We start from the raw sequence: 56,614 nt of genomic DNA on the forward strand, positions 1-56,614 counted from the left end.
GGGAAGCCTCTCGCCCCTGGGCGCCTCTTTTTGGGGGGTTGGGCTGTGGGGTCGCTGGTTTACGGGGGTCCGAGGGGGCGGAGGGGGGGGGGGGGGGGGCCCCCCCCCCCCCCCCCCACCGGCTGGGAGCGCCCGTAGGCGAACGACCAGAAAGAGAGGAGGCGAACTCGTTTGAGTACGGGATCCGGAACACCTTCCGCCCCCGCTCCGACCGCCACTACTACCCCCACAGCCCGCAAGGGCTCGATGTTCAGCTCGCTGAGGATCCGGAACTACCGCCTCTTCTTCATCGGCCAGGTCGTCTCCAACACCGGCACCTGGATGCAGCGCATCGCCCAGGACTGGCTCGTCCTCGGTCTCACCGGCTCCTCCGCGGCCGTGGGTATCACGACGGCCCTGCAGTTCCTGCCGATGCTCCTGTTCGGCCTCTACGGCGGTGTCCTGGTCGACCGGCTCCCCAAGCGCCCCACGCTGCTGGTCACCCAGGCCGCGATGGCCGTGACGGGCCTGGCGCTCGCCTTCCTCACCCTCTCCGGTCACGTCCAGGTCTGGCACGTCTACGTCGCCGCCTTCGCCGTCGGCCTCGCCACGGTCATCGACAACCCGGCCCGCCAGTCCTTCGTCTCCGAGATGGTGGGCCCCGCGCAGTTGCAGAACGCCGTCAGCCTGAACTCGGCGAACTTCCAGTCCGCCCGGCTGGTCGGCCCGGCCGTCGCCGGCCTCATGATCACCGGCGTGGGCACCGGCTGGGCGTTCCTCGCCAACGGCCTGTCCTTCGCCGCGCCCATCACCGGCCTGCTGCTGATGCGCGCCCGTGAGCTGCACGTGGTCGAGCGCGCGCCGCGGGGCAAGGGCCAGCTGCGCGAGGGCCTGCGGTACGTGGCCGGGCGCCCGGAGCTGATCTGGCCGATCGTCCTGGTCGGCTTCATCGGCACCTTCGGCTTCAACTTCCCGGTGTGGCTCTCGGCCTACGCGAACGGCGTCTTCCACTCCGGCGCCGGCTCCTACAGCCTCTTCAACACGCTGATGGCCGTCGGCTCCCTGGTCGGCGCCCTGCTGGCCGCCCGGCGCGGCACGGCCCGGCTGCGCATCCTGATCGCCGCCGCGCTGGCCTTCGGCACGCTGGAGACCGTGGCCGCGCTGGCCCCGTCGTACTGGCTGTTCGCGCTGCTCATGGTCCCGATCGGGGCCTTCGGACTGACGGTCAACGTCACCGCGAACACCGCGGTCCAGATGGCCACCGACCCGGCCATGCGCGGCCGGGTGATGGCCCTGTTCATGATGGTGTTCATGGGCGGCACGCCACTGGGCGCGCCGGTCGTCGGCTGGATCACCGACACCTACGGCGCCCGGGTCGGCTTCGCCCTGGGCGGTGTCATCTCCGCCGCCGCGGCCGGGGTGATCGGCCTGGCCCTGGCCCGCATCGGCGGACTGCGGCTGACGGTGGGCTGGCACCACGGCCATCCGCGGGTCCGCTTCGTGGCGAGGGAGCGGGAGGAGCTGGCCACGGCGGCCTAGGGCCTCATGACGGCCGGTGTCTGCGAAGGTGAGGGCATGAGACTCTTCGCCGCCGTCCTCCCACCGGAGCGCGTCGTCCATGAACTCGCCGCCGAGATCGCCATGTTGAAGAGCCTGCCCGGCGCGGAGCGGCTGCGCTGGACCAACCGCCCGGGCTGGCACTTCACCCTCGCCTTCTACGGCGAGGTCGCCGACGACCTCGTACCGGACCTGTCGGAGCGCCTGGCCCGTGTGGCACGCCGTACGGACCCCTTCGCGCTGGCGCTCTTCGGTGGCGGCCAGTTCGGGCACGGCAAGGCCCTGTGGACCGGAGCCTCGGGCGAGGTGGAGTCGCTGCGGCTGCTGGCCGACCGGGCGGAGGCGGCGGCGCGGAAGGCGGGGGTGCCGATGGGGGAGCACCGGCGGTACAAGGCCCACCTGACGGTGGCGCGGAGCCGGGACTCGGTGGACGTACGGCCGTACGTCGACGCGCTTCGGGGGTTCGCCGGCAGCACCTGGACGGTGAGCGAGCTGGTGCTGGTGCGGAGCAACCTGCCGCGGTCGGGGCTGGCGGGGGAGCAGCCCCGTTACGAGGCGGTTGCCCGCTGGGAGCTCGGCGGGGTTGGTTAGGCTCGGTCGCGTGGACCCGAAAACCCGGAACCGGATCATGGCCGGTGTGCTTGTGCTGATGTTCGTGGTGGTCGCCGTGGCTGCGGCCGTGAGGTAGGGCCCCGCTGGGCCGGGGGCGCCGGTCCGTCGGCTGCGGAGCCGCATGTCGCGTGCGGCCCCGCCGCCTACGGGGCACTCACCAGGCGAAGGCCTCCGGGGACGGTCCCGGGCCCGGGAAGACCTCGTCCAGAGCGGACAGCAGTTCCTCGCCCAGCTCCAGCTCGGACGCCCTGAGCGCCGACTCCAGCTGCCCGGCGGTGCGCGGGCCGACGATCGGACCGGTCACGCCGGGGCGGGTCAGCAGCCAGGCCAGGGCCACCTCTCCGGGCTGCAGGCCGTGCTTGTCGACCAGGTCCTCGTACGCCTGGATCCGGGCGCGGGCGGCGGGGTCCTTGAGGGCGTCGGCGGCCCGGCCGGAGGCGCGGCGACCGCCCTCGACCTCCTTCTTGAGGATGCCGCCGAGCAGACCGCCGTGCAGCGGCGACCAGGGGATGACCCCGAGGCCGTAGTCCCGCGCGGCCGGGATGACCTCCATCTCGGCGCGCCGCTCGGCGAGGTTGTACAGGCACTGCTCGCTGACCAGCCCGGTGGTGCCGCCACGGCGGGCGGCGGTCTCGTTCGCCTGGGCGATCTTGTAGCCGGGGAAGTTGGAGGAGCCGGCGTAGAGGATCTTGCCCTGCCGGACCAGGGTGTCGATGGCCTGCCAGATCTCCTCGAACGGTGTGTTCCGGTCGATGTGGTGGAACTGGTAGAGGTCGATGTGGTCGGTCTGCAACCGCTTCAGGCTGGCGTCCACGGCCCGGCGGATGTTCAGCGCGGACAGCCTGTCGTGGTTGGGCCAGGCGGGCCGGCCGGGCTGGGCGTCGGGGGCCATGTTGCCGTAGACCTTGGTGGCGATGACGACCTTGTCGCGGCGCTCGCCGCCCTTGGCGAACCAGTTGCCGATGATGGTCTCGGTCCGCCCCTTGTTCTCACCCCACCCGTACACGTTCGCGGTGTCGATGAAGTTGATGCCCGCGTCCAGCGCCGCGTCCATGATCGCGTGGCTGTCGGCTTCGTCGGTCTGCGGTCCGAAGTTCATCGTCCCGAGGACGAGCCGGCTGACCTTGAGTCCCGTGCGTCCGAGTTGCGTGTACTTCATGGTTCTCAAGCCAACGGCTTGAAGTGCGCTCGAAGCAAGGGCCCCCGGCGGTCAGTCGCGGGGGAACTCGTCGGTCCTGAGGGTGAGGCCGAGGGGGGTCGTGGTCGTGTCGAGATCCGTTCCGAAGGTGACCGTCAGTTCGCTGACGTACTCGCCGTCCTTCGGCTGGCTGTAGAGGTGGCACTTGCCCTGGTAGGGATCGGCGACGAGGTAGACGGGTACCCCGGCGGTGGCGTAGGCCGTCTTCTTCGGGCCGTAGTCGTTGTGTCCCGTGCCCTTGGAGATGACCTCCGCGACGAACTCGACGTCCTTGCACTGCCACAGGCCGTTGGGTGTCTTCTCGGCACCATCGGTCACGAGCGTGACGTCGGAGCAGAAGCCGTTGAGGTGGCCCGGGTAGTCGATCCGGACGTCCGACTTGACGCGCCTGCGCGGGTACTTGGTGCGCAACTGGTCGTAGATGTTGGCGATGATCTCCCAGTGGGTGTCCCGCTGCGGCGACATGAAGATGGCCCCCTCGACGACGTCGACCTTGTATCCCTCGGGGGTGGTCCGCTCGAGCGACTCGAACAGGTCGTCCAGAGTCAGCTCGCCGCTCTCCTCGGCCATCTCGATCCTGTCTTCAAGGACGGTCATCGTGGCGCTCCTCCCCGGCTGCCCCACGCACAGGTGCAGCCGCGCACTTCAACGATACGCACCGTGACCAGGCGACGCCGGAATCAGGTCAGCCTGTTCCAGCCACGTACGCCTGTCCGATCCCCCATGCCTCCCACATCGCCCCCGCGAAGGCCGCCGCGATCCGGTGTTCCCCGCTCGCGTTGGGATGCGTGCCGTCGTAGGTGTCGGTGTGGATGTCGTACGACTCGGGCGGTGAGGCCAGCAGGATCGGTGAGCGGGGTTCGTCCAGGTCGGCGGCCGTCTTCGCCAGGAGCACGTTGAAGAGGTCCACCTGGGAGGCGAAGGAGGGGTCGGCCTCGGCGCGGACGTTCGGGATGACCGGGAGCAGGACCATGCGGATGCGCGGGTCGGCCTCGCGGGCGCCGGCGACGAACGCGCGCACATTCTCCGCCGTCTGTTCGGCGTTGGTGTAGAAGCCCAGGTCGATCAGGCCGAGGGAGACCAGGAGCACGTCCGCCCGGTGCCGTCGTACCGCCTCGCCGATCAGGGGCGCCATGTGCAGCCAGCCCTCGCCCCAGCCCGCCAGGTGGTGGCGCGGGAAGCCGGGGTCGGCGTACGCGTACGACGTGGGGGCGTCGGCCGACTTGTCGTACAGCTCCTCGCGCGGGCCGACGAAGGTGAACGGGCCGCCGTACGTGTCGCACAGGTGCTGCCACAGACGGTAACGCCATGTGTGCTCGCCGGCGCTTCCGATCGTCATGGAGTCACCTACGGGCATGAACCTGAGCATCCGCTCATGATGGACGATCACGCAGGGCGGTGGAGTGTGAGGCCCACCACGTCCGAGGGGCCTCGCCGGCCGTGCCGGGTGAACCCCCGCAGGCAGTGGCAGGCTTGGGGCATGCGTCGATCGTTCGCCGTTCTCGCCGGGGTGCTGCTCACCGGCGCCTGCGCGCTGCCCGCCTCCGCCGCCGACGGGCCCGGCGACCAGGGGTTCACCCTCAAGGACCCGCGGATCACCGAGTCCAGCGGGCTCGCCGCCTCGCATCTCCACCCCGGCGTCTACTGGACGCACAACGACAGCAGCGACGGGCCGTACATCTACGCCGTCGACAGCCGGACCGGAAGGACCGTCGCCCGCGTCACCCTGCGCGGCATCGGCACCCCGCGCGACGTCGAGGCCATCTCCATCGGACCGCACAACGAGATCTACCTGGGCGACATCGGCGACAACCTCGGCGGCAAGTGGCCGTACGTGTGGATCTACCGGCTGCCCGAGCCGAAGGAGCTGAAGGACCAGACGGTCACCGCCACCCAGTACGTCGTGAAGTACGCGAACGGGCCGCGGGACGCCGAGTCGCTGGTCGTCCACCCGAAGACCGGCCGGGTCTACGTCATCGACAAGAAGGAGGACGGCGGGCACCTGTACGAGGGCCCGGCCACCCTCTCCACCTCCCGCGCGAACGTCTTCCGGCCCGTCGCCCCGGTCGACCTGTGGGCCACGGACGCGGCCTTCTCACCGGACGGGAGACAGCTCGCCGTGCGCGGGTACCTCGGCGGGATCTACTACGACTGGAACGGCGGGAACATCAAGCGGAAGGGGCAACTGGACGTGCCCCTGCAGGGGCAGGGGGAGGGCGTCTCGTACTCCGCTGACGGGACCCGGCTGCTGTACAGCAGCGAGGGCGCCGGCAGTGCGGTGGTGGCGAAGGACGCGCCCGGCGATCCGGCCGCCAAGTCCCCGTCGGCGAGCGCCGGTTCGGGTTCCGTGGGCAGCGGGAGCGGGAGCCTGAAGGTCGGTGCCGCCGTCGTCGCGGTCGGCCTGGCCGCCCTGTTCGGGCTGCGGCGGCTGCGGCGCGGGAGCTGAGCCACGCGAAGGGACGGTGAGTGGGCCACGGGAAAGGGCGCCCGGTGCTCACCGGGCGCCCCTCGTCGTCGTGGCCGGAGCTTCTACAGCTTCTCGATCACGTAGTCCACGCACTTCGTCAGCGCCTCGACGTCAGCCGGGTCGATCGCCGGGAACATGGCGATGCGCAGCTGGTTGCGGCCGAGCTTGCGGTACGGCTCGGTGTCCACGATGCCGTTGGCGCGCAGCACCTTGGCGACCGCGGCCGCGTCGATCTCTTCGGAGAAGTCGATCGTGCCGATGACCTGCGAGCGCTTGGCCGGGTCGGTGACGAACGGGGTGGCGTACTTGGACTCCTCCGCCCAGGAGTACAGGCGGGTCGAGGAGTCCTTGGTGCGGGCCGTGGACCAGGCGAGGCCGCCCTGGCCGTTGAGCCACTTCAGCTGCTCGTTGAGGAGGAACAGCGTGGCGAGTGCCGGGGTGTTGTACGTCTGGTTCTTGCGGGAGTTGTCGATCGCCGTGGGCAGGCTGAAGAACTCCGGGACGTGACGGCCGGTGGCGTGGATCCGCTCGGCGCGCTCGATCGCGGCCGGGGAGAAGACGCCGATCCACAGGCCGCCGTCGGAGGCGAAGGACTTCTGCGGGGCGAAGTAGTAGACGTCGGTCTCGGCGACGTCGACCGGCAGGCCGCCGGCGCCGGAGGTGGCGTCCACCAGGACCAGGGCGCCCTCGTCGGCACCGGACACCCGCTGGATCGGCATGGCGACACCGGTCGAGGTCTCGTTGTGCGTGAAGGCGTACACGTCGACGCCCGCCTCGGCCTGCGCCTCGGGGTGGGTGCCGGGGTCGGCGGAGATGACGGTCGGCTCGGCCAGCCAGGGCGCCAGCTTGGCGGCCTTGGCGAACTTGGAGGAGAACTCGCCGAAGTTCAGGTGCTGCGACTTGTTCTCGATCAGACCGTGGGTGGCGATGTCCCAGAAGGCGGTGGAGCCGCCGTTGCCGAGGATCACCTCGTAGCCCTCGGGGAGCGAGAACAGGGAGCCGATGCCTTCGCGGACCTGGCCCACCAGGTTCTTGACGGGGGCCTGGCGGTGGGAGGTGCCGAGCAGGGAGCTGCCGGTGGCGGCGAGCGCCTCGAGTGCCTCGGTACGCACCTTGGAGGGGCCCGCGCCGAAGCGTCCGTCGGCGGGCTTGATGTCAGCGGGAATCTGGATGTCGGCCACGAGTCGGAGGGTATCCCGCGGGGCGAAACCGGGCGTAACCGTGTCCGTCGGATGAGACAAGACCGTCGAGGCGTGGACTTGTGAAGTAGTACGACGATATGCGCGGGCCTGTGGAAAACTCGCGGTGACTGTCCGTGAGCGGATGCATCCTGGACGCATGACGGATCACTCGGGTCTCCAGGCGGAGCTGCGCGGTGTCGTCCGGGGCGAGGTCGGTTTCGACGTCACCTCCCGGGCGCTGGTCACCATGGACGCGTCCAACTACCGGCGGGTCCCGCTGGGTGTCGTGGCGCCCAGGGACGCCGACGACGTGGCCGCCGTGCTGGAGGTCTGCCGGGCGCGCGGGGTGCCGGTGGTGGCGCGCGGCGGGGGCACGTCGATCGCGGGGCAGGCGACCGGTGCGGGCGTGGTGCTCGACTTCACGCGGCACATGAACGGCCTGCTGGAGCTGGACCCCGGCACCCGTACGGCCGTCGTCCAACCGGGTCTCGTCCTCGACCGGCTCCAGGAGGCCGCCGCCCCGCACGGCTTGCGCTTCGGCCCGGACCCCTCCACGCACAGCCGGTGCACGCTCGGCGGGATGATCGGCAACAACTCCTGCGGCTCGCACTCGGTGGCCTGGGGGACGACCGCGGACAGCGCGCGGGAGCTGTCCGTCATCACCGCGCGGGGAGACCGGCTGCGGCTCGGGCCGGGCTGGTCGGGCGCCCCGGAGGGGCTGCGCGAGCTGGTGGAGGGCGACCTGGCCCGGCTGCGCACCGGCTTCCCGGACCTGCCGCGCCGCATCTCCGGCTATGCGCTGGACGCGCTGCTGCCCGAGAAGGGAGCCGATGTCGCCCGCTCCTTCTGCGGATCCGAGGGCACGCTCGGCATCCTCACCGAAGCGGTCGTGCGGCTGGTGGAGGCTCCCCGCGCCCGCGCCCTGGCGGTCCTCGGGTACGGCGACGAGAGCGCCGCCGCCGAGGCCGCGGCCGGTCTGCTGGCGCACCGGCCGCTGACGCTGGAGGGCATGGCGGCCGACCTGGTGCGTTCCTCGGCCGGTCTGCCCGAGGGGGGTGCCTGGCTGTTCGTGGAGACCGGCGGGGACGCGCCGGCCGAGGCCCGCGCGCAGGCCGAGGCGATCGTCCGCGCGGCCGACGTGGCCGGCTCCCTCGTGGTGACGGACCCGGCCGCCCAGCGTGCCCTGTGGCGCATCCGCGAGGACGCGAGCGGAACGGCCACGCGGATGCCGGACGGCAGTGAGGCCTGGCCGGGCTGGGAGGACTGCGCGGTGCCGCCCGCCCGGCTCGGCGCCTATCTGCGGGACTTCCGCGCCCTGCTCACCGCCCACGGCCTGCGCGGCACGCCGTACGGCCACTTCGGCGACGGCTGCATCCACGTCCGCATCGACTTCGACCTGCTCACCGAGGCCGGCATCGGCCGCTTCCGCCGCTTCTCCGAGGAACTGGCCGACGTGGTGGTGGAGCACGGCGGCTCGCTGTCCGGGGAGCACGGCGACGGACAGGCCCGCGCGGAACTGCTGCCGCGCATGTACGGCGCCGAGACCGTCCGGCTCTTCGAGCGGGCCAAGGCCGTCTGGGACCCCGACGACCTGCTCAACCCCGGCATGCTGGTCCGCCCCGCCCCGCTCGACACCAACCTCCGCTTCTCCGTGCTGCCCCGGGAACCCGTCGACGTGGCCTTCGGCTATCCGGCCGACGACGGCGACTTCCGCGCGGCCGTCCGCCGCTGCGTCGGCGTCGCCAAGTGCCGTACGACCACGGCGGCCGGCCCCGCCGTGATGTGCCCCTCCTTCCGGGCGACCGGCGAGGAGGAGCACTCCACGCGCGGCCGGGCCCGGCTGCTGCACGAGATGCTCGCGGGCGGACTGGTCCGCGACGGCTGGCGGTCCACGGAGGTCCGCGACGCCCTGGACCTGTGCCTGTCCTGCAAGGGCTGCCGCTCCGACTGCCCGGTCGGCGTCGACATGGCCACCTACAAGGCGGAGTTCCTCCACCACCACTACGCCGGCCGCCGCCGGCCCGCCGCCCACCTCAGCATGGGCCGGCTGCCGCAGTGGCTGCGCTGGGTCGCCCGCACCCGCACGGCGCCCTTGCTCAACGCCCTCGCCGGAGTGGGACCGTTGGCCGATGCCGGCAAGAAGCTGGCCGGGATCGCCACCGAGCGGCGGATTCCCCGGCTGGCGACACGGACGTTCACCGCCTGGTGGCGGGGCAGGAAACCCGTGGACGCCGGCACCGGCGAACTGGTCGTGCTGTGGCCGGACACCTTCACCGAGCACCTGTCCCCGTCCGTCGGCCGGGCCGCTGTCCGGGTACTGGAGGCCGCCGGGCTGCGCGTGGCCCTGCCGCCGGCGCTGCTGGTGCGCGGGGGAGCGATCGGCGACGGCCGGACCAGCTCGGCCACCGCGCTGCTCACCGCCCGCCGGGCCCGGGTCTGCTGCGGCCTGACCTACCTCTCCACCGGCCAACTCGACCGCGCCCGCACGGTATTGCGACGCACGCTGGATCTGATGGAGCCGGTGCTGCGGACCGGCGCGCCGGTCGTCGTCCTGGAACCGAGCTGTGCGGCAGCCCTCCGCACCGACCTGCCCGAGCTGCTGCACGACGACCCACGGGCCGCCCGGCTGGCCTCGGCGGTCCTCACCTTCGCCGAGGCCCTGGAGCGGCACGCCCCGCACTGGACCCCGCCGGCCGTGGACCGCCCGGTCGCCGGCCAGACCCATTGCCACCAGCACGCGGTGCTCGGCGACGCCCCCGACCGCAGACTGCGCGAGGCTGCGGGCCTCACCGGCGAGCTGAGCGGCGGCTGCTGCGGCCTCGCGGGCAACTTCGGCTTCGAGAAAGGCCACGTCGAGGTGTCGCGGGCCTGCGCGGAGGAACAGCTCCTGCCCTCGGTCCACGCCGCACCCGAGCAGGCGGTGATCCTGGCCGACGGCTTCTCCTGCCGCACCCAACTCGAGCAGCTGGCCGGGGTACGGGGCCGGCATCTCGCGGAGGTGCTGGCACAGGCGCTGGACGAGCCCGCGTCCCCACGGACACCCGGAACGGAGAGCGCGACGTGACCGGTTCGGATATCACGTGGGGCAGCGTCGGTGTGCCGGCCCCGCGGCCGCCCCGGCGCGCGTACGGGTACGGGTACGGGTACGCGTCGTCCTGCGGGACCGTGCCGTCCCACCTCCACGACGGCCGCCCTCCCTACCGCGACGAGGAGGCCTGGCCGGGCATCTGAGGCGGGCGCCACGGGGTGTCCGGTGTCAGCATGTGGGACAGCCCCATAAAGGGTTCACGCTCCTGTCTGGGTCCATTACCCTGGACCTGGTAGTACATCGCGATGAACGAACCGATCGAGCCTCAGGACCGCCCGTGACCGCCACCTCCAGCACCGCCACGCACACCCCGGTCACCCCTGCCCGAGGACCGCGCCGCTTCGGCTCCCTCGGTCCGGTCGGGCTGGTCCTGTCCGGCGGCATCTCGGTCCAGTTCGGCGGTGCCCTCGCGGTGACGCTGATGCCCCGGGCCGGCGCGCCCGGCGTCGTCATCCTGCGCCTCCTCGCGGCGGCCGCCGTCCTCCTCCTGGTCTGCCGGCCCCGGCTGCGCGGCCACTCCCGCGCCGACTGGGGCACGGTGATCGCGTTCGGCATCGCCATGGGCGCGATGAACGGCCTCTTCTACGAGGCGGTCGACCGCATCCCGCTGGGCCCGGCGGTCACCCTGGAGGTCCTCGGCCCCCTGGCGCTGTCCGTCCTGACCTCCCGCCGCGCGATCAACGCCGTGTGGGCGGGCCTGGCCCTGCTCGGTGTCTTCCTCCTGGGCGGCGGAGGCTTCGGCGACCTCGACCCCACGGGTGTCGGATTCGCCCTGGGCGCCGGCGCCATGTGGGCGGTCTACATCCTCTTCAGCGCCCGTACGGGCCGCCGCTTTCCCCAGGCGGACGGCCTGGCCCTGGCCATGGCGGTGGCGGCCCTGCTCTTCCTCCCCATCGGCATCGCCTCGGCCGGCACCCGCCTGCTGAACCCCACGACCCTCGCCCTGGGCTCGGCGGTCGCCCTGCTCTCCTCGGTCCTGCCCTACACCCTCGAACTCCTCGCCCTGCGCCGCCTGCCCGCCTCCACCTTCGCCATCCTGATGAGCCTCGAACCGGCGATCGCGGCAACGGCCGGCTTCCTCATCCTCGGCCAGTCCCTGTCCCTGGCGGAGGCCGGCGCCATCGCCCTGGTCATCGCGGCGAGCATCGGCGCGGTCCGCACCCAGGTGGGCCGAGGCGGCCCCCACCCGGAGCCGGCTCCGGAGGCCTGACGCCGGGCTTGTCACGACGTCGCCGTACGCCCGCGCGACCCGCACCACCCGCACCACCTGCTCCGCCCGGTCACCCGGTGAGCCGAGCGGCCCTTGGCCCTCTGCCTGCGGATGCCGCTCCCGTCCGCCAGACTTCTGAGGGGGCTCTGGCCGGCGGGAAAGGCGGACCTCATGACCGACGCGCGCGACAGCACGGCAAGCCCACTGAAGATCACCGCCCGCGGCCGTGCCGTCCTGGCCGACCCCCGTATCAATCGCGGTACGGCGTTCACGGAGGCCGAGCGGCGGGCGCTGGATCTCGTCGGGCTGGTTCCACCGCACGTGCTCACGCAGGACGAGCAGGTCGAGCGCGCCTACGCCCAGTACCGGGAACAGCCCAGCGACCTGGCGAAGAACGTCAATCTGACCGCCCTGCACGACCGCAACGAGACCTTGTTCTACCGGCTCGTCGGCGACCACCTCGAAGAGATGCTGCCCATCGTCTACACCCCGACCGTGGGCACGGCCATCCGCCGCTACAGCAACGAGTACCGCCGCCCGCGCGGGGTCTACCTCTCCGTGGACGCCCCCGACGACATCGAGCGTTCCCTGCGCGCGAGCGGCCGTGGCCGTGACGACGTCGACCTGATCGTGGCGACCGACGGCGAGGGCATTCTCGGCATCGGCGACTGGGGCGTCGGCGGTATCGACATCGCCGTCGGCAAGCTCGCCGTCTACACGGCCGCCGCCGGGATCGACCCGCGCCGCACCCTGCCGGTCATGCTCGACGTGGGCACCAACCGCCAGGAACTCCTCGACAACCCCCTCTACCTCGGCAACCGCCACCCCCGCGCCGACCGCGCCGCCTACGACGCCTTCATCGACGCCTACGTCAGCACCGCGTCCAGGCTCTTCCCGAACGCCCTGCTGCACTGGGAGGACTTCGGCACCGCCAACGCCCGCCGCATCCTCAACCGCTACCGCGACCAGGTGTGCACCTTCAACGACGACATCCAGGGGACGGGTGCCGTCAATCTCGCCGCCGTGCTGTCGGGTGTCCGTGCCGCCGGGGTGCCCCTGCCCGAGCACCGGATCGTCGTCTTCGGCGCGGGCACGGCCGGGATCGGCGTCGCCGACCAGCTCCGGGACGCCCTGGTCGCCGAGGGCATGTCCGAGAGCGAGGCCACCGCGCGCTTCTGGTGTGTCGACCGGTACGGGCTCCTCACCAGCGACCAGGGCGACAAACTGCGCGACTTCCAGGTGGCCTACGCCCGCCCGGCCGAGGAGACCGACGGCTGGCGGCACGACGACAGCCTGCCCGGCATCCCCCTGGACGAGGTCGTCCGGCGGGTCCGTCCGAGCATTCTCATCGGCACCTCGGGGCAGGGCGGCGCCTTCACCGAGGGAATCGTCCGTGAGCTGGCCCGGCACACCCCACGCCCGATCATCCTGCCCATGTCCAACCCCACCGACCTCGCCGAGGCCACCCCCGCCGAGCTGCTCGCCTGGACGGACGGAAAGGCGCTGGTGGCGACGGGCAGCCCGTTCGCGCCCGTCGAGCGGGACGGGACGACGTACGAGATCGGCCAGGCCAACAACGCCCTGGTCTTCCCCGGTCTCGGCCTCGGCGTGATCGTCGCCCGCGCCACCCGGGTCACCGACCGCATGCTCCGCGCGGCGGCGGACGCGGTGGCCCGCCGGACCGGGGACGCGGACGTCGCCCGGCTGAACGCACCGGTCCTGCCGCCCATCCGCGACCTGCGCGGCACCTCGGAGGCGGTCGCCGTGGCCGTGGTCCGGGCGGCCCTGGAGGACGGTGTCGCCCGGTTCCGGCCGGCCGACGTCGGGGCGGCGGTGCGGGCGGCGCGCTGGGAGCCGGTGTATCCGCCGGTGGAAGCGGTCTGAGCAGCCGCCGCGCGAAGGGGACCGAAAGCCGCCCCTAAATTCATGCAAGCATGCTTGATTGTTTCTTGCTCCGCTGCCATGCTCCCCCCATGGCCGACCCGACGCCCGTCATCGACGACCTGCGTGCCGAGAGCGACGAACTGGACCGACTCGTCGCCGAGTTGACGCCGGAGCGGTGGACGCTCGCCACCCCCGCTCCCGGCTGGACCATCGCCCACCAGATCGCCCACCTGCACTGGACGGACCGGTCGGCCGTGCTCGCCGTCACCGACCCGGACGCCTTCGGCACGCTGGTCGAGAAGGCCCTCGCGGCACCGGACTCGTTCGTGGACCAGAGCGCGGAGGAAGGTGCCCGGCTCCCGCCCGCCGAGCTGCTGGCGCAGTGGCGGGCCGGACGTGAGGCGCTCGACCGGGCGCTGCGTGCCGCCCCACCTGGCGCCCGCTTCCCCTGGTACGGCCCGCCCATGGCGTCCGCCTCGATGGCCACCGCCCGCCTTATGGAGACCTGGGCCCATGGGCTGGATGTCGCCGCCCCGTTGGGTGTGGTCCGCCCACCCACCGATCGGCTCAGGCATGTGGTCCGGCTCGGGGTGCGGACGCGTGACTTCGCCTACACCGTGCACGGGCTCACCCCTCCCGCCGAGGAGTTCCGTGTCGAACTCACCGCTCCGGCGGGGCAGATGTGGGCGTACGGCCCCGAGAGCGCCGCGCAACGCGTCACCGGCCCCGCCCTCGACTTCTGCCTCCTCGTCACCCGGCGCGCCCACCGTGCCGACCTCGCACTGACCGCCGTCGGCCCGGACGCCGGCCGCTGGCTGGACATCGCGCAGGCCTTCGCGGGGCCGCCCGGCCCCGGCCGCCCGCCGAAGGGGGCCCCGGCATGACGGTGCTGCGCATCGGCAACTTCTCCGGCTTCTACGGCGATCGCGCGGACGCGCTGCGCGAGATGCTCACCGGCGGCGAGGTGGACGTCCTCACCGGCGACTACCTCGCCGAACTCACCATGCTGATCCTCGCCCGCGACCGGCTGAAGGACCCCTCGGCCGGATACGCCCGCACCTTCCTGAGGCAACTGGAGGACTGCCTCGGCCTCGCCCACGAACGCGGGGTGAAGATCGTCACCAACGCGGGCGGCCTCAACCCGGCCGGACTCGCCGCCGCCGTACGGGAGATGGCGGGCCGGCTCGGCATCCCGGCCGGCGTCGCGCACGTCGAGGGCGACGACCTCACCGCCCGGCACCCCGGCGCCCTCGCCGCCCACGCCTACCTCGGCGGCTTCGGCATCGCCGCGTGTCTGCGCGCCGGGGCGGACATCGTCGTCACGGGCCGGGTGACCGACGCGGCCCTCGTCACCGGGCCCGCCGCCGCCCACTTCGGCTGGCGGCCCGAGGAGTACGACCGGCTCGCGGGCGCCGTGGTCGCCGGGCACGTGCTGGAGTGCGGCACGCAGGCCACCGGCGGCAACTACGCGTTCTTCCGGGAGGGCGACGTGCGCCGCCCCGGCTTCCCGCTCGCCGAGATCCACGCGGACGGCAGCAGTGTCATCACCAAGCACCCCGGCACCGGCGGCCTCGTCGACATCGGCACGGTCACCGCCCAGCTGCTGTACGAGACCGGCGGCGGCCGGTACGCCGGGCCCGACGTCACCGCCCGGCTGGACACGGTACGGCTGAGCCAGGACGGGCCGGACCGGGTGCGGATCGAGGGCGTGCGCGGGGAGGCGCCGCCACCCATGCTGAAGGTCGGGCTCAACCGGCTCGGCGGCTTCCGCAACGAGGTCGTCTTCGTGCTCACCGGGCTCGACATCGAGGCCAAGGCGGACCTGGTGCGCGAGCAGCTCACCGACGCGTTCGCCAAAGCCCCTCCCGCCGAGGTCAGCTGGGAGCTCGTCCGCGGCGACCGGGCGGACGCCGGCACCGAGGAGACCGCGAGCGCCCTGCTGCGGCTCGTCGTACGGGACACGGACGAACGGCTCGTCGGGCGGGCCCTGGGCGGGGCAGCCGTGGAGCTGGCGCTGGCCAGCTACCCGGGCTTCCATGTGCTGTCCCCACCCGGAAAGGGCGCCCCTTATGGGGTCTTCGAGGATGTGTACGTCCCCCATGGTGCCGTGGACCATATGGCTGTCCTCCACGACGGCCGCCGTATCCCTGTGCCGCCGCCCCAGGAGACACGGGCCCTGGACGACGTACCGCCCCCCTCCCTGCCCGAGCCCCTGCCGGCCGGCCCGACCCGCCGTGCGCCGCTCGGGCTGGTCGCCGGCGCCCGCAGCGGGGACAAGGGCGGGAACGCCAACGCCGGGGTCTGGGCCCGTACCGAGGACGCCTGGCGATGGCTCGTCCACGAGCTGACCACCGACCGATTCCGGCAGCTGATCCCCGAGAGCCGGGACCTGCCCGTCACCCGGCACGTGCTGCCGAACCTCCGCGCGGTCAACTTCGTCGTCGAGGGCATCCTCGGCGCGGGCGTCGCCGCCCGGCACCGCTTCGACCCGCAGGCCAAGGCGCTCGGCGAATGGCTGCGCTCCCGCCACCTGGACATCCCGGAGACCCTGCTGTGACCACCCTGACCTCGGCCCTGGATCCGGGCGGCCCCGACTACCGCGCCCACCGCGAGGCCATGCTCGCCAAGCTCGCCGAGCTGGACGCCGAACACGCCAAGGCGCTCGCGGGCGGCGGTGAGAAGTACGTCGGGCGGCACCGCGGGCGCGGCAAGTTGCTCGCCAGGGAGCGGATCGAGCTGCTGCTCGACCCGGACACGCCCTTCCTGGAGCTGTCCCCGCTGGCCGCCTGGGGGAGCGACCACGCCGTCGGCGCCTCGCTCGTCACCGGCATCGGCGTGGTCGAGGGCGTGGAGTGCCTGATCACCGCCAACGACCCGACCGTGCGCGGCGGCGCCAGCAACCCGTGGAGCCTGAAGAAGGCCCTGCGCGCCAACGACATCGCCCTCGCCAACCGGCTGCCCTGCATCAGCCTGGTGGAGTCCGGGGGTGCCGACCTGCCCTCCCAGAAGGAGATCTTCATCCCCGGGGGCGCCGTCTTCCGGGACCTGACACGGCTGTCGGCGGCCGGGATCCCGACGATCGCGGTCGTCTTCGGCAACTCCACCGCGGGCGGTGCCTACGTCCCCGGCATGTCCGACCACGTGATCATGGTCAAGGAGCGGGCGAAGGTCTTCCTCGGCGGTCCGCCGCTGGTGAAGATGGCCACCGGCGAGGAGAGCGACGACGAGTCCCTGGGCGGCGCCGAGATGCACGCGCGCGTGTCCGGCCTCGCCGACTACTTCGCCGTCGACGAGCCGGACGCACTGCGGCAGGCCCGCCGTGTGGTCGCCCGCCTCAACCACCGCAAGGCGCACCCGGATCCCGGCCCCGCCGAGCCGCCCGTGTACGACCCGGAGGAGCTGCTGGGCATCGTCCCCGGCGACCTGAGGACCCCCTTCGATCCGCGCGAGGTGATCGCCCGGATCGTGGACGCCTCCGACTTCGACGAGTTCAAGCCGCTGTACGGGACCAGTCTGGTCACCGGCTGGGCCGCCCTGCACGGCTATCCGGTCGGCATCCTGGCCAACGCCCAGGGCGTGCTCTTCAGCGCGGAGTCGCAGAAGGCCGCCCAGTTCATCCAGCTCGCCAACCAGCGCGACATCCCGCTGCTCTTCCTGCACAACACCACCGGCTACATGGTCGGCAGGGAGTACGAGCAGGGCGGGATCATCAAGCACGGCGCGATGATGATCAACGCCGTCTCCAACTCGAAGGTCCCGCATCTCTCGGTGCTCATGGGCGCGTCGTACGGCGCCGGGCACTACGGCATGTGCGGGCGCGCCTACGACCCCCGCTTCCTGTTCGCCTGGCCCAGCGCCAAGTCCGCGGTGATGGGCCCGCAGCAGCTCGCCGGCGTGCTGTCGATCGTCGCCCGCCAGTCGGCCGAGGCGAAGGGACAGCCGTACGACGAGGACGCGGACGCCGCCCTGCGCGCCATGGTGGAGCAGCAGATCGAGTCCGAGTCGCTGCCGATGTTCCTGTCCGGGCGGCTGTACGACGACGGCGTCATCGACCCGCGCGACACCCGCACCGTCCTCGGCCTGTGCCTGTCCGCCCTCCACACCGCGCCCTACGAGGGTGCGCGCGGCGGCTTCGGCGTCTTCCGGATGTGAGGGACCACGTGATTTCGACTCTGCTCGTCGCCAACCGGGGCGAGATCGCCTGCCGGATCTTCCGCACCTGCCGTGAGCTGGGGATCCGGACGGTCGCGGTGCACTCGGACGCCGACGAGAACGCGCTCCACGCGCGCGTGGCCGACACGGCCGTACGGCTGCCGGGCGCGGCGCCCGCCGAGACGTACCTGCGCGGCGACCTGATCGTGAGGGCGGCCCTCGCCGCCGGCGCGGACGCCGTGCACCCCGGCTACGGCTTCCTCTCCGAGAACGCCGGTTTCGCGCGCGCCGTCCTCGACGCCGGACTGACCTGGATCGGGCCGCCGCCGGACGCCATCGAGGCGATGGCGTCCAAGACACGGGCGAAGGACCTGATGGGGATCGCGTCCCTCGACGCGGCCGGGATCACCGAGGCCGACCTGCCGGTGCTGGTGAAGGCGGCCGCCGGCGGCGGCGGGCGCGGGATGCGGATCGTGCGCCGGCTGGAGGAGCTGAGCGCCGCACTGGAGGGCGCGCGCGCCGAGGCCGCGAGCGCCTTCGGGAACGGCGAGATCTTCGTGGAGCCGTATCTGGAGCACGGCCGCCACGTCGAGGTGCAGGTGCTCGCCGACACCCACGGCACGATCTGGACGCTCGGCACCCGCGACTGCTCCCTGCAGCGCCGCCACCAGAAGGTCATCGAGGAGGCCCCGGCGCCCGGTCTCTCCGAGGGGCTCACGGAGGAGCTGTACGCGCTGTCCGTACAGGCCGTGTGCGCCGTCGCCTACGAGGGCGCGGGCACCGTCGAGTTCCTGGTCGCCGACGGCCGCGCGCACTTCCTGGAGATGAACACCCGGCTCCAGGTGGAACACCCGGTGACCGAGGAGGTGTTCGGCGTCGACCTGGTCGCCGAGCAGATCCGGATCGCGGAGGGCCACGCCCTCGAAAAGGACCCGCCACGCGCGCGCGGCCACGCGGTCGAGGCCCGCCTGTACGCCGAGGACCCGGCCCGCGGCTGGGCACCGCAGACCGGCACCCTGCACCACCTCGCCGTACCGGCCGGCGTCCGCCTGGACACCGGCTACACCGACGGCGACCCCATCGGCGTCCACTACGATCCGATGCTCGCCGAGGCCGTCGCCCACGCGCCCACCCGCGCGGAGGCGATCCGCCGGCTGGCGGGCGCGCTGGAGCGAGCCGACCTGCACGGCCCGGTCACCAACCGGGACCTGCTCGTACGCTCGCTGCGCCACCGCGACTTCACGAGCGGCCGCGTCGACACCGGCTTCTACGACCGCCACCTCGCCGAACTCACCGAGCCGGCCCCCGACCCGTACGCCCCCCTGGCCGCCGCCCTCGCCGACGCCCACGGCCGCTCCCGCTTCGGCGGCTGGCGCAACGTGCCCTCGCAGCCGCAGGTCAAGCGGTACGCGATGGCGGGCGAGGAACACGAGGTCCGCTACCGGCACACCCGGCGGGGGCTGACGGCGGACGGCGTGCGGGTCGTGCGCGCCGAGAAGGGCCTGGTCGTCCTCGAAGCCGACGGTGTGGAGCGCCGGTTCGAGGTGTCCGCGTACGGCGACGAGGTGTACGTCAACGCCACCCGCCTCACCGCCCTGCCCCGTTTTTCCGACCCCGCCGCCCAGCACGCCCCGGGCTCCCTGCCGGCACCCATGCCGGGCACGGTCGTACGCATCGCGGAGGGCCTGACGGAAGGGGCAACGGTTCAGGCCGGTCAGGGCCTCATATGGCTGGAGGCGATGAAGATGCAGCACCAGATCTCGGCGCCGGTCACCGGGACGCTGACCGCGCTGCACGCCAGGACCGGCCAGCAGGTGGAACCAGGAACGCTGCTCGCCGTGGTGCAGGAAACCTCTTCTTAGGAGCCGCATGTCCCCCGTCATCGAAACCGAAGAGCACACAGCCCTCCGCACGGCGGTGGCCGCCCTCGGCAAACGCTACGGCCGCGACTACCTCGTCCGGACCGTCGCCGCGGGCCGGCCCCCCACCGAACTCTGGGCCGACGCCGGAAAGCTCGGCTACCTCGGCGTCAGCCTGCCGGAGGCCTACGGCGGCGGAGGCGGCGGCATCACGGAACTGGCCATAGTCCTGGAGGAGTTGGGAGCCGCCGGCTGTCCCCTCCTCATGCTCGTCGTGTCCCCGGCCATCTGCGGCACGGTGATCTCCCGCTTCGGCACCGAGGACCAGAAGCGGCGGTGGCTCCCGGGAATCGCCGACGGAACCCGCCTCATGGCCTTCGGTATCACCGAACCCGACGCCGGCTCCAACAGCCACCGCATCACCACCACGGCCCGTCGCGACGGCACCGACTGGCTTCTCACCGGCCGCAAGGTCTTCATCTCCGGTGTCGACATGGCCGACGCCGTCCTGATCGTCGGCCGCACGGAGGACGCCCGCACCGGCCGCCTCAAGCCCTGCCTGTTCATCGTCCCGACGGACGCCGAGGGCTTCCAGAAGCGGCCGATCGACATGGAACTGGCCGCCGCCGAGAAGCAGTTCGAGCTGGTCCTGGACGACGTACGGCTTCCGGCGGACGCGCTCGTCGGTGGGGGCGCCTCCCACGCTTTCGGCAGTGGGGAAGAGGACGCCGGGCTGCTGCAGCTGTTCGCCGGGCTGAACCCCGAGCGCGTCATGACGGCCGCCTTCGCGATCGGCATGGGCCGCCACGCGCTCGCCAAAGCCGTCGAGTACGCCCGCGACCGCACCGTCTGGAAGACGCCCATCGGCGCCCACCAGGCCATCGCCCACCCGTTGGCGCAGGCGCACATCGACCTGGAGCTGGCCCGGCTGATGACGCAGAAGGCGGCCCACCTCTACGACACGGGCGACGACATCGGCGCGGGCGAGGCCGCCAACATGGCCAAGTACGCGGCCGGGGAGGCCTGCGTGAAGGCCGTCGACCAGGCCGTGCACACCCTCGGCGGCAACGGGCTCACCCGGGAATTCGGGCTCGCCTCGTTGATAACGGCAGCGCGCGTGGCTCGTATTGCACCGGTGAGCCGGGAGATGATTCTCAACTACGTCTCCCACCAGACCCTGGGCCTGCCCAAGTCGTACTAGGCGCACCGCAGACCGTACCGGAGGAACCGTGTTCCGCAGCGAGTACGCAGACGTTCCGCCCGTAGACCTTCCCATCCACGACGCCGTCCTCGGCCACGCCGCCGACTTCGGCGAGCACCCCGCCCTCGTCGACGGCACGGACGGCACCACCCTCACGTACGAGCAGGTGAACCGGTTCCACCGGCGCCTCGCCGCCGCCCTCGCCGACGCCGGCGTCCGCAAGGGCGACGTCCTCGCCCTGCACAGCCCGAACAGCATCGCCTTCCCGACCGCCTTCTACGCGGCCACGCGCGCGGGTGCCTCCGTCACCACCGTGCACCCGCTCGCCACGCCCGAGGAGTTCGCGGGACAGCTCCGCGACAGCGGCGCCTGCTGGATCGTCACCGTCTCACCGCTGCTGGAGACGGCCCGCCGCGCCGCCGAACTCGCGGGAGGGGTGGCGGAGATCTTCGTGTGCGACAGCGCGCCCGGACACCGCTCCCTGATCGACATGCTCGCCACCACCGCCCCCGAACCGCATGTCACCATCGACCCGGCCGAGGACGTCGCCGCGCTGCCGTACTCCTCCGGCACCACCGGCGTGCCCAAGGGTGTGATGCTCACCCACCGGCAGATCGCCACCAACCTCGCCCAGCTGGAGCCCGCCGCCCCCACCGGACCGGGCGAACGCATCCTCGCCGTCCTGCCGTTCTTCCACGTCTACGGCCTCACCGCCCTGATGAACGCGCCCCTGAAGAAGGGCGCCACGGTCGTCGTGCTCCCGCGCTTCGACCTAGAGACCTTTCTCGCCGCGATCGAGAACCACCGCATCACCGGCCTGTACGTCGCCCCGCCGATCGTCCTCGCCCTCGCCAAGCACCCGGCCGTCGCCCGTTACGACCTCTCCTGCCTGAAGTACGTCATGAGCGCCGCCGCCCCACTGGACGCCGCCCTCGCCCGCGCCTGCTCGCAGCGGCTCGGCCTGCCCCCGATCGGCCAGGCCTACGGCATGACGGAACTGTCCCCCGGCACCCACGTCGTCCCCCTCGACCGGCTGCACGACGCCCCCGCCGGCACCGTGGGCAGGCTGATCGCCGGCACCGAGATGCGGATCGTCTCCCTCGACGACCCCGCCAAGGACCTGGCCGCCGGCGAGCCCGGCGAGATCCTCATCCGCGGCCCCCAGGTGATGAAGGGCTACCTCGGCCGCCCCGACGCCACCGCCGCGACGGTCGACACCGACGGCTGGCTGCACACCGGGGACGTGGGCCATGTCGACGCCGACGGCTGGCTGTTCGTCGTGGACCGGGTGAAGGAACTCATCAAGTACAAGGGCTTCCAGGTGGCCCCCGCGGAACTGGAGGCCCTGCTGCTCACCCACCCCGGCATCGCCGACGCCGCCGTCATCGGCTCCTACGACGACGACGGCAACGAGGTCCCGCACGCCTTCGTCGTCCGGGCCGAGGCCACCGAGGACCTGACCGAGAACGAGATCATGCTGTACGTCGCCGAACGCGTCGCCCCCTACAAGCGCGTGCGCCGCGTCACCTTCCTCCACGCCGTGCCCCGCGCCGCCTCCGGGAAGATCCTGCGCCGACAGCTCCGGGAGCGCACATGACCGCACTGATCGCCCGCACACGCGCGCGTGGCGTCGAAACCGTCAGCCTCGACGCCGTCGGCACCCGCAACGCCCTGTCCGCCGCCCTCGTGGGCCGGCTCACCGACGCCCTGACCGACTGCGCGAAGGACCCGGACGTCCGGGCCGTCGTCCTCACCCACACCGGCACCACCTTCTGCGCCGGCGCCGACCTGCGCGACCCGCCCCGCCCGGACGCCCTGGTCGGCCTGCTCCGCCAGATCCTCGACCTGCGCAAACCCGTCGTCGCCCGGGTCACCGGCCACGTCCGCGCGGGCGGCCTCGGCCTCCTGGCGGCCTGCGACATCGCCGCCGCCACCACCGCGGCCACCTTCGCCTTCACCGAGGTCCGCATCGGCGTGGCCCCCGCGGTGATCTCGCTCCCGGTGATCCCGCGGGCCGACCCGCGCGCCCTGGCCCGCTACTACCTCACCGGCGAACGCTTCGACGCGCACGAGGCCGTACGCGTCGGGCTCGTCACCGTCACCGCCGACGACGTCGACGAAGCCCTCGCCCCGGTCCTCGACGGCCTGCGTCGCTCCTCCCCCCAGGGCCTGGCCGAGACGAAAACGCTGCTCACGGCTAGGGTGCTGGAAACGTTCGACCGGGACGCGGCAGAACTGACCGCGCTCTCGGCCCGGCTGTTCTCCTCCGCCCAGGCCCGGGAGGGGATGGCGGCCTTCCTGGAAAGACGGGACGCGGCATGGGTGGTGTGACCACATGAGCACGACGGCGGAACGCGACCGCGTGCCCAAGCAGGACCGCAGCAGGGCCACCCGGCAGCGGCTCCTGGAGGCCGCCGTGGCCTGCCTGGCCGAACACGGCTGGGCGGGCTCCACCGTCACCGTCGTCGCCGAACGCGCCGGGGTCTCCCGCGGCGCCGCCCAGCACCACTTCCCGACCCGCGAGGACCTGTTCACGGCCGCCGTCGAGTACGTCGCCGAGGAGCGCTCCACCGCGCTGCGGGCCCTCTTCCCGGCCGGCCCCGCCGACCGCCGTGCCGTGGTCTCGGCCCTGGTCGGCCTCTACACCGGCCCCCTCTTCCGCGCCGCCCTGCACCTGTGGGTCGCCGCCTGCGACGAGGACCAGCTGCGCCCGCGCGTGACCGAGCTGGAGGCACGCGTCGGCCGCGAGACCCACCGCATCGCCGTCGAGCTCCTCGGCGCCGACGAGTCCCGCCCCGGCGTCCGCGAGACCGTCCAGGGCCTGCTCGACATGGCCCGCGGCCTCGGTCTCGCCAACCTCCTCACCGACGACACCGCCCGCCGGGAACGGGTCGTCACCCAGTGGGCCGACCTCTTGGGCCAGGCCCTGGGCTGAGCTGACCCGGCGTCAGCGCCGAGCCGGTGAAGTGGGCCACACCCGTATGCGGCGGGTGGCAGTACCCTTGCCGCATGCTTCCGATGCTCGTTCGCCGTCGCCACGTGGACTACGTGCGCGTCACGAGCATGGGCTGTCGCCATTCGGCCTGATTCAGCCCCTTTTTTCTTCCCCTTCTTACGGCATCCTGGGCGCCGCCCCTTACCCTCGGCGGCCTGCCCGTGGCCCACACACCCCTGTGGACGCTCCCATGACGACGCACACCGCGACGGCGACCCCGTCGTACGACCAGCTCCCGATCATCGACCTGTCGGCTGCCGACCGCGGCCCCCAGGCCCGGGACCTCCTCCGCGCCCAGCTGCACAGCGCCGCCCACGACGTCGGCTTCTTCCAGCTCGTCGGGCACGGCGTGACCCCGGCCGAGACCGAGGCGCTGCTGAGCGCCATGCGCGCCTTCTTCGCCCTCCCGGAGGCCGACCGGCTCGCCCTCGACAACGTGAACTCCCCGCACTTCCGCGGCTATACCCGCACCGGCGACGAGCGCACCGCCGGCGCCCGCGACTGGCGCGACCAGCTCGACATAGGCGCCGAACGCCCCGCCCGTGTCCCCGCCCCCGGCGAGCCCCCGTACTGGTGGCTGCAGGGCCCCAACCAGTGGCCGGCCGCCCTCCCCGAGCTGCGCACGGCCGCCCTGGCCTGGGTCGACAAGCTCAGCGCGGTCGCCGACCGCCTCCTGCACGAGCTCCTCGCCGCCATCGGTGCCCCCGCCGACTTCTACGACCCGATCTTCGGCGACCGGGCGCACCCGCACCTCAAGCTCGTCCGCTACCCCGGCAGCGCGGGTGACGGCACCGACCAGGGCGTGGGCGCCCACAAGGACTACGGCTTCCTGACCCTGCTCCTCCAGGACACGGTCGGCGGCCTGCAGGTGCAGCGCGAGGACGGCCGCTTCCACGACGTCCCGCCCATCGAGGGCGCCTTCGTCGTCAACCTCGGCGAACTCCTGGAGGTCGCCACCAACGGCTACCTCCTCGCGACCAACCACCGCGTGGTCAGCCCGCCCGGAGCGACGGAACGCTTCTCGGTCCCGTTCTTCTACAACCCCCGCCTGGACGCGAGCATCGAGCCCCTGCCCTTCCCCCACGCGTCGAAGGCCCCGGGCATCACGACGGACCCGACGAACCCCCTGTTCGCGCAGTACGGCTACAACGAACTGAAGGGCAAGCTGAGGGCCCACCCGCTGGTGGCGGAGAGGCATCACGGCAACCTGCTGACACCGGCGGCCTGAACTCCTCGGGGACGCGGGGAACCGCGCGGGCGACCACGACCCGCCGCGGTCGCCCCCGCGTCCCGAGCACCCCTGTCAGTGGGCGATGTCCCCGTACCCCTCGATGTCCCGCGGACTGCGCGGACCGGGCCCCACGTACCGGGCAGAAGGCCGCACCAGGCGACCCGTGCGCTTCTGCTCAAGGATGTGCGCCGACCACCCGGCAGTCCGAGCGCACGTGAACATCGAGGTGAACATGTGCGCCGGAACCTCGGCGAAGTCCAGCATGATCGCGGCCCAGAACTCCACGTTGGTGGCGAGCACACGGTCCGGCCGGCGGTTGTGCAACTCCTCCAGCGCGGCCTTCTCCAGCGCCTCGGCGACCTCGAAGCGGGGCGCCCCCAGCTCACGGGCGGTACGGCGGAGCACTCGCGCCCGCGGGTCCTCGGCACGGTACACCCGGTGCCCGAACCCCATCAGCCGCTCACCCCGGTCCAGGGCCCGCCTGACGTACGCCTCCGCGTCCCCCGTCCGCTCGATCTCCTCGATCATCCCGAGCACCCGCGACGGCGCACCGCCGTGCAGCGGACCCGACATCGCACCCACCGCCCCGGACAGCGCGGCGGCGACGTCCGCACCGGTCGACGCGATCACCCGCGCGGTGAAGGTGGACGCGTTCATCCCGTGCTCCGCCGCGGAGGTCCAGTACGCGTCCACGGCCGCGACGTGCTTCGGGTCCGGCTCACCGCGCCAGCGGATCATGAACCGCTCCACGACCGACTTCGCCTTGTCGATCTCCCGCTGCGGCACCATGGGCAGCGTCTGCCCGCGCGCGGACTGGGCGACGTAGGACAGCGCCATGACGGCGGCCCGCGCCAGATCGTCCCGCGCCTCCCGCTCGTCGATGTCGAGCAGCGGCTTCAGCCCCCACACCGGGGCCAGCATGGCGAGCGCCGACTGCACGTCCACCCGGATGTCCCCGGAGTGCACCGGGATCGGGAACGGCTCGGCGGGCGGCAGACCCGGGTTGAAGGCGCCGTCGACCAGCAGTCCCCACACGTTCCCGAACGAGACGTGCCCGACCAGGTCCTCGATGTCGACGCCCCGGTAGCGCAGGGCGCCGCCCTCCTTGTCCGGTTCGGCGATCTCCGTCTCGAACGCGACGACTCCCTCGAGTCCGGGTACGAAATCGGACATCAGGCGGCTCCTCGTGATGTGGTCGGCGGCGGTCACCCCGGTGATGCCCCGATCGGCCGGTGGTCACCCAAACCGCAAGGGAACCAGCACGATAACCCCCAGTGTCACACTTGGGGAGCCCGTACGACACTCAGTGCCAGGGCCGTTCGGTACCCGCGGGCGGGACGCACGGCATGTCGGGAGGTACGGCAAGATGACCGCGTGACCGACCGCGACCCCCTCCTGGACCCCGCCCTCGACCCCGCCGCCATGCGCAAGCAGTACCGGGCCGAGGGCCTCGCCGAGCAGGACCTCGCCACGCATCCCATGGACCAGTTCGCCCGCTGGTTCGAGGACGCGGCCCGGGCGGCCCTGCACGGCACGGTCTACGAACCCAACGCCATGGTCGTCTCCACGGCGGACGCGGCGGGCCGCCCCAGCTCGCGCACGGTCCTGATGAAGCAGTTCGACACCGAGGGCTTCGTCTTCTACACCAACCACGGCTCCCGCAAGGCCCGCGACCTCGCCGAGAACCCGCACATCTGCCTGCTCTTCCCCTGGCACCCGCTGGCCCGCCAGGTCATCGTCACCGGCACCGCCGACCGCACCGGCCGCGACGAGACCGCCGCCTACTTCCGCACCCGCCCGCACGGCTCCCAGCTCGGCGCCTGGGCCAGCGCCCAGTCGTCGGTGATCGCCTCCCGGACCGAACTGGACACCGCGTACGCCGACCTGGAGGCCCGCTACCCCGAGGGCGAACAGGTCCCCGTACCCCCGCACTGGGGCGGCTACCGCGTCACCCCGCGGACCATCGAGTTCTGGCAGGGCCGCGAGAACCGCCTGCACGACCGCCTCCGGTACCTCCGTCAGCCCGACGGCCGCTGGAAGGTGGAACGCCTCAGCCCCTGAGCGGCACCGGGCCACCCGGAGGCCTACGCGTCCCGCACCGCCTCCGCCAGATCCAGCGCCGCCGCGATCCGGACGGCCACGTCCTCCGCGTAGGCCGCGTCGGACCGCTCGAAGCGGCTGCGACCCGAGCCGCGCAGGAAGGTCACCACGCCCAGCGTCCGCCCCCGGCTGCGCAGCACCGCGCACAGGGCGTGCACCGCGTCACCGGGCCACTGCCGGGCCAGCGCCCACTCCCGGGCCTGCTCGGGCGGGACCGTCCCGGCGTCCGCGCGTACGGCCCCGGCCCGCTCCACGCACTGCAGCGCCGGATGGCCCGGCTCGTAGCGCACGGGCAGCCCGGCCGCGCCCGTGAGCAGGCTCGGTCCCGGCGCCCCCGCGGGCGTGGCGGCGAGCCGCACCAGCCGCACGGCGGCCTCCTCCTCGCCCGCCGAGCCCTCCGGGCGCGGGCAAGGCGGCAGCACACGGTCGATCAACGCGTGGTCGGCGAAGCCGGCGAGCGCGAAGTCCAGGTGGACGGTGGCCGCCTCGGCCGGGTCCTCGCACTCGGCGGCGGCACGGGCGGCACGGTGCAACTGGTTCGTACGGAACCGCAGCAGGGCCGCCTCCTGCTCGCCCTGCTTGGCCTCCGTGACGTCCTGGAACAGCCAGCCGACCCCCAGCGGCACCGGCTCCTCCGCGAGCGGCGAGGCCAGCCGCACGAACCCGCTCCGCCAGCAGCGCCGTTGGCCGCCCTCCGGGGCGCGCACCGTCACCCACATCTCGGCGGGCGCGGGCGGCGCACCCTCGGCCAGCACATGGGTGAGCGCGGCCTCCAGCTCCTCCACGCCCTGGGTGAGCAGCTCGCCGAGCGGCCGGCCCAGCGCGGAGGTACGCCCGATCCCGAGGGTGCGGGCCGCGTGCGCGTTGACGACCGCCGGCCGCAGATCGGCGTCGATCAGCACGACCCCCCAGGCCGCGTCCTCGAACAGCGCCTCGCTCAGTGCGATCGAGCGCTCCAGGTCGATCTGCGCGTGCACCTCGCTGAACGCGCAGTACACCCCGGCCGGCTTCCCCTCGGGGCCGCGCACGGCGGCGGACTGCGTCCGTACGAGCACCCGCCCGCCGTCCTTCGTGACCAGCGCGAACTCATGCACCTGCCGCCCGGGCGCGTGCATCGCCGACATCAGCCGGGCCTGCACCTCCTCGGCGTCGGCGCTGCGCACCGCCCACCCCGCGAACCCGTGCCGCCCGACCGCCTCGGCGGCCGTCCAGCCGAGGATCCGCTCGGCCTCCCGGTTCCAGTGCGTGACGACCCCGTCGGCGTCGAAGGCGCACAGCGCCGCGTCCATGCCGTCGAGCAGCGCGGCGAGCAGATCGGAGCCCCCGGACTCACCGGGCTCGTCCGGCCCCAGCTCGTCGGTGGTCCCACTCCGCCGGGAAGCACTCACCTGGACCCCCTGCAGGCTGCGTCGGCGCGCCCACGGCGCGCGATTCGCTCACTGCCCTTCATTCAACTGGAACGTGACCCAGCCCACATCCTGTTCCCGCAAGATTGGGGGAATCAATGCGCACCGAAAAAAAGAGGTTGAGCGCCTCCCGCCGGCTTCTTAGGGTGTGGAGTACACGAGAAGGGAGGTGGTTCGGCAGATGTATGAGAACCGGACGCGTGAGGTGGCTGCGGACTAGCGGTCCGCCACCACATCCAGTGCGGTGCCGGACCAGCACGTGACAGACGCGTGCAGCCGGCCCAATCCCAGCAGTCACCCGACCCGCGAGCTCGCCGGTACGTCCGGCCGGCTTCTCCGCCCCGAGGCGGAGGACCCGAGCTCGCGGGTCGTCTGCGTGGTGCGCTCAGTGCCGGTAGAAGATCCGGTCGCCGTACTCGCGCATCACCCGGCCGTTCCACTCGTGGCCGCCGTCGACGTTGCCGGAGCGCAGGAGCGGGGGTTCGATGCCACGTCCGGCGAGGGTGGCGGCGGTGGTCGCCATGACGGCCTGCATCAGGGCGGTGGTGACGACCGTGGAGGCGGGGGCGAACGGGGCCGGGATGGTGTCCAGGGTGAGTTCCGCGTCGCCGACGGCGATCTTGGAGTCCAGGACGATGTCGCAGTGGTCCTTGAGGAACGTGCCGGAGCTGTGCCGGGACGTCGTCTCCGAGGCGTAGGCGACCGAGGTGACACCGATGACCCTGACGCCGAGGGCGCGGGCGCCCAGGGCCATCTCCACGGGCAGGGCGTTGCGGCCGGACAGGGAGATGATCACGAGGGCGTCGCCGGAGCGGACGGGTGCGGTGTCGAGGACGGCGCCGGCGAGTCCGTCCACGCGTTCGAGGGCGGAGCCGAGGGTGGCCGGGGTGACGTCCACGCCGACGACGCCGGGGACGGCGAGCAGGTTCATCAGGGCGAGCCCGCCCGCGCGGTAGACGACGTCCTGGGCGGCCAGCGAGGAGTGCCCGGCGCCGAAGGCGAACAGGCGGCCCCCTGCGGCGACGGTGTCGGCGAGCAGGGTGGCGGCCGCGGTGATCGACTCGGCCTCCTCCTCGCGGATCCGTTGCAGCAGGTTGATGGCGGCGTCGAAGAACAGGTCGGCGGCCGTGCCGTCGCTCATGCGGTGCCCCTTCGCAGCGTCTGTGTCGCGGATCACCGTGCGGTCTGGACCAGTGCGGTGTCAATACGGCGCCGGGCGGCCGGAACCCGCACGGCGCTCCCGCGTACGGTCATTCCGCCGGGGCCCCCGCTTGTCAGTGGGATCCGGCAGAATTGGTGCCAGGGTCAGCGCACGCGCCGGGCTGCCGGCAGAGGTAATCGAGGGGCACGTATGTCCGGACTGATCGACACCACGGAGATGTATCTCCGCACCATCCTCGAGCTCGAAGAGGAAGGCGTCGTCCCCATGCGCGCCCGCATCGCGGAGCGGCTCGACCAGAGCGGGCCGACGGTGAGCCAGACGGTGGCGCGCATGGAGCGTGACGGCCTGGTCTCCGTGGCCAGCGACCGGCACCTGGAGCTGACCGACGAGGGCAGGAGGCTCGCCACGCGCGTGATGCGCAAGCACCGGCTGGCCGAGTGTCTCCTCGTCGACGTGATCGGCCTGGAGTGGGAGCAGGTGCACGCGGAGGCCTGCCGCTGGGAGCACGTGATGAGCGAGGCCGTCGAGCGGCGCGTCCTGGAGCTGCTGCGGCACCCGACCGAGTCGCCGTACGGCAACCCGATCCCGGGCCTGGAGGAGCTGGGCGAGAAGGACGGCGCCGACCCGTTCCTGGACGAGAGCATGGTCTCGCTGGCCGACCTGGACCCGGGCACGGACGGCAAGACGGTCGTCGTCCGCCGGATCGGCGAGCCGATCCAGACCGACGCGCAGCTGATGTACACGCTGCGGCGCGCCGGTGTGCAGCCCGGCTCCGTGGTGAGCGTGACGGAGTCGGCCGGCGGTGTGCTGGTGGGCAGCGGCGGCGAGGCGGCCGAGCTGGAGGCGGACGTCGCCTCGCACGTGTTCGTCGCCAAGCGCTGAGACAGGGGAAGGCCCCGGCGCCTCGCGGCGCCGGGGCCCGTCCTCCCCTGTGCTGACCCGGAGCCCCGAGCTCTCAGGGTCATCCCCCTCGGACCGTTTTTCCCCGAGCGGTCCGCCTCCCGCCAGAAGAGATCCCCTGGGTGGCGGCGATCATTCCTTGAGGGGTGTCACTCGAATGAGGGGTGTTGTCCGCAGAAACAGATCTTTCGAATGGACATTCGATAGTCTGCGGCGGCAGTACGACAGCGACAGCAGCGAGTACGCGTACGGAAGTACACCGGTACGAGGCAGGCGGAGCTGGGGGGTGCCAGGCCCATGGCGCGGCGCATGGACGTGACGGGAGCGGGCGGTGTGCGCCTGGCCGCCTGGGAGTTCGCGGACCCGCCCAAGACGGGCCCGGAGGGGGCGGACGGCCGAACGGACGCCGGCCCCGGGGTGCTGTTACTCCACGGTCTGATGGGCCGGGCCTCCCACTGGGCGTCGACCGCCCGCTGGCTCGCCGCCCGCCACCGCGCCGTCGCCCTCGACCAGCGCGGTCACGGCCAGAGCGAGAAGCCCCCGCGGGCCGTCTTCACCCGCGAGGCCTATGTCGAGGACGCCGAGGCCGCGATCGAGCAGCTCGGTCTCGCCCCCGCACTCCTCGTCGGCCACGCCATGGGCGCGCTGACCGCCTGGCAGCTCGCCGCCAAGCGCCCCGAACTGGTCCGGGGGCTGGTCATCTGCGACATGCGGGCCTCCGCGCTGGGGGCCGCCTCGCAGCGGGAGTGGGCGGACTGGTTCCGCGCCTGGCCCGTTCCCTTCGCCACGCTCGCCGACGTACGCAAGTGGTTCGGTGAGGACGACCCCTGGGTGGAGCGGCCGAGCCCGGCCCGCGGCGCCTTCTACGCCGAGACCATGCACGAGTCCGCCGACGGCTGGCGCCCCGTCTTCGAGCCGGAGCAGATGCTGCGCACCCGGGAGAGCTGGGTGTACGACGCGCACTGGGAGGAGCTGGCCCAGGTGCGGTGCCCGACGCTGGTCGTGCGGGGCGTGGACGGGGAGCTGGGGCGGGCGGAGGCGCAGGAGATGGTGCGGGTGCTGCCGGCGGGGGAGTACGCGGAGGTTTCCGACGCGGGGCACCTCGCCCACTATGAACTGCCGCTGGCCTGGCGGGCGGCCGTCGGGCCGTTTGTCGACCGGGTGCTGGGTGACTGAGCGCGCGCCCCCGGAAAGCCGCACTACCCCTTGCTGACAGCGGTGAGGATCTCCGGCAGCCGTGCCGCCGTCCTGGGCGCTGCCAGGCGCAGGCCCGCCAGAGTGATTCCAGCGCCGTACGCCGCCCCCACCGGCAGGAGCAGCCACCTCCACTCCTCCCCGCCCGCGCTGACATGGAGCCAGACGGTGAGGGCGATGACGGGGGAGCAGAGGAGGGCCGCCGAGACCATGCCGCCGAAGATCGCGATCCAGGCGAGGCCCGCCTGGCCCGGGGCGACGTTCTTGTGGCCCTCCTGGGGGATGGAGTACGGGAAGCGGGCCGACGTCCAGGCGCCGGTCGCGAGCATCGCCCCGAGCAGCGCGAAGGACAGCCCCAGTACCTCCGGCAACCGCTGCCAGGCGCCGAGCACACCCGCCGTCACCACGGTCACGAGCGTCGCGTAGGGCAGGGTGACCAGCAGCAGGGCCAGCGCGCGTCCGCGCAGTTCGGCGTAGGCGTCCCGGGGCGAGGAGATGGTCATGGCCACCATCCAGAACGCCGAGGTGTCCTGCCCGAACTGGTTGTACATCTGGATGCCGAGCATCCCGGCGGCGAAGCAGGCGAAGTAGACCGACCCGGTGTCCTGCGCCGCGTTGAACACCGGCACGATCAGCCCGATCGCCAGCGAGGTCACCCAGGCGGCCTTGGTCTTCGGATCGCGCCAGATGTAGCGCAGGGTGCGCTCCATGACCGTACCGGTGCGCCCGCCCGGCAGCAGGCGCCCGAGCCCGCCCGGCGCGCGGCCTCGGCCCCCGGCGTCGGCGGCCTGCAGCGTGGACCCGTCGGGCGCGGTCATCAGCCGGGTCAGGCTCCGCGCCCACACGGCGATCAGCGCGGCCAGCCCGGCCGCGGTGACGGCGAGCTGGACCGCGGCCGTGCCGTACGCCCCCTCGCTCGCCGACCGCACCCCGGCCACCGCCGACGCGGGCGGCACCCACCCCAGCACGTCCGCGACCGGCTGCAGCTGCCCGAGGCCCGCCGAACCCAGTTGCCGGGTCCCGAAGTTGACCAGCTGCGCCCCGATCGCGATCACCAGTCCGCTCAGTACGGCCAGATCGCGGCCCTTCCTGCTGGTCAGCAGCCGTACGTTGGCGGTGGCCACGGTCCGCGCCAGCGCCACGCAGACCAGCAGCGCGAGGGCGACCGCGAGGACCGCGACGGCGTACCCGGCGCCCCCGTGCGCCACCGACACCGCACACCCCGCCAGCACCAGCAGCGTGAACAGCGGTCCGATGCCGACCAGGGAGGCCGCGAGCAGCGCCCGCACCAGCGGCCGGGGGCGCAGTGGAAGCATCACCAGCCGGGTCGGGTCCAGCGTCTCGTCGCCGGCCGGGAAGAACAGCGGCAGTACCGCCCAGCCCAGCGCCAGTACGGCCGTACCCGGTACGGCGACGGCATCGGCGCGCGCATGACCGTGCAGCGCGAGCAGCCCCAGCAGTTGCAGCAGCGCGAACAGGACCGCGACGACCGCCGAGGCGACGAACGCGGCCCGCCGGCCCCCGGACTGCCGCAGCCCGCCCCGCAGCAGCGACAGCTTCAGGCGTACGACGGTGGCGGTGAGGCTCGTCATCGGGCCGCCCCGCCGCCCAGCCAGTCCAGATCGGACCCGGCACTGCGGCCGTTCGCCCCGACCAGTTCCAGGAACGCCCCCTGGAGCGTGGGATGCGCGCCGCGCACCTCGGGCAGCGGGCCCGTCGCACGGATCCGGCCGGCCGCCATCACCGCGACCCAGTCGCACAGCGACTCGACCAGCTCCATGACGTGGGAGGAGAAGACGACGGTGGCGCCGGAGGCCGTGTACCGCTCGAGGACGCCCCGGATGGTCTGCGCGGACACCGGGTCGACGCCCTCGAACGGCTCGTCCAGGAAGAGCACCTCGGGATTGTGCAGGAGCGCGGCCGCGAGCCCGATCTTCTTGCGCATGCCGGTCGAGTAGTCGACGACGAGCTTGTGCTGGGCACCGGCCAGGTCGAGGACGTCCAGCAGCTGGGTGGCCCGCTTGTCGACCTCGGCCCCCGGCAGCCCGCGCAGCCGCCCCGTGTACCCGAGCAGCTCCCGCCCCGACAGCCGCTCGAACAGCCGCAGTCCCTCGGGAAGGACGCCGATCCTCGCCTTGACGGCCACGGGGTCCCGCCACACGTCATGACCGACGACCTCGACGGTGCCGCCGTCGGGCCGCAGCAGCCCGGTCACCATGGACAGGGTCGTGGTCTTCCCGGCCCCGTTGGGACCGACGAGACCGATGAACTTCCCGGCGGGCAGCTCCAGATCGATCCCGCCGACGGCGACCTGCTGCCCGAACTGCTTCCATAGCTCCCGTACCCGCACCGCGACTTCGGTCATGCATGAAGGCTACGGCCCGGTGGTTCCCCGGGTGTCAGCGATCCCGGCCGCAGGCGTAGGCGAGCGGCGAGATCAACTCCTCCGCGTCCGGCAGCCACCGGTTCGCCGGCGTGGGCCGGCACGCCCACTGCACGGCACCACGAGACCCGAACCGCGTCGGGGGAGCGGCCACGTACGCCCCCTCCCCGAGCGCCACCAGGTCGAGGGACGACAGCGCCCAGCCCAGCTTGCGCACGAGGTCCGGCACCTTCGCGGACGCCCCCGGCAGCACGAAGAAGTTCATCCGCCGGTCCGGGCTCAGCGTGACCGGCCCCAGGGTCAGCTCCATCCGCTCCATACGGGCGAGAGCCAGGAACCCCGCGCTCTCCGGGACGGACAGCGCGTCGAACGTCCGCCCCGTCGGAAGCAGGATCGATGCCGTCGGCTGCTTCTGCCACATCCGGCGGGCGACGGTCGCGCTGCCGGTCGCCTGCGTCGCCCAGTCGGGGCGCGCGGGGTGCGCACCCGGCGCAGGGCAGGAGGCGTCGCCGCACGAGCAGCGCTGCTGGCCGGCGACCGCTTCCAGCCAGGTGCCCGGGAACACGTCCCAGTGCCGCTCCTCGGCGTAGCGTACGGCGGTCTCCAGCAGCGATTCCCCGCGCTGCTGCGGAATCTGACCGGCAATCTGAGTGTTTCGGGCGCCCGCGATCGTCTCTTCCACGCCCCTCTCAACTCCCGCGCCCACCTGGAGTTACGGCTGTGGTGCGCGCGGGGGCGGAGCATCGATTCCGCAGCCGGGGCGCATGGGTGCACGGGTGGGGGCGCGCGGGAGGAAGCACGTCGTGAGCTGGGTAGCCAGGGGTGGGGTGGGCGTGCACCGTTACCCCGGCAAACCGCACATGTCGCGCATTGACGGTATGTCAGCTGGGCAGTGATCTTCCCGACCTGATCGTCTGCTCCAGGGGATCGCAACCAGGGGATCGCAACGCAGGGGGTAGCACATGGCCGCAAGGCCTCTCGTGGCGAGGCAGCCGAACGAACGGTTGCAGGCACTCATCCAGGAAGCGGGGTGTTCGAACGCCGGACTGGCCCGGCGGGTCAACATGTGCGGCGCCGAGCACGGCCTCGACCTGCGCTACGACAAGACGTCCGTGGCCCGCTGGCTGCGCGGCCAGCAGCCCCGGGGCCGGGCACCGGCGATCATCGCGGAGGCGCTCGGGCGCAAGCTCGGCCGTACGGTCACGATCGACGAGATCGGCATGGCCAACGGAAAGAACCTCGCCTCGGGGGTCGGTCTCCAGTTCTCGCCGACGGTACTGGGGGCCATCGAGCAGGTCTGCGAGCTGTGGCGCAGCGACGTGGGGCGCCGGGACTTCCTGTCCGGCTCCTCCGTCGCCGCCTCCGCGCTGGTCGAACCCAGCCGCGACTGGCTGATCTCGGCGCCGGACGCCCAGGTGGCCCGGCAGGCCGGCCCGCGCGTGGGGCAGGCCGACGTGGCGGCCGTACGGTCCATGACGCAGGCGCTGACCGGCCTGGACCACCAGTTCGGCAGCGGCCATGTACGCCCGGTCGTCGTGCACTACCTCAACAGCGTCGTCTCCGGGCTGCTCGCGGGCTCGTACCGCGAGACGGTCGGGCGGGACCTCTTCGCGGCCGTGTCCCGGCTGACCGAGCTGGCGGGCTACATGGCGGTGGACACCGGGCAACCTGGGCTCGCCCAGCGGTACTACATCCAGTCGCTGCGGCTCGCACAGGCCGCCGGGGACCGCGGGTACGGCGGTTACGTCCTGGCCGCGTCCATGAGCCACCTCGCCGCGCAGCTCGGGAACCCGCGCGAGATCGCCCAGTTGGCGCGGGCCGCGCAGGAGGGGACGCGGGGGCAGGTGACCCCGCGCGTGGAGGCGATGTTCCACGCCGCGGAGGCGCGCGGGCACGCCCTGCTCGGCGACGCCCGCGCGGCGCAGTCGTCCATCGGGCGGGCGGTGACGGCGATGGAGCAGGCGGACGGCTCCCCGGGCGACGACCCCGTGTGGATCCGGCACTTCGACGAGGCCTATCTGGCCGACGAGTTGGCGCACTGCCACCGCGACCTCGGGCAGGCCGAGCAGGCCGCCCGGTACGCCGAGCAGTCGCTGGCCGGGCACCCCGAGACCCGGGTCCGGCGGCGGGCCATCGGCTATGTGCTGCTCGCCACGGCCCAGGTGCAGCAGCGGGAGGTCGAACAGGCCTGCGGCACCGGCCTGAAGGCGGTGGAACTGCTGGAGTCGCTCCGCTCCAACCGGGGCGCGGAGTATCTGGAGGACCTCCAGCAGCGCCTGGAACCCTTCCGGGAGGAGGCGGTGGTGCGGGAGTTCGGGGCGCGCCTCGATCTCCAGCAGGCAGCGTGAACACCGGTCCCGCGGTTGCGTGAACACACGGCGAACGGCACCCGGTGGCGTGACGGGTGCCACATCCGTCCCCTGTACAGCGCCCCGCGGGACGGTTTTGTTACCGCTGTCACAAGGAAGAAGATCGCGTCCTGAGCTGCGTGGCACCCGGCTCGGGGGACCCGGTAGCGTGAGCCCGATTCACAAGGTCCCCCATTAGTAGGAGTCCCGGTGACGCAGAGTGGACGGGGCGAGGAGCCCTCGGCGCAGCCCGCGCGCGAAGGCATCGTGCTGCCCTCCGACGGAGGCGAGCCCTTGCTGCCCGGCATGACCGGCGCGCCCGCCCCCGCCGCCCCGGCCGGCGGACAGGCCTGGGGCGGTTCCTGGGGGCCCGAGCAGCAGGCACCCCAGCCGGGCCAGGGCTGGCCCCCGGCGGCGGCCCAGCAGTGGCACACCCCCGACGCCCCGAACCAGCAGCTGCCCGCGGCGAACCCCGGCCCGCTGCCCCCGGAGGGCGCCCCGGCTCCGGCGTACGGCGGCCCGGCACCCTCGTACGACCAGTCCGGCGGCTACGGCGCCGGTCAGCAGCCCGGGTACGGCGCCCACGAGCCGTACCAGCAGCCCCACACACAGCACCCGCAGCCGCAGGCCCCCGCCGCGCCGCTTCCGCCGGCCGTGCCGGAATTCCATCCGGCCGCCGGCGCCCCGCTGCCCCCGGCGGCCGACGGTGCCACCCAGTACATACCGCCGGTCCCGGCCGACGAGGGCGCGACGCAGTACATCCCGCCGGTGCAGGCGGCCCCCGCCGACGGCGCCACCCAGTACCTGCCGCCGGTGGCCGGCGCGCTGCCGCCCGAGTCGGGTGGCGAGGAGACGCGGTACCTCGGCCAGGTGCCGCAGAACGCACCGGCGCCCGCGCCGTCCGACGCGGAGGCCACCCAGTACATCCCGCCGTTCGCCGCGCAGGCCCACGCACCGGGCGGGGACCGGCAGCCGCCGGCGGAGTTCGACAACCTCTTCCGCAGCGGCCCGGCGGGCGGTGACGGCCCGGCCGGGGCCACCCAGCAGCTGCCGCGCGTCCAGCAGCCCGACGCCTACGGCGGTGGCCCCGCGCAGCCGTCGTACGGCTCGCGGCAGCCCTCGTACGGCACGCCCCAGCCGTCGTACCCCCCCGTGCACGACGACGACTTGCCCCGCGGCCGCTCGCGGGTGCCGCTGATCGCCGCCGTCGGTGTCGGCATCGTCGTCATCGGGGTGGGCGCCGGTGTGCTGCTCAGCGGTGGCGGTGACAAGAGCCAGGGCAACGACGGCAAGACGGTCGCGGCCGCTTCCCCGGCACCCGGCCAGGGTTCCTCCGCGGCGGCCGCGGACCCGGCCCGGCAGCAGGCGGTCGAGCTGGACAAGCTGCTCGCCGACAGCGGCAGCAGCCGCGCCTCGGTGATCAAGGCCGTGGCCGATGTGAAGAACTGCGACAACCTCGACCAGGCCGCCTCCGACCTGCGGGACGCGGCCAAGCAGCGAGGCGATCTGGTCACCCGGCTCGGCGGGCTGTCGGTCGACAAGCTGCCGGACAACGGCGACCTCACCGCCGCGCTGACCAAGGCCTGGCAGGCGTCCGCCGCGGCCGACAACCACTACGCGGCCTGGGCCGGCCAGGCCAAGGGGCACAAGGTCTGCCGCAAGGGCCACGCCCGCGTCACGGGCGAGACCCAGGCCGGCAACCGGGAGAGCGGCACCGCCAGCGCGCAGAAGGTGCGGGCGGCGGGGCTGTGGAACGCGATCGCGCGGAAGTACGGCCTGACCCAGCGCCAGCCCACCCAGCTGTGACCCGGACCTGAGGGACGCGCCGGCGGGCGTCACTGCACGTCGGCGTTCTCCAGTGTCCGCGTCATGTCGGTGGTCCCGTCGAGGCCGCCGACGCCCTTGCGGGCCGCGACCAGCTCGCCGTTCTGGACCACCTGCAGGGTGACGTCGGCGTTGACCAGCCGCGGGAAGCCGACCGAGGCGAGTTCGCCCTCGTAGGGCCAGCGCAGGGTCGGGGTGAGACCGCCGGTGGAGACGCGCAGGCCGCCGTCGAGGGTGTGCCGCACGCTGTCGGCGCTCACCTCACCGCCGCCGATCTTGTCCAGGACGGCCTTCAGCACGGTGTAGGCGATCCAGGTGGTCTGCACTCCGGCGTCCGCGGGGTCGATGCGGTTGTCGCCGAAGGCCTCCTCGTTGATCACCTTCTTCATCAGGTCCCACCGGGCGTCGGAGGCCGGCGGGTACCAGCCGGTGATGTACGCCCCCTCGTACGGCCCGGACGCTCCGCCCGTGGCGTTGATCACGGTCTGGTCGACGCTGCCGAGCACGGTCCCGAGCCGTACCCCGGGGAAGGTCTCGCGAGCCCGCCGGAAGGAGTCCATGAAGGTGTCGGTGCGCTCGCCCAGCGCGGGTACGACGCAGCCCTTCTTCAGCACGTCCTTGGTGGCGTACCGCAGCGCCTGGCCGGCCTGGTCGCCGTACTCGGTGGCGTCCTCGGCGGCGAGGGTGTCGCCCGCGTCCGGGTGCCGGCCCGCCTTCAGGCCGGAGTCGAGCAGCGCGGGCAGCTCGTCGCCCGCGATGCTGTCCGGGCGGACCAGGGCGACGTTGCCGCAGGCGCCGCCGAGGGCCCTGCCGAGACCGGCGAGCAGGGCGGGCTGACCGCCGTTGACCGGGTACGACATCTGGCCGGTGAACTCGTCGTTGGTGACGCCGTAGCCGCCTATGTAGGGGATGCCGGCGCCTTCCAGCGGGGCGAGGAAGGAGTCGCCGAACTGGCTGTAGGAGCCGACGACCGCGACCACGTTCTCGTCGGCCGCGCGCCGGGCGCACTTGGCGGCGCCCACGCTGTCGTTGTGGTCGTTGCAGGTCAGGACCTGGAGCTTGTGGCCGTCGAGGCCGCCGTTCGCGTTGATCCACTTGGCGTAGGCGAGGGCCATCGCGGGCATGCCCGGCTTGTTGGTGGCGTCGGTGTCCTGCGGGGCCCAGGTCATGACCTTGACCGTGTCGTCCCCGGTGCCCCCCGTGACACCGGGGACGACCCCGCACCCGGCGGTGAGCGACGCACACAGGGCCACCGCGCCGGCGGACAGCGCGGTGGCTCTGCCGGGGCGGAAGGTCGAGTGGAGGAAGGTACTAACGGTGCGTCGCCTGCCGGTCATGCACACGCACGATTCCCTCACACCGCTAACCCGCGAGTGACCCTGGGTCAACGAATGGTGACGCCCAGGTGAATTACAGGGGGTGGTGAGACGGATGTGACGGGGAACGTACGATCGATGACCGTGCAAGGTTCGGAGAACTCTTCCCGTCGCGGCCGTCGCTCCTCCACCATGGGCGGCATGCCCCTAAGCGACATGCCGTGGTGGCGCTGGCGCAGCAACGTGCGCTCGGCGCTGCACATGCTCTCCGACCCGGCGTTCCAGCGGGACGTCTGGCTGGCCGGCGTGGACGGGTACGGCGACGTCACCGACGCCGTGTACCGGCTGGTGGAGGACACCTGGCTGGACAACTGGTCCGCGGAGAAATACGTCGGCACCATATTCCGGGACTCGCAGGAGGCGGCGCTCGTGGACACCGCCGTACTGCGGGTGCTGCGGATCATGCACCAGGTCGGCCCGGACGCGCCGGTCTCCGCCTACCTCGACCACGAGGGATGGCCGGAGGCGGTGCGGGCGGCGCGGGACGCGCACACGCGCCTCGCGGCGAGTGACGGGGACGACCCCGACGCGCCGCCGAAGAGCCTGGAAGTGCTGCGGATCCTGACGCGGACGGCGTAGACGTCCCGCCCTGCGGGACGAGGGCCCACGGCGGCGACGCGGTGTGGGAACCTTTAGTGCATGAACGAGCAGTCCGCGCCCGCCGCCGCACCGGCCGACCAGTACGTCCTCACCCTCTCCTGCCCGGACAAGCAGGGCATCGTGCACGCCGTGTCGAGCTACCTGTTCATGACCGGCTGCAACATCGAGGACAGCCAGCAGTTCGGCGACCACGACACGGGTCTGTTCTTCATGCGCGTCCACTTCTCGGCCGAGGCGCCGGTGACGGTGGAGAAGCTGCGGGCGAGCTTCGCGGCGATCGGTGACTCCTTCCACATGGACTGGCAGATCAACCGGGCCGACGCGAGGATGCGCATCGTGCTGATGGTCAGCAAGTTCGGCCACTGCCTGAACGACCTGCTGTTCCGGGCCCGGATCGGCGCGCTGCCGGTCGAGATCGTGGGCGTGGTCTCCAACCACACCGAATTCGAAGAGCTGGTGGGGTCGTACAACATTCCCTTCCACCACATCCCGGTGACGAGGGACACGAAGGCGGAGGCCGAGGCGAAGCTGCTGGACATCGTGCGCGAGCACGGCGTCGAACTGGTCGTCCTCGCCCGCTACATGCAGGTCCTCTCGGACGACCTGTGCAAGCAGCTCAGCGGCCGGATCATCAACATCCACCACTCCTTCCTGCCGAGCTTCAAGGGCGCCAAGCCGTACCACCAGGCGCATGCGCGGGGTGTGAAGCTGATCGGGGCGACGGCGCACTACGTCACCGCCGACCTGGACGAGGGGCCGATCATCGAGCAGGAGGTCGAGCGGGTGGGGCACGATGTCACGCCGGACCAGCTCGTCGCCATCGGGCGGGACGTGGAGTGCCAGGCGCTGGCGCGAGCGGTGAAGTGGCATGCGGAGCGGAGGATCCTGCTCAACGGGCGCCGCACGGTGGTGTTCGCGTAGGAGCGCCCGCGCAACCGGCAGCCCGCCCCTACATCCGGCTCAACCCGGCCGTCGCCAGCAGCACCTCCCTGATCGCGTCCCGGTCGCCCACCTGTCCCGCGGCAGCCCCCTCCGGCGACACCCGGCCGGCGGCCAGCCTGCAGAACTCCACGTCGTCCAGCGCCACATGGGCCACCTCCAGGTCCGCGGAGCCCACCGCCGCCGGGGAGTCCAGCGGGATCAGCCACTCGCCGCCCGCCGCACCCTCGATCTCCAGACGGAGACTTCGGCCGGGCTCGCCGGCGAGGCCGAGATGGCGGCCGCGGGCCGGTGACGCCAGCCCGGTCTGTCGCCGCATCGCCAGGGCGGCGGGCAGCATCCGGGCGGCGAAGTCGATCATCTTGTTCAGATGGCGCGGCGCGGGCGGCTGGTACGGGTAGTCCACCGCCTCCGCGATGTCCTCGGCGTGCACCCAGCACTCGAAGGCGCGGTCCAGCATCGCGTCGTGCAGCGGCAGTTCGAAGTCGTCGTAGGACACGGCGAGTCCGCCCGCCTGGCCGCCCGTGAAGGACGCCGTCCGCACCAGGCTGTGGCTCTGCTCCCGCCAGGGGCCCCGCACCGAGCGGGTCGGCGGGAAGTGGGAGGTCTGCCAGTAGGCCTCGGTGCGCCCGGCCGGGCCCGTCGCGTGCCGCTCCGCCACCCCCGCGACCTCGGCCAGTGGGTCGTCGAGGCCGAGCGCGACCGCGACCAGGCCGTCCACGGACAGCAGGTGGGCGATCACGCCGGCCACGGTCGTACGCCGGTTCTGCGCCGCGTCGGCCGCGAACCACCGCAGCCGCACCGGCGCATGCCACTCCGCCTCCCCGAAGTCCTGCAGCAGGGCGTCCAGCCGGGCGGTCTCGGCGTCGTACGGCGCCGCCCACGGGGGCACGGGTATGCGCGGCGGCCGGCGCTCCAGGCAGCTCTCCAGGACGCGGGTGCGCAGTCCGGGGTCCAGGTCGAGGCTCTCCGGCCGGTGCAGCAGGCCGACCGCCTCGCGCAGCCGGCGGGCCTCGTCGGCGCAACTGCCGCACGAGCCCAGGTGGTCCTCGACGGCCGCCGTCTCCGCCGCCGAGCAGGCGGCCAGTGCCCAGGCGCCGAGGAGGGACTTCAGGACGTCGTGCGGGAGGTCGAGCGGCACGGGCGGGGGGCCGGCGAGGTCGGGCAGCGCAAGCCCGCTGTCCTCGACGGAGGCGCGGGGCGTCGGTATGCGCGGCGGGAGTTCCGGCCCGGGTCCGCCGGTGCCGGGCGGCGTCGGCCCCGAGCCACCGCCGGCGCCCTCGCCGCTGTGACCGTGGCCACCCCGGGCGCCCGCGTCCTCGTGTCCCCCGCCGTGCTGCCGGGACTGCCGCTCGCGTGCCTCTCCTTCCTCGTGCCCGTCGGATGCCTCGAACCGTCCCGCTCCGCTCACGCCGCACCTCCGTGTTCCGGCGGTGTCCCGGCGTCGTGGGCGGTGGAGAGCAGTTGCAGGCCGAGGCGGAGCCGGCGGCGCGCCTCGTCCTCGGTGACGCCGAGGTCGGTGGCGGTCTGGCGGTAGTCGCGGCGCTGGAAGTAGGCCAGGTCGAGGGCGCGGCGCAGCGGGGCGGGCATCGAGTGGACGATGTAGTCGGCGCGGGCGGCGACCGAGGCGCGGCGCACCTTGCGCTCCAGCTCCGCCAGGGAGCCGCCGCCCTGTGGCAGTGCCGCGGTCTCGCTGTCGCGCAGCCGCTGCACGGCGAGCCGGTGGGTCACCCCGGCGACCCAGGTGCGCAGCGGGCCCTTTTGGGGGTCGTAGGTCTCGGGGTGCTCCCACAGGTGGGCGAAGACCTCGCGGGTCAGGGTGTCGGCGGCCTTCTCGTCGCCGAGGACGCGGTGGGCGAGGCCGTGCACGAGTGAGGCGAACCGGTCGTACATCTCGCCCAGGGCGGCCGCCTCACCGCGTGCGAGCCGCTGCTGCATCTTGCGGTCCCAGCGGGGCGGTACGTTCTTCGTGGCCATGCGGTCCCCTCCCCTCACCCGTGTCCGGCCCGTCCAGCCTGTCTGCACCGTCTTCCCGAATGTAGTCGGCACCTCTGACAGTGCACGCCCCTTTGTGTCAATGTGCGCCCCGCGAAGCGCCGCTGGTGATAGTGCCCTTTTCACATAACCTTCACACAAGCTGTGCGCATCCCTGATCGAACAGGATCGGTAGTGACCGAAATAAGCGCATTGCTGATCACGGCTAGTTTGCTGCCCGACGTTTCAGGGAACGGCCGCTGGGCAGCCGCGCGGAAGCAAGCGTAGGAACTGCTTCCGTTTCCGGGCGGTTCCGGGAGTTCCGGCGAGCGGAGGGGCAGGGACGTGGCATTCAACGTGACCGGCGTCGAACAGGGCGAGTGGGCCGTGCTCCGGGTGTCCGGGGAACTGGACCTGATGACGTCGCCGGTTTTGCGCCAACGTGTGCACGACGTCGTCGCCGACGGGCACCACAGTCTCGTCGTGGACCTCTCCGACGTGTTCTTCTGCGACTCCAGCGGGGTCGGCGTCCTCATCGCCGCCCGCCGGCTCATCCGCTCCTGCCAGGGCCGGCTCCGGCTCATCCTGCCCGACCGGGGCGCCGACGACGGCTCGCACGTCAACCGGGTCCTCGGTGCGCTCGGCGTGCGCCGGCTCTTCGACGTCCGGCCCGACCTCGCCTCCGCGACGACCGACGAGGCGGACCCGCTCTCCGCGTGAGTGCCGCCGGTGTCCTTCGGCGGTGTTCTTCGGCGGTGTCTTCGCGGCAGAGCCACACAGTTGTCGCAGAATTCCCCCGGTCTTGGCACAACCGCCCCGTTCCCGTCGTCCAACGGCCCCCCGCGTCATACGCTCCCGCCAGGTCAGTCACGCACCCGCACGACGCACCCGTTGGACGTACCCGTACGACGCACAGGTAAGGCGGCCCGAACAGACATGGTCAGCACCGAGTACGAGCGCAGGATCGCCGCCCGGTTCGCCGGCTTCGACCAGGACGGCAACGGCTGGATCGACCGGGAGGACTTCAGCGCGGCGGCCAAGGCGCTCCTCGCCGAGTTCTCCGTGACCGCCCGCTCCGACAAGGGGCAGGCGCTCTACGCCGGCGCGGAGGCGTTCTGGCAGGGCATGGCCGGAATCGCGGACCGGGACGGCGACCAGCGCATCACCCGCGAGGAGTTCGTCACCGGCGCCGTCAAGCGCCTGCGCGACAACCCCGAGCGCTTCGCCGAGATCGCCCGCCCCTTCCTGCACGCGGCCCTCGCGGTCGCCGACACGGACGCCGACGGCCGCATCACACTCGCCGACACGGCCCGCGTCCTGCGGGTCCTGCACGTCCCGGCCGACATCGCCGACACCGTCGCCGCCGCCCTCGACACCGACACCGACGGCACCATCACCGAACCCGACGTCATCCCGGCCTTCGCCCGGTACTTCACGGTGCCGGAGTAGCACACGGCCGCCGGTCAGCCCAGGTCCGGTTCGAAGTCCCAGTACGGCCGCCGGCGTGAGCGGGCGTCCACGGCCCGCCAGTGGTCCGAGCCCAGCGTGCGGCACAGGGCGTCCACGGCGTCCGTCTCCAGCCCGCCGGCCTCGTCGTCCCCGCGCGCGGCGCGCAGGTCGGCGGCGAGCCCCATCTGGCAGGACAGCGTCAGCGGATGCTCCCCGCCGAGCGCGGCCCGGGCGGCCGGCAAGGCTCCCGGCCCAGCTGGACGGCGTCCGGGACACGGCCGACGGCGTTGAGCGCCCTCAACACCGCCGGCTCGGCCTCGGTGGTCCGCCGGTCGGCCGCCGCCTGCACGAGCGCCTGTCGTTCCGCCTCCCCCGCGGCGAAACACTCCCGGGACTCCTGCAGCGCCGCGGCCATGACGTCGGCCTGTGTCCGGGCCACCCTCTTCTCGCGCAGCGCGGTGGCCAGTTCGTCCTCCGGGCGCTGTCCTCCCCGGCACGGCTGCTGGTCGCCCGCCGCTCAGGTAACGGCTCACGCTGCTCGCGGTGCAGGGCCGGCTGACGCAGTAGCTGCGCACGGTGGTCGAGAGCACCACGAAACACCGGCGCAGTTCCTCGGCCAGGGCCCGGCGGTCCCCCACGACGTGGCCGGGGATCGGTTTCAACGCGAGCGCCGCGGCCGCCGCGCCGGGCGTGCCGTCGGCGGGCAGCAGCTCCCCCGACAGCGGCTCCTCGTCCCTGCCCGCGTCCTTGGTGCAACACGGCGGTGGCACACCGGAGTTGAGCCGTCGCCCGTTCGCTTCGGCTCCGGAGACCATGAACCGCAAGGACTTCCACAAGGCGGCGCTCGCCCTGCCGGGCGCGGCCGTCTCCGGTGCCGTCAGGGCCGTCGTCTCCTGGCTGCTGCGCGAGGAGACGAAGGGGTCGTGACCGGGTCGGCGGAGTCCTCGGGACCCCGCTGGGAGAACCGCTCCCGGAGCTTGTACTTCAGCACCTTCCGCAGGGTGTCGTTCCGGGGCAGCGCCTCCACCACCTCCAGCCGCTCGGGAAGTTTGTGCACCGAGAGGCCCGCCGAGCGCAGGTGCGAGACCACCGTCGCCAAGGTCAGCCCGGGCGTGCCCGGCGGCTGTTCCACCACCGCGCAGACCAGCTCCCCGCGTTCGGCGTCCGGCAGGCCGATCACCGCCACGTCGGCGACCGACGGGTGGGCGGCGAGCAGGTCCTCGATCTCCCTGGCCGAGATGTTCTCGCCCTTGCGGATGATCACGTCCTTCAGGCGGCCGGTGAGGACCAGGTGGCCCGAGTCCGTGACCCGGCCCAGGTCGCCGGTGCGCAGGAAGCCGTCGGGGTCGAACGCGGTGGCCGTCTGCGCGGGATCCAGATAGCCCCGGCAGACGGCCTCGCCGCGCAGGCGCACCTCGCCGTCGACGATCCGGACCTCCATGCCGGACGGCGGGCGGCCCTCGGTGGTGGCCAGGTTCTCCGGGGTGTCCCGGGGATCGCCCATGGTGATCATCGGGACCTCGGTCATGCCGTAGCCGTGGGTGAGCTGGACGCCCATCTCGCGGACCACCGCGTGGTAGACCTCCGGCGGCTTGGGTGCGCCGCCGCCCGCGAGCAGGCGCAGGGAGGGGATCACCTTCGAGCCCGGCTGCTTGCGCTGTTCGGCCAGGAACATGGAGTAGAAGGCGGTGGAGCCGCCGGCCACCGTCACCCGGTGCCGCCGGTACTCCGCAAGGGCGTCCGGCAGTGCGAAGTGCTCGAACATCACCGCGGGAAAGCCGTACAGCAGCAGCATCACCGTGTAGTCGGGGCCCGCTATGTGGGCGTACGGGAAGGCCATCGAGCCGACGTCGTCCGGGGTCAGGCGCAGGGCGTGGGCGAGGCAGGAGCCGCCGGCGATGAGGGAGCGGTCGGTGTGCAGCACGCCCTTGGGGTCGGAGGTGGTGCCCGAGGTCCAGTAGATCCAGCGGACCGAGGTGCCCTCGGCGGGCGGGGCGGGGAGCGTCGACGGGTCGCCGTCGGGGAGGGTGCCGTACGCCTCGAAGACGCCCTTCGCGCCGAGCCGTCGAGCCATCTCCGTGTGGTCGTGGCCCCGCCACACGCCGGGAACCGCGAAGAACTCCGCCTTCGACTCCCTCAGCGCGAAGCCGACCTCGCGGTCCCGGTAGAAGGGGATCACCGGGGACTGTACGGCGCCCAGGCGGGCCAGCGCGAAGGACAGCAGGGCCGTCTCGATGCGGGTGGGCAGCTGCCAGGCGACCACCGTGCCGGGGCGCACGCCCATGCCGTACAGGCCGGCCGCCACCCGCTCGGCACGCGCGCGCAGCTCACCGAAGGTGAGGGTGCGGTCCTCCTGGAGCAGGACCGGGCGGTCGGGGGTGAGGGCGGCGCGGCGGGCGACCAGGTCCCACAGCGTGCGGGCGGAGCTCAGGGACTGCGGGGTGTCGTGCACGGGTGCCCCCTGACCGACTTGGCTGACGAACCGTCAGCTGTCATGCTATCTGACGGGTCATCAGATAAGTAGTCGTCCGGACCCTGTCCGACGGAGGGGAACGCGAGGGGAACCATGACCGAACTGCCCCGCATCATCAGCGTCGACGACCATGTGATCGAGCCCGCCCACCTCTTCGAGACCTGGCTGCCGGCCAGGTACCGGGACCGGGGGCCCAAACCGCTGACCGCCGGGATCGGCGAGCTGGCCTACGTCGGCGGCAAGTACCAGATCACCATGGACCCGGAGGGCCAGCCGACGGACTGGTGGATCTACGAGGACCTGAAGTTCCCCTACAAGCGCAACATCGCCGCCGTCGGCTTCGACCGGGACGAGATGACGCTGGAGGGCATCACCAGGGAGCAGATGCGACGCGGCTGCTGGGACCCGAAGGCGCGCCTCGCGGACATGGACCTCAACCACGTCGAGGCCAGCCTCTGCTTCCCGACCTTCCCCCGCTTCTGCGGGCAGACCTTCGCCGAGGCCCACGACAAGGAGGTCGCCCTCGCCTGTGTGCGCGCCTACAACGACTGGATGGTGGAGGAGTGGTGCGGGGACAGCGGCGGCCGGCTCATCCCGCTGTGCCTGATCCCCCTGTGGGACGTGGAGCTGGCGGTCGCGGAGATCCGGCGCAACGCCGCGCGCGGGGTGCGGGCCGTCACCTTCTCCGAGATCCCCACCCACCTCGGGCTGCCCTCCATCCACTCCGGCTACTGGGACCCGTTCTTCGCCGTCTGCCAGGAGACGGGCACGGTCGTCAACATGCACATCGGCAGCAGCTCGCAGATGCCCGCCGCCTCCCCGGACGCCCCGCCCGCCGTCCAGGCCTCGCTCAGCTTCAACAACGCGATGGCCTCGATGATGGACTACCTCTTCAGCGGGGTCCTGGTGAAGTTCCCCCGGCTCACCCTCGCCTACTCCGAGGGGCAGATGGGCTGGATCCCCTACGCCCTGGAACGCGCCGACGACGTGTGGGAGGAGCACCGCGCCTGGGGCGGGGTCAGGGACCTGATCCCCGAGCCGCCGTCGACGTACTACTACCGGCAGGTCTTCTGCTGCTTCTTCCGCGACAGGCACGGTGTCGCCTCGCTGGACGTGGTGGGGAGGGACAACGCCACCTTCGAGACCGACTACCCGCACGTCGACTCGACCTTCCCGCACACCAAGGAGGTCGCCCTCGACCATGTGAAGGGCCTGGACGACGAGACGGTCCACAAGCTGATGCGGGGCAACGCGATCCGCATGCTCGGCCTGGACCTGGACCGCTAGTGGACCTGTCCCGCACGCCCGAGGAGGAGGAGTTCCGGGCGAGGCTGAGGGAGTGGCTCGGCAAGGTGCTGCCCACGCTTCCGGCGAAGCCGTCGCCGGACGACTGGCCCGGACGCAGGGCGTACGACCTCGGCTGGCAGCGGATGCTGTACGACGCCGGGTACGCCGACGTGCACTGGGACGCCTCGCCGACCCGTCGGCTGATCTTCCTGGAGGAGACGGAGAAGGCGGGCGCACCCTACGTGGGCGCGAACTTCGTCGGGCTGCTGCACGCCGGCCCGACCATCGCGGCCGAAGGCACCGTGGAGCAGCGGGCGCGCTGGCTGGCGCCGATCCTGCGCGGCGAGGAGGTGTGGTGCCAGGGGTTCAGCGAACCGGGCGCCGGCTCCGACCTCGCCGCGCTGCGCACGCGCGCGTGGCGCGACGGCGACGACTACGTGGTCACCGGGTCCAAGATCTGGACCTCCCATGCCGAGGTCGCCGACTGGTGCGAACTGCTGGTCCGTACGGACCCCCGGGCGCCCAGGCACCGGGGGATCACCTGGCTGGCGATGCCCATGGACGCTCCGGGCGTCACCGTGCGGCCGCTGCGCACGCTCGCGGGGTCGGCGGAGTTCGCCGAGGTGTTCCTGGACGAGGTCCGGGTGCCGGTGGCCAACCGGGTGGGCGCGGAGAACGACGGCTGGCGCGTGACCATGGTGACCCTGTCCTTCGAACGCGGCACGGCCTTCGTCGGCGAGGTCGTCGCCTGCCGCCGGGTGCTGCGCGAACTCGCCCGGGCCGCCCGGGAGAACGGACGCTGGGACGACCCCGTGCTGCGGCGCCGGCTCGGGCGGCTGGAGGCGGAGTTCCGGGCGCTGTGGCGGCTGACCCAGTGGAACGTGAGCGAGGCGGAGGCGAGCGGGGGAGTGCCGGGCGTCGGCGGCTCGGTCTTCAAACTCCGCTACTCGCACGCCCGCCAGGAGCTGTACGACACCGCGGCCGGCGTGCTCGGCCCGGACGCCCTCGACCTGGACCGGGCCTGGGTCCTCGACCGCCTGTCGTCCCTGTCGTACACGATCGCCGCCGGCACCTCGCAGATCCAGCGCAACATCGTGGCGGAGCGGATCCTCGGTCTGCCGAAGGGGAGATGAGGAGCATGCGTTTCCAACTCAGCCAGGACCAGCAGGCGTTGAAGTCAGGCGTGCGGGAGTTGCTGGACCGGCGCTTCGGGCGGGAGGCGCTGCGTGCGGCCGTCGACGCGCCGGGGCGGCTCGACCGGGCGCTGTGGCGGGCGCTCGGCGAGGCCGGCTTCTTCGCCCTGCGGCTGCCCGAGGCGGACGGCGGGGTCGGACTGGGCCTGCCGGAAGCGGTGCTGGCCTTCGAGGAGGCGGGCCGTGCCCTGCTCCCGGGCCCGCTCGTGGCCACCCACCTCGCAGCCGGAACCGTCCCGGGCGCCGCCACCGGCGAGACGGTCGTGACGGCTGTGGACGGGGGGCTGGTGGAGTGGCTGGACGCGGCGGACGTGGTGCGGGGCGAGTCGGCCGGAGCCGTACCACTGCGATCGCTGGACCCGCTCACGCCCCTGCACCGGGTTCCCGCCGCCGCGGCACCCGCCGGTGGTCGTGTCCTGGCCACCCTCCTCACCGCCGCGGAACAGCTCGGCACCGCCGTGCGCGTACAGGAGCTCGCCGTGCAACACGCCCGCACCCGTGAGCAGTTCGGCCGGCCCGTCGGCGCCTTCCAAGCGGTCAAGCACCTGTGCGCGGACCTGCTGGTGCGAACGGAGACCGCCCGCGTCGCCGTCTACGCGGCCGCCGTCACCGCCGACCCGGCGGACGTCGCCGCCGCCCGGCTGCTCGCCGACGAGGCCGCCGTGCGCGGTGCCCGTGACTGCCTCCAGGTGCACGGCGGCATGGGGTTCACCTGGGAGGCGGACGTGCACCTGTATCTCAAGCGGGCCTGGGTGCGGGCCCAGCGTGGCGGCGGGGGTACGGAGAGTGAGGAGTTCCTCGCCGCTCGACTGGCGGCCTGAGTGGCCGTCGACGCCCTGGGCTGCGTCGACGGAAAAGCCTTGGCCCAAGATGTCGCGGATCGTGGCACGTCGGTGTCACGGAGCGTCGATACCGGGTTGTGTCCATTCCGGGACTCGTCGCATCCCGGAGTCGCGTGTCCGCTCCGGTACCTTGTGTGGGATGCGAGTGGCTGTGAGCACGAGCCGGGCCGGCGATGCCCCTGGGGCGATGCCGGGTCGCGCGGTGCGCGCCGCTGCTCGCGGGGCGGTTGTGGCTGCGGCCGACGCCCGTTCGACTCCCCGGGACGAGCGTCGCACAGTATGCCTCGGGCGTACTCCTTCGCGCTGGAATATGCCCGAAGCGCTTGTTGGGGTGACTGTACGTCAACCATGCTGTCGCGTAAGGGACTCACGTTCCGTGACCCTTGCTCTGGCCGTTGTTCTGGCCATGCAGAAAATGGCTACGATCGTGGCCCTCCTGACCGTCGCCGCGGCATCGTCCGCGGCGGCTGCTCGGCGTGGGGTCATGTGTCCGCCGGTTCGGATGGTGTGAGCGGTGCAGGTGCTTCAAGTGCAGCTGGAGATCCGGCCCGACCCCACGGAGGTGGGCCGGGCGCGGAGATGGGCCCGCTCCCGGCTCGCGGGCCTCGGGATAGAGGCCGACGAGCCGCTGGCCGAGACCCTGATCCTGCTCGTCTCCGAGCTGGTGACCAACGCCGTGGTGCACACCGGTCACACGGCCGTGCTGCGGCTCTCCCTGCCAGGTGCGGCGGACGGGCCGGCCGGCACGCCCGAGGTGACGGACCGGGTCGAGACGGCGGACGGCTCCGAGACGCCCGCGGCGGCCACGGTGCGCGTCGAGGTGGCCGACCGCTCCTCGCGCGCCCCGGTGCCGCGCTGCGCCGGCAGTGACGCCACCGGCGGCCGTGGCCTGGCCCTCGTGGACTGCCTGGCGGATCGCTGGGGCTGGAGCCCGGAAGGTGCCGGCAAGAGCATCTGGTGCGAACTGGACCGCTGTTCGCAGCCCGGAGAGAGCGCAGCGATGGCGTACGGGGGCGGACTGTCCGCGTACGAGGGTCTCGCCTTCGAGGCGGTGTAGCGCCCGGAGTGGTGGTGCGCCGGGGATGCATCCGTGCGCGGGTGCCGTGAACAGGGCGTACGTAACAAATCCCCGTACCGGCGTTGACGACCCGTGAGCACCTGATCACGCTGGTGGGCGACGATTCGCCGCGAGGGGACGGCGAGGGCCTGGGTGACGGCGGCCCTCGCCGAGTGTGGGTCGCACCCGGTGGGCGGCGCGCGCGTGACCGTGGGGGAGGCGCGCCGCCGGCCGGTCCGTCAGGGTCTCCTGCCGCGCTGGTCAGAGGATGGCGACCGGTGCCACGGGCGTCCCCGTCGCGCCGACGAACGGCTCGGGCATCGCCGACAGCAGGAACGCGTACCGCCCCGTTTCTCCACAGGCTGTGGACAACTCTTCGAGATTCCAGTTCTGGCCCTGGAGCATGCCCATCTCCACCAGGTCCAGGGCGTGCACCGGCAGCCAGAGATTCTCCGTCTCGGGCGGAAACATCTCAAACGTGAGCGTGTCGTTCGCGACCGCCGCCACATCGCGCGCGTGGAACCACTCCGGCGTACGGAGCGACAGCCCCGGTGAGGGGTAGCCGTACCCATGCTTGTCCCCGGCCAGATACACCTGCACCTGCCCGGTGCGGACGAGCACGATGTCCCCGGCCCGCACCCGCACCCCGCCGAACTCCTCCGCCGTCTCCAGATCCTCCGGCGTGACCGCGTGGTCCCCCGCCAGGCGGTCCACGCCCCGCGCCCGCGCCACGTCCAGCAACACCCCGCGCGAGACGATGTGCCGCGCCTTGTCGATCCCCCCGAACCCGGCACCGCCGTGCGCGGTGACCGAGTGCGCCGGGCGGCCGTTGTAGAGCTTCCCCGAGTGCGAGACATGGGTGAGGGCGTCCCAGTGGGTGCCCGCCTGCAGGCCCATGGTCACCGCGTCGTCGCTGCACGCCACCGTGCCCGGCCCGAACAGCTCCTGGTTGATCTGGATCATGGTGTGGAGCGGGTTGACGCGGCCGGGGATCATGCCGGTCTGCACCCCGTCCTGCTGCAGCGGGAGCGCGAGGGGGACCCGGCGGCCGGTGCGGATCCCGGCCGCGGCCCGGCGTACGACCTCGTCCGTGATCAGGTTCAGCGTGCCGATCTCGTCGTCGGGCCCCCAGCGCCCCCAGTTGTTCACGCGCCGCGCGATCTCGTGGAACTCCTTGGGCAGTGCCATCCGGTGCCTCCCCGGGGCTTGTGTCCGCGCGACCGACGCGCCATAGAATCTAACGGACCGTCAGAAACCGCGGGAAGGGGCCGGGCGTGGGGAACTTCTTGGCAGGAAAGGCCGTCGCCGTGACGGGCGCCGGACGCGGCATCGGCCGGGCGGTCGCGCTGGCCGCCGCCGCCGAAGGGGCGAAGGTCGTGGTCAACGACTACGGCGTCGCCGTGGACGGCGCCTCGCCCACCAGCGAGGTCGCCGAGGCGGTCGTCAAGGAGATCGAGGCGGCGGGCGGCGAGGCGGTCGCGGTCGCCGACGACATCTCCACGATGGCGGGCGGGCAGCGGGTCGTCGACACGGCCGTGTCGGCGTACGGCCGGCTGGACGGGGTCGTGTGCGTGGCCGGGATCCTGCGCGAACGCATGCTGTTCAACATGACCGAGGAGGAGTGGGACCCGGTGGTCGCCACCCACCTCAAGGGCACCTTCACCGTCTTCCGGGCGGCGTCCGCGGTGATGCGCGGGCAGCGCTCCGGCACGCTGATCGGGTTCACCAGCGGCAACCACCAGGGGTCGGTGTCCCAGGCCAACTACAGCGCGGCCAAGGGCGGGATCATCTCGCTCGTGCGGAGCGCGGCGCTGGGCCTGCACAAGTACGGCGTGACCGCGAACGCGGTGGCACCGGTGGCCCGTACGCGGATGTCGGCGAACGTCCCCATGGAGCTGACGGAGATCGGCGAGCCGGAGGACGTGGCCGCGCTGGTCGTGTACCTGCTCTCCGACGGGGCCGCCGCGCAGGGCGTCACCGGACAGGTGTACACCGTCGCGGGGCCGAAGATCGCGGTGTGGGCCCAGCCGCGTGAACTGCGGTCGGTCTACGGGGAGGGGCCCTGGACGCCCGGGCGGATCGCCGAGGTGCTGCCGGGGTCCGTGGGGGTGGACCCGATGCCGATGCTGTCCCAGCTCCTGGCCATGGAAGAGGCGGCGCGGAGCGGTACTCGGCCGAACGCCCAGTAGCTCGGAGGCGTTCCAGTCCGGCGGCCGCGGGTCGTTGTGGTCGCTCGCGCAGTTCCCCGCGCCCCTTCCGGGCGCTCGAGCCGAGGGGGTTTCATGGATTTCGGGTTCAGCCAAGAGGACGAGGAGTTCCGCACCGAGGTCCGGGCCTGGCTGGCCGGCAACGCCGCCCCGGCAACGGACCGCCGTACCTGGGAACGCACCCTCGGCCGATCCGGCTGGATAGGCCTCGGCTGGCAGGAGACGGGATACGGCAACCGTACGGCCGGCCTCACGCAGCAGGTCGTGTGGGCCGAGGAGTACGCCCGGTCGCCCGCGCCCCCGCGCTCCGGGCACATCGGGGAGAACCTGCTCGCCCCCACCCTCATCGCCCACGGCACCGCGGAGCAGAAGTCCCGTTTCCTGCCCCCGATCGCGGCCGGCGAGGAACTGTGGTGCCAGGGCTACAGCGAGCCCGGCGCCGGCTCCGACCTGGCCGGGGTGCGCACCGCGGCGGTCCGGGACGGCGACCGCTACCGGATCACCGGCCAGAAGATCTGGACCTCCCTCGCCCACGAGGCCGACTGGTGCTTCGTGCTGGCCCGCACCGACCCGGACTCCCGCCGCCACCAGGGGCTCAGCTTCCTGCTCGTCCCCATGGACCAGCCCGGCCGGATCGAGATCCGCCCCATCCGGCAGATGACCGGCACCAGCGACTTCAACGAGGTCTTCTTCGACGGGGCGTACGCGCGCGTGGAGCACGTCGTCGGGTCGGAGGGCCGCGGCTGGGAGGTGGCGATGAGCCTGCTCGGGTTCGAGCGGGGGGTGTCGACGCTCGCCCAGCAGATCGGGTTCGCCGAGGAACTGGCCGGTGTCGTCCGCGCGGCCGTGGCGAGCGGCGCGGTGCGCGATCCCGTCGTACGGGCGCGGCTCGTGCGGCAGTGGGCCGAGCTGTGGACCATGCGCCGGCACGCGCTGCGCACCCTCGGCGGACCGGCCGGCCCGGGCGCGCCCAGCGTGGCCAAGCTGCTGTGGGGCGGCTGGCACCAGCGGCTGGGGGAGCTGGCCGTACAGGTGCGCGGGGCGCGGGCCGCCGTCGGCCCCGCGGACTGGTCGCCCTCGGCGCCGTACGAACTCGACGCGGACCAGCACCTGTTCCTCTTCTCCCGGGCCGACACGATCTACGGCGGCTCGGACCAGATCCAGCGCACGATCATCGCCGAGCGCGTGCTCGGTCTGCCCAGAGAGCCCAAGGGGGCCGTGTGATGCGTGGTGTGGTGTTCGACGGCAAGCGGGTCGAGGTCGTGGACGACCTGGCCGTGCGGGAGCCGGGGCCCGGTGAGGTGCTGGTCGCCGTCGCGGCGGCCGGGCTGTGCCACAGCGACCTGTCCGTGGTGGACGGCACCATTCCCTTCCCGGTGCCGGTGGTGCTGGGACACGAGGGCGCCGGGGTGGTCGAGGCGGTCGGCGCGGCCGTCACCCATGTCGCGCCCGGCGACCATGTGGCGCTGTCCACGCTCGCCAACTGCGGCACGTGCGCGGACTGCGACCGGGGCCGGCCGACGATGTGCCGGCAGGCGATCGGGCGGCCCGGGAAGCCGTTCACGCGGGGCACGGCGGGCACGTCAGGGCTGGTCCACCAGTTCGCCTCCAACTCGGCGTTCGCGGAACGCACGGTCGTCAGGGCCGTGCAGGCGGTACGGATCCCGGAGGACGTCCCCCTGGCGTCGGCCGCGCTGATCGGGTGCGGGGTGCTGACGGGCGTGGGGGCCGTGCTGAACCGGGCGCGGGTGGACCGGGGCGACAGCGTCGTCGTCATCGGGACCGGCGGCATCGGTCTGAACGTGCTGCAGGGGGCGCGGCTCGCGGGAGCGCTCAGGATCGTCGCCGTGGACGCCAACCCCGCCAAGGAGGAGGTGGCCCGGCAGTTCGGCGCCACCGACTTCCTGACCTCCGTGGAGGGCGTGCGGGACATCCTGCCCACGGGCGCCGACCACGCCTTCGAGTGTGTCGGCCGGGTGGAACTGATCCGGCAGGCGATCGACCTCCTGGACCGGCACGGGCAGGCGATCCTGCTCGGCGTCCCCCCGGCCACGGCCGAGGCGTCCTTCCTCGTCTCCTCCCTCTACCTGGACAAGTCAGTCCTCGGCTGCCGCTACGGCTCCTCGCGCCCCCAGCGGGACATCGCCCTGTACGCCGGGCTGTACCGCCAAGGCCGCCTGCTGCTCGACGAGTTGGTGACCGCGGTGTATCCGGTGGAGGACTTCGAGAAGGCGCGGCAGGACGCGGAGGCGGGGCGGGTGGCGCGGGCCGTGCTCACGTTCTGACGCCGGTCCGGAACGTCCTGCGATAGGCGGTCGGCGTCACGCCGAGCGCCTGCTGCAGGTGCTGGCGCATCGACTGGGCCGTGCCGAAGCCCGCCTCGCGGGCCAGCTGGTCCATGGACAGGTCGGTGGTCTCCAGCAGGTGCCGGGCGCGCTCGACGCGCTGCTGGGTGAGCCACTGGCCGGGACTGACCCCGACCTCCTCGCGGAACCGGCGGGTGAAGGTGCGTACCGACATGGCCTCCTGCCCGGCCATGTCCCGCAGCTGGATGGGCTCGTGCAGCCGGCCCAGCGCCCAGGCGCGGGCGGTGGTCGTCGTGGACAGCTGCGGGTCCGGGACCGGGCGCTCGATGTACTGGGCCTGCCCGCCGTCGCGGTGCGGCGGTACGACCGTGCGCCGGGCGACGTCGTTGGCGACGGCCGTACCGAAGTCGCCGCGCACCATGTGCAGGCACAGGTCGATGCCGGCGGCGACCCCGGCCGAGGTGAGGACGTCACCGTCGTCGATGAACAGCACGTCGGGGTCCACCTTGATCTTCGGGAACAGCCGCTGGAAGCGCTCCGCGTCGGCCCAGTGCGTGGTCGCCGGGCGGCCGTCGAGGTGTCCGGCGGCGGCGAGGACGTAGACGCCGGTGCAGATGGAGGCGAGTCGGGTGCCGGGGCGGATGCGGGCGAGGGCGGCGGCGAGCTCGGCGGTGAGCCGGCCCTCCTCGAAGACCGGGCCCAGTTCGTACGACGCCGGGACGATCACCGTGTCGGCCTCGGCGAGCGCCTCCGGGCCGTGGGCGACGTGGATGGCGAAGTCGGCGTCGGTCTCCACCGGGCCGGGCGGCCGTACCGAGCAGGTCACGACCTCGTACAGGTGCCGGCCCCGTTCGTCCTTCGGGCGGCCGAAGATGCGGTGCGGGATGCCCAGCTCGAAGGGGAGCAGGCCGTCGAGGGCGAGGACGGCGACCCGGTGCGGGCGGAACCCGTCGGCGGCGCTCACGGCTCGATCGACAGTC

At 72.7% G+C, this 56,614-nt stretch carries 51 protein-coding genes (1 of these 51 cut by a window edge); 33 read left to right on the forward strand and 18 right to left on the reverse strand.

What is annotated here, in order from left to right:
* Positions 1-171 precede the first annotated feature (171 nt).
* Both ACZ7HQ_RS19545 and thpR read left to right on the forward strand, forming a co-directional pair.
* Positions 172-1,518: an MFS transporter gene (locus ACZ7HQ_RS19545; protein ID WP_470991093.1), complete on the forward strand. Its 1,347-nt coding sequence runs from the start codon at positions 172-174 to the stop codon at positions 1,516-1,518.
* Between the two features lie 36 nt (positions 1,519-1,554).
* The gene (gene thpR / locus ACZ7HQ_RS19550; protein WP_470991095.1) at positions 1,555-2,127 is read left to right on the forward strand and encodes an RNA 2',3'-cyclic phosphodiesterase; all 573 of its coding nucleotides are present in this window, start codon (positions 1,555-1,557) and stop codon (positions 2,125-2,127) included.
* A 175-nt stretch (positions 2,128-2,302) separates the two neighbouring features.
* On the opposite strand, the gene ACZ7HQ_RS19555 is transcribed toward thpR, so the two are convergent.
* The 3 genes from ACZ7HQ_RS19555 to ACZ7HQ_RS19565 form a co-directional block, all read right to left on the reverse strand.
* Complete coding sequence (locus tag ACZ7HQ_RS19555; protein ID WP_470991097.1) at positions 2,303-3,307, reverse strand: aldo/keto reductase; 1,005 nt, start codon at positions 3,305-3,307, stop codon at positions 2,303-2,305.
* A 51-nt stretch (positions 3,308-3,358) separates the two neighbouring features.
* Positions 3,359-3,943 carry a Uma2 family endonuclease gene (locus ACZ7HQ_RS19560; RefSeq protein WP_470991099.1) on the reverse strand — a complete coding sequence of 195 codons (585 nt, stop codon included), beginning with the start codon at positions 3,941-3,943 and terminating at the stop codon, positions 3,359-3,361.
* An 88-nt stretch (positions 3,944-4,031) separates the two neighbouring features.
* A complete protein-coding gene (locus tag ACZ7HQ_RS19565) occupies positions 4,032-4,715 on the reverse strand; it encodes a GDSL-type esterase/lipase family protein (protein WP_470991101.1) in 684 nt (227 codons plus the stop codon).
* Between the two features lie 111 nt (positions 4,716-4,826).
* Here ACZ7HQ_RS19565 and ACZ7HQ_RS19570 point away from each other — a divergent pair, with 111 nt between their 5' ends.
* Entirely contained in the window at positions 4,827-5,792 is a 966-nt protein-coding gene (locus ACZ7HQ_RS19570) for a TolB-like translocation protein (RefSeq protein ID WP_470991103.1), read from the forward strand.
* A gap of 83 nt (positions 5,793-5,875) precedes the next feature.
* On the opposite strand, the gene serC is transcribed toward ACZ7HQ_RS19570, so the two are convergent.
* A complete protein-coding gene (gene serC / locus ACZ7HQ_RS19575) occupies positions 5,876-6,994 on the reverse strand; it encodes a phosphoserine transaminase (protein ID WP_470991105.1) in 1,119 nt (372 codons plus the stop codon).
* Positions 6,995-7,151: 157 nt separating this feature from the next.
* Here serC and ACZ7HQ_RS19580 point away from each other — a divergent pair, with 157 nt between their 5' ends.
* The 13 genes from ACZ7HQ_RS19580 (at position 7,152) to ACZ7HQ_RS19640 (ending at position 24,611) form a co-directional block, all read left to right on the forward strand.
* A complete protein-coding gene (locus tag ACZ7HQ_RS19580) occupies positions 7,152-10,058 on the forward strand; it encodes an FAD-binding and (Fe-S)-binding domain-containing protein (RefSeq protein WP_470991107.1) in 2,907 nt (968 codons plus the stop codon).
* Positions 10,055-10,225: a hypothetical protein gene (locus tag ACZ7HQ_RS19585; protein ID WP_470991109.1), complete on the forward strand. Its 171-nt coding sequence runs from the start codon at positions 10,055-10,057 to the stop codon at positions 10,223-10,225. Before ACZ7HQ_RS19580 ends, ACZ7HQ_RS19585 begins: the two co-directional genes overlap by 4 nt.
* Positions 10,226-10,359: 134 nt before the next feature.
* Positions 10,360-11,292: an EamA family transporter gene (locus tag ACZ7HQ_RS19590; RefSeq protein WP_470991111.1), complete on the forward strand. Its 933-nt coding sequence runs from the start codon at positions 10,360-10,362 to the stop codon at positions 11,290-11,292.
* Between the two features lie 171 nt (positions 11,293-11,463).
* On the forward strand, positions 11,464-13,176 hold the full coding sequence (locus ACZ7HQ_RS19595; RefSeq protein WP_470991113.1) for an NAD-dependent malic enzyme: 1,713 nt from the start codon (positions 11,464-11,466) through the stop codon (positions 13,174-13,176).
* An 89-nt stretch (positions 13,177-13,265) separates the two neighbouring features.
* On the forward strand, positions 13,266-14,060 hold the full coding sequence (locus ACZ7HQ_RS19600) for a TIGR03084 family metal-binding protein (protein WP_470991115.1): 795 nt from the start codon (positions 13,266-13,268) through the stop codon (positions 14,058-14,060).
* Positions 14,057-15,733, forward strand: coding sequence for an acyclic terpene utilization AtuA family protein (locus ACZ7HQ_RS19605; protein WP_470991117.1), 1,677 nt, complete (start codon positions 14,057-14,059; stop codon positions 15,731-15,733). The genes ACZ7HQ_RS19600 and ACZ7HQ_RS19605 overlap by 4 nt, the downstream gene beginning before the upstream one ends.
* Positions 15,730-17,328: an acyl-CoA carboxylase subunit beta gene (locus ACZ7HQ_RS19610; protein ID WP_470991119.1), complete on the forward strand. Its 1,599-nt coding sequence runs from the start codon at positions 15,730-15,732 to the stop codon at positions 17,326-17,328. Before ACZ7HQ_RS19605 ends, ACZ7HQ_RS19610 begins: the two co-directional genes overlap by 4 nt.
* A gap of 8 nt (positions 17,329-17,336) precedes the next feature.
* Complete coding sequence (locus tag ACZ7HQ_RS19615) at positions 17,337-19,190, forward strand: acetyl/propionyl/methylcrotonyl-CoA carboxylase subunit alpha (RefSeq protein ID WP_470991121.1); 1,854 nt, start codon at positions 17,337-17,339, stop codon at positions 19,188-19,190.
* A 7-nt stretch (positions 19,191-19,197) separates the two neighbouring features.
* A complete protein-coding gene (locus ACZ7HQ_RS19620) occupies positions 19,198-20,388 on the forward strand; it encodes an acyl-CoA dehydrogenase family protein (RefSeq protein ID WP_470991123.1) in 1,191 nt (396 codons plus the stop codon).
* Between the two features lie 28 nt (positions 20,389-20,416).
* Positions 20,417-21,985 (forward strand): 4-coumarate--CoA ligase family protein, encoded by a 1,569-nt coding sequence (locus ACZ7HQ_RS19625; RefSeq protein WP_470991125.1) that lies wholly within the window; start codon positions 20,417-20,419, stop codon positions 21,983-21,985.
* Entirely contained in the window at positions 21,982-22,719 is a 738-nt protein-coding gene (locus tag ACZ7HQ_RS19630; RefSeq protein ID WP_470991127.1) for an enoyl-CoA hydratase family protein, read from the forward strand. The genes ACZ7HQ_RS19625 and ACZ7HQ_RS19630 overlap by 4 nt, the downstream gene beginning before the upstream one ends.
* Positions 22,720-22,723: 4 nt before the next feature.
* Positions 22,724-23,323, forward strand: a complete 600-nt coding sequence (locus ACZ7HQ_RS19635; protein WP_470991129.1) for a TetR/AcrR family transcriptional regulator — start codon at positions 22,724-22,726, stop codon at positions 23,321-23,323.
* 250 nt (positions 23,324-23,573) lie between these two features.
* Positions 23,574-24,611 carry an isopenicillin N synthase family dioxygenase gene (locus tag ACZ7HQ_RS19640; RefSeq protein WP_470991131.1) on the forward strand — a complete coding sequence of 346 codons (1,038 nt, stop codon included), beginning with the start codon at positions 23,574-23,576 and terminating at the stop codon, positions 24,609-24,611.
* Between the two features lie 75 nt (positions 24,612-24,686).
* Here ACZ7HQ_RS19640 and ACZ7HQ_RS19645 read toward each other — a convergent pair whose 3' ends face one another.
* Complete coding sequence (locus tag ACZ7HQ_RS19645) at positions 24,687-25,787, reverse strand: citrate synthase 2 (RefSeq protein WP_470991133.1); 1,101 nt, start codon at positions 25,785-25,787, stop codon at positions 24,687-24,689.
* A gap of 201 nt (positions 25,788-25,988) precedes the next feature.
* On the opposite strand from ACZ7HQ_RS19645, the gene pdxH reads away from it, so the two are divergent.
* Entirely contained in the window at positions 25,989-26,675 is a 687-nt protein-coding gene (gene pdxH, locus ACZ7HQ_RS19650) for a pyridoxamine 5'-phosphate oxidase (protein ID WP_470991135.1), read from the forward strand.
* Between the two features lie 23 nt (positions 26,676-26,698).
* Here pdxH and ACZ7HQ_RS19655 read toward each other — a convergent pair whose 3' ends face one another.
* A complete protein-coding gene (locus ACZ7HQ_RS19655; RefSeq protein WP_470991137.1) occupies positions 26,699-28,102 on the reverse strand; it encodes a PAS domain-containing protein in 1,404 nt (467 codons plus the stop codon).
* 403 nt (positions 28,103-28,505) lie between these two features.
* Positions 28,506-29,261 carry an SIS domain-containing protein gene (locus tag ACZ7HQ_RS19660; protein WP_470991139.1) on the reverse strand — a complete coding sequence of 252 codons (756 nt, stop codon included), beginning with the start codon at positions 29,259-29,261 and terminating at the stop codon, positions 28,506-28,508.
* A gap of 210 nt (positions 29,262-29,471) precedes the next feature.
* Here ACZ7HQ_RS19660 and ACZ7HQ_RS19665 point away from each other — a divergent pair, with 210 nt between their 5' ends.
* Both ACZ7HQ_RS19665 and ACZ7HQ_RS19670 read left to right on the forward strand, forming a co-directional pair.
* On the forward strand, positions 29,472-30,164 hold the full coding sequence (locus ACZ7HQ_RS19665) for a metal-dependent transcriptional regulator (RefSeq protein ID WP_031169316.1): 693 nt from the start codon (positions 29,472-29,474) through the stop codon (positions 30,162-30,164).
* 315 nt (positions 30,165-30,479) lie between these two features.
* A complete protein-coding gene (locus ACZ7HQ_RS19670) occupies positions 30,480-31,358 on the forward strand; it encodes an alpha/beta fold hydrolase (protein WP_470991141.1) in 879 nt (292 codons plus the stop codon).
* Between the two features lie 23 nt (positions 31,359-31,381).
* Here ACZ7HQ_RS19670 and ACZ7HQ_RS19675 read toward each other — a convergent pair whose 3' ends face one another.
* The 3 genes from ACZ7HQ_RS19675 to ACZ7HQ_RS19685 are packed head-to-tail and all read right to left on the reverse strand — an operon-like array spanning position 31,382 to position 34,441.
* Entirely contained in the window at positions 31,382-32,968 is a 1,587-nt protein-coding gene (locus ACZ7HQ_RS19675) for a transporter (protein ID WP_470991143.1), read from the reverse strand.
* Positions 32,965-33,741: an ABC transporter ATP-binding protein gene (locus tag ACZ7HQ_RS19680; protein ID WP_470991145.1), complete on the reverse strand. Its 777-nt coding sequence runs from the start codon at positions 33,739-33,741 to the stop codon at positions 32,965-32,967. The genes ACZ7HQ_RS19675 and ACZ7HQ_RS19680 overlap by 4 nt, the downstream gene beginning before the upstream one ends.
* A gap of 34 nt (positions 33,742-33,775) precedes the next feature.
* Positions 33,776-34,441: a bifunctional DNA primase/polymerase gene (locus tag ACZ7HQ_RS19685; protein ID WP_470991147.1), complete on the reverse strand. Its 666-nt coding sequence runs from the start codon at positions 34,439-34,441 to the stop codon at positions 33,776-33,778.
* A gap of 280 nt (positions 34,442-34,721) precedes the next feature.
* Between ACZ7HQ_RS19685 and ACZ7HQ_RS19690 the strand changes: the two genes are divergently transcribed.
* Both ACZ7HQ_RS19690 and ACZ7HQ_RS19695 read left to right on the forward strand, forming a co-directional pair.
* Positions 34,722-36,107 (forward strand): transcriptional regulator, encoded by a 1,386-nt coding sequence (locus tag ACZ7HQ_RS19690; RefSeq protein ID WP_470991149.1) that lies wholly within the window; start codon positions 34,722-34,724, stop codon positions 36,105-36,107.
* Between the two features lie 210 nt (positions 36,108-36,317).
* Entirely contained in the window at positions 36,318-37,913 is a 1,596-nt protein-coding gene (locus ACZ7HQ_RS19695) for a hypothetical protein (protein ID WP_470991151.1), read from the forward strand.
* A gap of 29 nt (positions 37,914-37,942) precedes the next feature.
* Here ACZ7HQ_RS19695 and ACZ7HQ_RS19700 read toward each other — a convergent pair whose 3' ends face one another.
* Positions 37,943-39,268 (reverse strand): ABC transporter substrate-binding protein, encoded by a 1,326-nt coding sequence (locus ACZ7HQ_RS19700; protein WP_470991153.1) that lies wholly within the window; start codon positions 39,266-39,268, stop codon positions 37,943-37,945.
* A gap of 117 nt (positions 39,269-39,385) precedes the next feature.
* Between ACZ7HQ_RS19700 and ACZ7HQ_RS19705 the strand changes: the two genes are divergently transcribed.
* Both ACZ7HQ_RS19705 and purU read left to right on the forward strand, forming a co-directional pair.
* Positions 39,386-39,886 (forward strand): SCO4402 family protein, encoded by a 501-nt coding sequence (locus tag ACZ7HQ_RS19705; protein ID WP_470991155.1) that lies wholly within the window; start codon positions 39,386-39,388, stop codon positions 39,884-39,886.
* A gap of 60 nt (positions 39,887-39,946) precedes the next feature.
* Positions 39,947-40,828, forward strand: a complete 882-nt coding sequence (gene purU, locus ACZ7HQ_RS19710; protein WP_470991157.1) for a formyltetrahydrofolate deformylase — start codon at positions 39,947-39,949, stop codon at positions 40,826-40,828.
* 28 nt (positions 40,829-40,856) lie between these two features.
* Here purU and ACZ7HQ_RS19715 read toward each other — a convergent pair whose 3' ends face one another.
* Positions 40,857-42,257 carry a zf-HC2 domain-containing protein gene (locus ACZ7HQ_RS19715; RefSeq protein ID WP_470991159.1) on the reverse strand — a complete coding sequence of 467 codons (1,401 nt, stop codon included), beginning with the start codon at positions 42,255-42,257 and terminating at the stop codon, positions 40,857-40,859.
* On the reverse strand, positions 42,254-42,823 hold the full coding sequence (locus tag ACZ7HQ_RS19720) for a sigma-70 family RNA polymerase sigma factor (protein WP_470991161.1): 570 nt from the start codon (positions 42,821-42,823) through the stop codon (positions 42,254-42,256). The genes ACZ7HQ_RS19715 and ACZ7HQ_RS19720 overlap by 4 nt, the downstream gene beginning before the upstream one ends.
* A 342-nt stretch (positions 42,824-43,165) precedes the next feature.
* Here ACZ7HQ_RS19720 and ACZ7HQ_RS19725 point away from each other — a divergent pair, with 342 nt between their 5' ends.
* A complete protein-coding gene (locus tag ACZ7HQ_RS19725; RefSeq protein WP_470991163.1) occupies positions 43,166-43,540 on the forward strand; it encodes an STAS domain-containing protein in 375 nt (124 codons plus the stop codon).
* A gap of 216 nt (positions 43,541-43,756) precedes the next feature.
* The gene (locus tag ACZ7HQ_RS19730; protein ID WP_470991165.1) at positions 43,757-44,269 is read left to right on the forward strand and encodes an EF-hand domain-containing protein; all 513 of its coding nucleotides are present in this window, start codon (positions 43,757-43,759) and stop codon (positions 44,267-44,269) included.
* A gap of 14 nt (positions 44,270-44,283) precedes the next feature.
* Here ACZ7HQ_RS19730 and ACZ7HQ_RS19735 read toward each other — a convergent pair whose 3' ends face one another.
* Positions 44,284-44,511: a hypothetical protein gene (locus ACZ7HQ_RS19735; RefSeq protein WP_470991166.1), complete on the reverse strand. Its 228-nt coding sequence runs from the start codon at positions 44,509-44,511 to the stop codon at positions 44,284-44,286.
* Positions 44,469-44,708, reverse strand: coding sequence for a hypothetical protein (locus ACZ7HQ_RS19740; protein WP_470991168.1), 240 nt, complete (start codon positions 44,706-44,708; stop codon positions 44,469-44,471). The genes ACZ7HQ_RS19735 and ACZ7HQ_RS19740 overlap by 43 nt, the downstream gene beginning before the upstream one ends.
* 137 nt (positions 44,709-44,845) lie before the next feature.
* Between ACZ7HQ_RS19740 and ACZ7HQ_RS19745 the strand changes: the two genes are divergently transcribed.
* Positions 44,846-45,196 carry a hypothetical protein gene (locus ACZ7HQ_RS19745; protein WP_470991170.1) on the forward strand — a complete coding sequence of 117 codons (351 nt, stop codon included), beginning with the start codon at positions 44,846-44,848 and terminating at the stop codon, positions 45,194-45,196.
* On the opposite strand, the gene ACZ7HQ_RS19750 is transcribed toward ACZ7HQ_RS19745, so the two are convergent.
* Positions 45,147-46,721 (reverse strand): class I adenylate-forming enzyme family protein, encoded by a 1,575-nt coding sequence (locus ACZ7HQ_RS19750; protein ID WP_470991172.1) that lies wholly within the window; start codon positions 46,719-46,721, stop codon positions 45,147-45,149. The two genes, ACZ7HQ_RS19745 and ACZ7HQ_RS19750, sit on opposite strands and share 50 nt — an antisense overlap.
* A 114-nt stretch (positions 46,722-46,835) precedes the next feature.
* Here ACZ7HQ_RS19750 and ACZ7HQ_RS19755 point away from each other — a divergent pair, with 114 nt between their 5' ends.
* From ACZ7HQ_RS19755 to ACZ7HQ_RS19770, 4 genes are all read left to right on the forward strand, one after another.
* On the forward strand, positions 46,836-48,029 hold the full coding sequence (locus tag ACZ7HQ_RS19755) for an amidohydrolase family protein (protein WP_470991174.1): 1,194 nt from the start codon (positions 46,836-46,838) through the stop codon (positions 48,027-48,029).
* Positions 48,029-49,162 carry an acyl-CoA dehydrogenase family protein gene (locus tag ACZ7HQ_RS19760; RefSeq protein ID WP_470991176.1) on the forward strand — a complete coding sequence of 378 codons (1,134 nt, stop codon included), beginning with the start codon at positions 48,029-48,031 and terminating at the stop codon, positions 49,160-49,162. The genes ACZ7HQ_RS19755 and ACZ7HQ_RS19760 overlap by 1 nt, the downstream gene beginning before the upstream one ends.
* Positions 49,163-49,167: 5 nt before the next feature.
* Positions 49,168-50,043: an acyl-CoA dehydrogenase family protein gene (locus ACZ7HQ_RS19765; RefSeq protein WP_470991178.1), complete on the forward strand. Its 876-nt coding sequence runs from the start codon at positions 49,168-49,170 to the stop codon at positions 50,041-50,043.
* Between the two features lie 550 nt (positions 50,044-50,593).
* Positions 50,594-51,121: an ATP-binding protein gene (locus tag ACZ7HQ_RS19770; RefSeq protein ID WP_470992224.1), complete on the forward strand. Its 528-nt coding sequence runs from the start codon at positions 50,594-50,596 to the stop codon at positions 51,119-51,121.
* 261 nt (positions 51,122-51,382) lie between these two features.
* Here ACZ7HQ_RS19770 and ACZ7HQ_RS19775 read toward each other — a convergent pair whose 3' ends face one another.
* Positions 51,383-52,309: a cyclase family protein gene (locus tag ACZ7HQ_RS19775; protein WP_470991180.1), complete on the reverse strand. Its 927-nt coding sequence runs from the start codon at positions 52,307-52,309 to the stop codon at positions 51,383-51,385.
* An 86-nt stretch (positions 52,310-52,395) separates the two neighbouring features.
* Between ACZ7HQ_RS19775 and ACZ7HQ_RS19780 the strand changes: the two genes are divergently transcribed.
* The 3 genes from ACZ7HQ_RS19780 to ACZ7HQ_RS19790 all read left to right on the forward strand — a co-directional run bounded on the left by ACZ7HQ_RS19780 (position 52,396) and on the right by ACZ7HQ_RS19790 (position 55,613).
* Positions 52,396-53,310: an SDR family NAD(P)-dependent oxidoreductase gene (locus ACZ7HQ_RS19780; RefSeq protein ID WP_470991182.1), complete on the forward strand. Its 915-nt coding sequence runs from the start codon at positions 52,396-52,398 to the stop codon at positions 53,308-53,310.
* Between the two features lie 93 nt (positions 53,311-53,403).
* Positions 53,404-54,552, forward strand: coding sequence for an acyl-CoA dehydrogenase family protein (locus ACZ7HQ_RS19785; protein ID WP_470991184.1), 1,149 nt, complete (start codon positions 53,404-53,406; stop codon positions 54,550-54,552).
* Entirely contained in the window at positions 54,552-55,613 is a 1,062-nt protein-coding gene (locus tag ACZ7HQ_RS19790; RefSeq protein ID WP_470991186.1) for a Zn-dependent alcohol dehydrogenase, read from the forward strand. The genes ACZ7HQ_RS19785 and ACZ7HQ_RS19790 overlap by 1 nt, the downstream gene beginning before the upstream one ends.
* Here the strand turns inward: ACZ7HQ_RS19790 and ACZ7HQ_RS19795 are convergent.
* On the reverse strand, positions 55,603-56,614 hold the 3' portion of the coding sequence (locus ACZ7HQ_RS19795) for a GlxA family transcriptional regulator (RefSeq protein WP_470991188.1). 2 nt of this gene lie beyond the right edge of the window; 1,012 of the gene's 1,014 nt are visible here — the last part of the coding sequence; only part of the start codon is in view: it crosses the right edge, with 1 base visible at position 56,614; its stop codon occupies positions 55,603-55,605. The two genes, ACZ7HQ_RS19790 and ACZ7HQ_RS19795, sit on opposite strands and share 11 nt — an antisense overlap.

The organism is Streptomyces sp. NPDC037290 (assembly GCF_055603245.1).

Coding starts and splice junctions, on each gene's coding strand:
- ACZ7HQ_RS19785 (WP_470991184.1), top strand. CDS start 53,404: ATGGATTTCGGGTTCAGCCAAGAGGACGAGGAGTTCCGCACCGAGGTC.
- ACZ7HQ_RS19690 (WP_470991149.1), top strand. CDS start 34,722: ATGGCCGCAAGGCCTCTCGTGGCGAGGCAGCCGAACGAACGGTTGCAG.
- ACZ7HQ_RS19775 (WP_470991180.1), bottom strand. CDS start 52,309: ATGGCACTGCCCAAGGAGTTCCACGAGATCGCGCGGCGCGTGAACAAC.
- ACZ7HQ_RS19730 (WP_470991165.1), top strand. CDS start 43,757: ATGGTCAGCACCGAGTACGAGCGCAGGATCGCCGCCCGGTTCGCCGGC.
- ACZ7HQ_RS19640 (WP_470991131.1), top strand. CDS start 23,574: ATGACGACGCACACCGCGACGGCGACCCCGTCGTACGACCAGCTCCCG.
- ACZ7HQ_RS19635 (WP_470991129.1), top strand. CDS start 22,724: ATGAGCACGACGGCGGAACGCGACCGCGTGCCCAAGCAGGACCGCAGC.
- ACZ7HQ_RS19755 (WP_470991174.1), top strand. CDS start 46,836: ATGACCGAACTGCCCCGCATCATCAGCGTCGACGACCATGTGATCGAG.
- ACZ7HQ_RS19670 (WP_470991141.1), top strand. CDS start 30,480: ATGGCGCGGCGCATGGACGTGACGGGAGCGGGCGGTGTGCGCCTGGCC.
- ACZ7HQ_RS19790 (WP_470991186.1), top strand. CDS start 54,552: ATGCGTGGTGTGGTGTTCGACGGCAAGCGGGTCGAGGTCGTGGACGAC.
- ACZ7HQ_RS19555 (WP_470991097.1), bottom strand. CDS start 3,307: ATGAAGTACACGCAACTCGGACGCACGGGACTCAAGGTCAGCCGGCTC.
- ACZ7HQ_RS19565 (WP_470991101.1), bottom strand. CDS start 4,715: ATGCTCAGGTTCATGCCCGTAGGTGACTCCATGACGATCGGAAGCGCC.
- ACZ7HQ_RS19700 (WP_470991153.1), bottom strand. CDS start 39,268: ATGACCGGCAGGCGACGCACCGTTAGTACCTTCCTCCACTCGACCTTC.
- ACZ7HQ_RS19645 (WP_470991133.1), bottom strand. CDS start 25,787: ATGTCCGATTTCGTACCCGGACTCGAGGGAGTCGTCGCGTTCGAGACG.
- ACZ7HQ_RS19600 (WP_470991115.1), top strand. CDS start 13,266: ATGGCCGACCCGACGCCCGTCATCGACGACCTGCGTGCCGAGAGCGAC.
- ACZ7HQ_RS19675 (WP_470991143.1), bottom strand. CDS start 32,968: ATGACGAGCCTCACCGCCACCGTCGTACGCCTGAAGCTGTCGCTGCTG.
- purU (WP_470991157.1), top strand. CDS start 39,947: ATGAACGAGCAGTCCGCGCCCGCCGCCGCACCGGCCGACCAGTACGTC.
- ACZ7HQ_RS19765 (WP_470991178.1), top strand. CDS start 49,168: ATGCGTTTCCAACTCAGCCAGGACCAGCAGGCGTTGAAGTCAGGCGTG.
- ACZ7HQ_RS19580 (WP_470991107.1), top strand. CDS start 7,152: ATGACGGATCACTCGGGTCTCCAGGCGGAGCTGCGCGGTGTCGTCCGG.
- ACZ7HQ_RS19560 (WP_470991099.1), bottom strand. CDS start 3,943: ATGACCGTCCTTGAAGACAGGATCGAGATGGCCGAGGAGAGCGGCGAG.
- ACZ7HQ_RS19570 (WP_470991103.1), top strand. CDS start 4,827: ATGCGTCGATCGTTCGCCGTTCTCGCCGGGGTGCTGCTCACCGGCGCC.
- ACZ7HQ_RS19660 (WP_470991139.1), bottom strand. CDS start 29,261: ATGAGCGACGGCACGGCCGCCGACCTGTTCTTCGACGCCGCCATCAAC.
- ACZ7HQ_RS19705 (WP_470991155.1), top strand. CDS start 39,386: ATGACCGTGCAAGGTTCGGAGAACTCTTCCCGTCGCGGCCGTCGCTCC.
- ACZ7HQ_RS19630 (WP_470991127.1), top strand. CDS start 21,982: ATGACCGCACTGATCGCCCGCACACGCGCGCGTGGCGTCGAAACCGTC.
- ACZ7HQ_RS19665 (WP_031169316.1), top strand. CDS start 29,472: ATGTCCGGACTGATCGACACCACGGAGATGTATCTCCGCACCATCCTC.
- ACZ7HQ_RS19620 (WP_470991123.1), top strand. CDS start 19,198: ATGTCCCCCGTCATCGAAACCGAAGAGCACACAGCCCTCCGCACGGCG.
- ACZ7HQ_RS19595 (WP_470991113.1), top strand. CDS start 11,464: ATGACCGACGCGCGCGACAGCACGGCAAGCCCACTGAAGATCACCGCC.
- ACZ7HQ_RS19605 (WP_470991117.1), top strand. CDS start 14,057: ATGACGGTGCTGCGCATCGGCAACTTCTCCGGCTTCTACGGCGATCGC.
- ACZ7HQ_RS19680 (WP_470991145.1), bottom strand. CDS start 33,741: ATGACCGAAGTCGCGGTGCGGGTACGGGAGCTATGGAAGCAGTTCGGG.
- ACZ7HQ_RS19720 (WP_470991161.1), bottom strand. CDS start 42,823: ATGGCCACGAAGAACGTACCGCCCCGCTGGGACCGCAAGATGCAGCAG.
- thpR (WP_470991095.1), top strand. CDS start 1,555: ATGAGACTCTTCGCCGCCGTCCTCCCACCGGAGCGCGTCGTCCATGAA.